This is a genomic window from Burkholderia sp. Bp9031 (assembly GCF_003857965.1).
Lineage (GTDB): Bacteria > Pseudomonadota > Gammaproteobacteria > Burkholderiales > Burkholderiaceae > Burkholderia > Burkholderia ambifaria_A.
The window spans coordinates 112,091-167,582 of sequence record NZ_QTPW01000014.1; the positions used below are offsets into that span (position 1 = coordinate 112,091).

Below are 55,492 nucleotides of genomic sequence, written 5' to 3' on the forward strand. Positions count from 1 at the left end.
GCTCGGGCGTATTGTCGAAATACGCGCCGATCATGCCGGCCGGATGGCCTTCGGTGTACAGCAGGAAAGTCGTCGACTCGTCGGACGCCGCACGCAGCGCGGCGATGGCCGCCGCCGCGTCGGAATCGACGTTCAGCAATTCGGCCTCCGGCGCTTCGCCGGGTGCATAGGGCTCACGCAGCGATGCGGCGCGGAGTTCGCGATACACGCCGCCCTGGTCGGCAACGATACGACGAACGGTCAAGGTCGAACTCATGCAGGCACAGCCCCTTTCGGACAGCAAGCTGCTAGCTTCAACCGAAAGCGGGGCATGAGTCAAATCGTTATTTTCAAATGGCTGCGTGGATCGAAAGGCAACGGGGGCGGCGCACGCGCGGGTGTGCAGGTGCAGCATTGACGCGTCGATGCGCAGCGACACATCGCACTCCCGATCACAAGGTCGGACGTGCCGCCTCGCTCGCCTTGTCCTATACGGTATTCATGCAACGAGCGTCCATCATTTCATCGCCACGAGCCTGATGGTCCGTAACATATGTACGCAAAATGGCTGCGTCTGCGTGCGTTACCGCGCCGCATATATTGCATTGCAACATTCGTTTCGGCGCGCGCGGCCATATGTACGCGCGCGTCGCGCCATACATTCATCTGACAAGAACAGCGCTCGCGCGAGCGGATCGGCACTTGCCTGCCTGTTTCAATCACCCCCGCACCGGCCCTTCCCGACCTGCGTCATGCACGGTCCGCCGTTTGGAGTTGCATGCCTAGCGGCGGTGTTTGGAAAGCGCGCGCGACAGTCGTATAACTGGCACAACCGGACCAACGATCCGGTGACGCACGCCGTGTCGCGGACCAACGACGATTCGAACGACGATAAACGTGCACGTGCGGCTCCTGCGCCCTCGAGCGCAGGAGCCGGCCCCCAAAGGAGGGAGACAATGGCAATGACCGACGAATCGGCCTCGGGCTGGTCGGATGGCAAACGTTATCTGTGGCTGCTCGGCGCGGTGACCATCACGCTGCCGATTCTTTCGGCCCAGCTCGCGCTGTCGACGGGCCTTCACGTGTTCTGGTGGTTCGGCCCGCTGTTCGCGTTCGGCGTGATTCCGATCCTCGACACGCTGATCGGCGACGATCGCGACAATCCTCCCGAAGCCGTCGTCCCGCATCTCGAACGGGCGCGCTACTACCGCTACATCGTCTATCTCGCGACGCTGGTCGAATACGTCGCGTTCTTCATGTGCGTGTGGATCGTCGGCACGCACGCGCTCGCGTGGTACGACTATGTCGGCTTCGCGCTGTCGCTCGGCGCCGCAACGGGTATCTCGATCAACACCGCGCACGAACTCGGGCACAAGACCAACCGCTTCGAGCGCTGGCTCGCGAAAGTTACGCTCGCGCCGGTTGCGTACGGGCACTTCTTCGTCGAGCACAACCGCGGCCATCACGTGCGCGTCGCGACGGCCGAGGACCCGGCGAGCGCGCGCTACGGCGAATCGTTCTGGGCCTTCCTGCCGCGCACGATGACGGGCAGCGTCCGCTCGGCGTGGCGGCTCGAAAAGGCGCGCCTCGAGCGGCTCGGGCATTCGCCGTGGACCTGGCGCAACGAGGTGCTGCACGCATGGGCGATGACCGTCGTCGTGTGGGGCATCGCGATCGCGATGGCCGGCAAGGTCGTGATCCCGTTCCTCGTGATCCAGGCCGTGTACGGTGCGTCGCTGCTTGAAGTCGTCAACTACGTCGAGCACTACGGGCTCGGCCGCCGCAAGCTGCCGAGCGGCCGCTACGAACGCTGCACGCCGCAGCATTCGTGGAACAGCAATCACGTCGTCACCAACCTGTTCCTGTATCAATTGCAGCGGCACGCCGACCATCACGCGAACCCGACGCGCTCGTACCAGGCACTGCGTCACTTCGACGACTCGCCGCAACTGCCGGCCGGCTACGCGACGATGATTCTGTTCGCCTATGTGCCGCCGCTCTGGTATCGCGTGATGAACCCGCGTGTCGTCGCGCACTACGGCGGCAACATGGCGCAGTCGAACATCAAGCCGTCGATCCGCGCGCGCGTGCTCGCGCGGTATTCGGCTGCGGCGTGATGCAGGACAGCGCGGTCGCGCGATATCGTCACGCGGCTTGCTGCGACCTGAACGTGGCGATACACCGTCGTCGATGCAGCCACGTTCACGGCCGGACGACACAAACGAAAAACCCCGTGATCCTTCCGGATCACGGGGTTTCGTATTTTGGCGGAGAGGGTGGGATTCGAACCCACGGTACGGGGAAACCGTACGCCTGATTTCGAGTCAGGTACATTCGACCACTCTGCCACCTCTCCTTCCTTGCTGCTTCATTTCCCGGTTGGTCGTGTCCGGGAAAGAAAAGATTATAGAACGATCTCTTCGACACTCACAAGCGTTTTCTGCAAAATTTTTGCGATGCCCTCGGAGATCGATCGCGCAGCAATCTCACGACGCCTGTGCAGGCGCTTCGATTCGCTCCATGCCGCCCATGTACGGACGCAGTACCTCCGGTACCGTGACCGAACCGTCGGCACTCTGGTAGTTCTCGAGCACCGCGACGAGCGTGCGGCCGACCGCGAGCCCCGAGCCGTTCAGCGTATGCACGAGTTCCGGCTTGCCTTGCGCGTTGCGGAAACGCGCTTGCATCCGGCGTGCCTGGAACGCCTCGGTGTTCGAGCAGCTCGAGATCTCGCGATAGGTGTTCTGCGCGGGCAGCCACACTTCGAGGTCGAACGTCTTCGCGGCCGAGAAACCCATGTCACCCGTGCACAGCGTGATCACGCGGTACGGCAGGCCGAGCTTCTGCAGGATCGCTTCCGCGTGGCCGACCATCTCGTCGAGCGCCGCGTACGATGCGTCCGGTGCGACGACCTGCACCATCTCGACCTTGTCGAACTGGTGCTGGCGGATCATCCCGCGCGTGTCGCGGCCGTACGAACCGGCTTCCGAACGGAAGCACGGCGAATGCGCGGTCAGCTTGATCGGCAGCGCGGAGCCTTCGACGATCGACTCGCGCACGGTGTTCGTCAGCGAAATCTCGGACGTCGAAATCAGGTACTGCGTGATCGTGTTCTCGGCGCCGCCCTTCTCGACGCGGAACATGTCGTCCGCGAACTTCGGCAGTTGACCCGTGCCGTACAGGATCTCGGGGTTCACGATGTACGGCGTGTACGTCTCGCTGTAGCCGTGCTGCAGCGTGTGCGTGTCGAGCATGAACTGCGCGAGTGCGCGGTGCAGGCGGGCGATCGCGCCGCGCAGCATCGTGAAGCGTGCGCCGGCGAGCTTCGCGCCGGTTTCGAAATCGAGGCCGAGCGGCGTGCCGACGTCGACGTGATCCTTCACCTCGAAGTCGAACTGGCGCGGCGTACCCCAGCGGCGCACCTCGACGTTGTCGGCCTCGTCCTTGCCGACCGGCACGCTTTCGTGCGCGATGTTCGGCATGCCCAGCATCAGGTCGGACAGGCGCGACTGGATCTCGCCGAGCTTGGCTTCCGACGCCTTCATCTCGTCGCCGATCCCGCCGACTTCGGCCATCACGGCCGACGTGTCCTCGCCCTTCCCCTTCATCGCGCCGATCTGCTTCGACAGGCTGTTGCGGCGCGCCTGGAGCTCTTCGGTGCGGGTCTGGATCGCGCGGCGTTCCGCTTCGAGTGCGGAGAACGCGGCGACGTCGAGGGTGTAGCCGCGATCGGCGAGGCGCTTCGCGACGCCGTCGAGGTCTTTGCGCAGCAACTGAATGTCGAGCATGGGAGGACTTGGAAAATCGTTGTGTAAGACGGGAATTCTAACGCACCGCGGGGCCGCCACGGCACTGGCCGGATGGACAATGCCGCAAACGCGCGGCGGGCGTGGCAGTATCGCATTGCCGGCCTGCGCGCCGGCACCCGGCAAAGCGCGTCGGGCGATGCCGTCGCGCCGCGCGCGACAGCCGCCTCGGCCGGGCGCAACGCGGCAGGCAACGCACCCGCCTTCGCATCACCATCACCCGAGGGAACCCGATGGCCATCGAACTGGACAAGGATGTCCGCGACCGCGCGATCGCATCGCTGCAACGCTATTTCACAGAAAACATGGACGAGCCGATCGGCAACATCCAGGCCGGCGCGCTGCTGCACTTCTTCGTCGAGGAAATCGCGCCGGCGATCTACAACCTCGCGATCGCCGATGCGCAGGAGCGCTTGCACGCACGAGTCGCCGAACTGGACATCGAATGCCACGAGGAGCCGTTCGAGTACTGGAAGAAGCAGCCGGGCCGCAAGCGCTGACGCGCTCCCCGCGGTGCCGGCCATCCAGCCGCGTGGCCGGTCAGTCCTTCTTGCCAGCCTCGCGATCGAGCTCGCGCAGCCACGCGAGCTTGTCGGCGATCTTCGATTCGAGCCCGCGCGGCACCGGCTTGTACCAGTGCGGCTCGCGCATCCCTTCCGGCAGGTAGGTCTCGCCGGCGGCATAAGCGTTCGGCTCGTCGTGCGCGTAGCGATACGCGTGACCGTAGCCGAGTTCCTTCATCAGCTTGGTCGGCGCATTGCGCAGGTGCACGGGCACCTCGCGCGACTTGTCCTGCTTCACGAACGCCATCGCCTGGTTGAACGCGTTGTAGCCCGCATTGCTCTTCGCCGCGCACGCGAGATAGATCACCGCCTGCCCGAGCGCCAGCTCGCCTTCGGGCGAGCCGAGCCGCTCGTAGGTCTCGGCCGCGTCGTTCGCCATCTGCAGCGCGCGCGGGTCGGCCAGGCCGATGTCTTCCCACGCCATCCGCACGATCCGCCGCGCGAGATATTTCGGATCCGCGCCGCCGTCGATCATCCGGCAGAACCAGTACAGTGCGCCGTCCGGGCTCGAACCGCGCACCGACTTGTGCAGCGCCGAGATCTGGTCGTAGAAATTGTCGCCGCCCTTGTCGAAGCGCCGCGCGTTCAGCGTCATCGCACTGCTGACGAAATCGGCATCGATGGTCGTGACCCGGGCGGACGATGCGGCCGTCTGCGCCTGCTCGAGCAGGTTCAGGAAGCGCCGCGCGTCGCCGTCCGCGTAACCGATGAGCGTGTCGATCGCCTTGTCGTCGAACGCGAGGCCGTCGAGCGCGATTTCCTGCGCACGCTTGAGCAACTGACGCATCTCGTCGTCGTTCAGCGACTTCAGCACGTACACCTGCGCCCGCGACAGCAGTGCCGAGTTGACTTCGAAGCTCGGATTCTCGGTCGTCGCGCCGATGAAGGTCACGAGCCCCGACTCGACGAACGGCAGCAGCGCATCCTGCTGCCCCTTGTTGAAGCGGTGGATTTCATCGACGAACAGGATCGTGTGACGGCCGGTGCGATTCAGCGTGTCCTTCGCCTGCTCCATCGACTCGCGGATGTCCTTCACGCCGCCGAGCACCGCGGACAGCGCGATGAACTCGCAGTCGAACGCGAGCGCGGTGAGCCGCGCGAGCGTCGTCTTGCCGACGCCGGGCGGCCCCCAGAGGATCATCGAATGCGGCTTGCCGGATTCGAAGGCAAGCCGCAGCGGCTTGCCTTCGCCCAGCAGATGCGTCTGGCCGATCACCTCGGCGAGCGTCTTCGGCCGCAGCGCCTCGGCGAGCGGCCGGCGCGGCTCGACTTGAAACAGGTCGGACATGAACCCTCGCTCCACATCAAACGGTAGCGGCCGAACGCGGCCGCCGGACCCGACATTATGACAGCCCGCACGACTGCACCGCCGCGCGCGGTGCCCGCGCCCGTTGCCCGCGCGCCCAAAAACAACACGGGCCTGCCGTCGCCGGCAGGCCCGTGTCGGAAAAACTGTGCGGCGCCGGTCAGCCGGTGATCACGTCCGCGCCCTTCGGCACGACGAACTTGAACGTATCGCTCTTCAGCGGCGGGTTCGTCTGGATGTTCGTGAACGTGAGCAGCGTGACGTTGCCGAACACGTCGTGCAGCTCCATCGCGGCGAGCGTGCCGTTGCGGAAGCCGATGCCGATCCGCTGGAATTGCGTGTCCTGCGCCTTCGGCAGCATCTCGAGCCACTCGATGCCGCCCTTCTGGCCGGCATCGCGCAGCGTGTAGTTCTTGTCGAGATCGTTGCTGCCGAACAGGATCGCGGCCGGGCTCGCGCCCAACGCGCCGTTCAGCTTGCGCTCGGTGACCTGGTTCAGGTCGCGGTCGTACACGTAGAGCTTGTCGCCGTCGGCCTGCAGCACCTGCTGGTACGGCTTCTGGTACGTCCAGATGAACTTGCCCGGACGCGAGAACACGAATGTGCCGCTCGAATTGTCGTTCGGCTTCGGCGCGACCTGCACGGCGCTCGCCCCCTTGGCCGGCGCCTTGACGATCTGCTGCGTGAAATCACCCTTCGCCGAATGCACCTGCGATACGAAGGCCTTCAGTTGGTCGGTGCCGCCCGCGAACGCGTGTGTCGCCGCGAGCATCAGCGATGCGCCGGCGAACGCCGCGCCGAGCCAGCGGCGCGTCGAACGAAGGGAAGGGACGAACGAAAGTTGCTGCATGATGCGGTTTTCTCCCTGGGTGGCCGGCGCCGCGGACTCATTCCGCGTCGCGCGCCGGCACAAGAATTTCGCGGTTGCCGCTCGACGACATCGCCGACACGAGCCCCGACTGTTCCATCTGTTCGAGCAGCCGTGCCGCGCGGTTATAGCCGATCCGCAAATGGCGCTGCACGAGCGAGATCGACGCGCGGCGGTTCTTGATGACGATCTCGACCGCCTGGTCGTACAGCGGATCAGACTCGCCGCCGCCTTCACCGGTTCCCGCGCCCGCCGAACCCTCGTCGCCGTCGACGGTGCCGCCCTCGAGCAGCCCTTCGACGTAGTTGGGCTCGCCCTGCTCCTTGAGCTTCTCGACGACGCGATGCACTTCATCGTCGGCGACGAACGCGCCGTGCACGCGCACGGGCAGCCCGGTGCCCGGCGGCAGGTACAGCATGTCGCCCATCCCGAGCAGCGATTCGGCGCCCATCTGGTCGAGAATCGTGCGCGAGTCGATCTTCGACGACACCTGGAACGCGATCCGCGTCGGCACGTTCGCCTTGATCAGGCCGGTGATCACGTCGACGGACGGACGCTGCGTCGCGAGGATCAGGTGGATGCCGGCCGCACGCGCCTTCTGCGCGATCCGTGCGATCAGCTCCTCGACCTTCTTGCCGACGACCATCATCAGGTCGGCCAGCTCGTCGATCACGACGACGATGTTCGGCAGGCGGCCGAGCGGTTCGGGATCGTCCGGCGTCAGGCTGAACGGATTCGGAATCTTTTCCTCGCGCTTCGCCGCCTCGTCGATCTTGTTGTTGTAGCCGGCGAGGTTGCGCACGCCGAGCTTGCTCATCAGCTTGTAGCGGCGCTCCATCTCCGCGACCGTCCAGTTCAGCGCGTGGCCGGCCTGGCGCATGTCGGTGACGACCGGACACAGCAGGTGCGGAATGCCTTCGTAGACGCTCATTTCGAGCATCTTCGGATCAATCAGGATCAGGCGCACCTGCTCGGCGGTCGCCTTGTACAGCAGCGACAGGATCATCGCGTTGATCCCGACCGACTTGCCGGAACCGGTCGTGCCGGCGACCAGCAGGTGCGGCATCTTCGCGAGATCGGCGCACACCGGCTTGCCGCCGATGTCCTTGCCGAGGCTCAGCGTCAGCGCCGACGATGCGGCCGCATAGACTTCCGAGCCGATGATCTCGGACAGGTGCACCGTCTGGCGGCGCTGGTTCGGCAGCTCGAGCGCCATGTAGTTCTTGCCGGGAATCGTCTCGACCACCCGGATCGACACGAGCGACAGCGAACGCGCGAGATCCTTCGCGAGGTTGACGATCTGGCTGCCCTTCACGCCCGTGGCCGGCTCGATCTCGTAGCGCGTGACGACCGGGCCCGGATACGCGGCGACGACGCTCGCCTCGACGCCGAAGTCCTTCAGCTTCTTCTCGATCAGGCGCGACGTGAATTCAAGCGTATCGGCGGAAATTGCTTCCTGCGTCTTCGGCGCGGGGTCGAGCAGCGATACCGGCGGCAGCGTCGAATCGCCCGGCAGGTCGGTGAAGAGCGGCACCTGGCGCTCGCGCTCGACACGTTCGGACTTCGCCGGCGTGACGACCGGCGGCACGATCGTCACCGGCTCGTGATCCTCGATGCGCACGCGCTCTTCTTCGACCTTGCCTTCGCGGCGCACGGCCGCGGCTTCGCCGAGCTTGCGATCTCGCTCGGCCTCGCGGCGCAGCTTCGCGACGTTGACGGCGGACAGGATCGCGCCGCCGACGCGCTCGGAAACCGACAGCCAGGAGAAGCGGAAATACAGCGACAGGCCGATCGCGAGCGCGATCAGGAGCAGCAGCGTGCCGCCGGTGAAGCCGAACGCGTGCGACATCGCGCCTGCCACGGCCTCGCCGATCACGCCACCCGGCGCACGCGGCAACTGCACCTTCAGCGACCACATCCGCAGCGCCTCGATGCCGTCGCACGCGAGCACGACGAGCACGAACGCGAAGATCTCGGTGAGCCAGCCGATCGGCCGCTCGGGTTCGTCAACGACCGCCTCGTGACGCGTGATGCGCCGGTAGTTGACCGCGATGCGCCGCCCGAGCGGCACGATCAGCCAGTAGGCCGACAGGCCGAACAGCAGCAGGATGATGTCGGCCGTCCACGCACCGACGCGGCCGGCCCAGTTCGAGATGTGGTCCACCTGCGCGGCGTGCGTCCAGCTCGGATCGCGCCGGCTGTAGCTCAACAGGGCCATCACCAGAAAAGCGCAGAGCGCGACCTGGAGAATCCAGCGGATCTCCGTGAGGAGCTTCGACATCCGGTGCGGCAACGCCTGTGCCTGGGCGGAATAAGGAGCTTTTGCCATGAATCCGTATAAAGAGGACGGGCCGCGCGCCCGCCTGTCGTTCGATCCCGCTTATTGTAAACGCTGCACCGGGGCGCCAAGTGTAAATGACGGTTACATAACAGGGCCGGGGCGCATGAAGCGCACACCCACACACGAGCCGTACCGTCGGCCCCCGGCCCGTGACACCCGCCTGCGGCAATGCGCCGCCACCGGCAACGACGGCCGTGTCGTGTCCGCCCTTGCCCGCCCCGCCGCCGCGAGCCGGCTGCCGGGGAACGCTATCGCCACGATTGAAACTCTCGTTCGGCAGCGCAGCAACGGGGCCTTTATAATGCGCGTCTGATACCCATCTATGACGGCATCCCGGTCAACCCAGACCGTCCGGCGAGCCTTACCCCGCCCGCCGCGGCCGCCTTTTACGGATTCGCACATGTCCACGCCCAAACACGCCAAAGTCCTGATTCTCGGTTCCGGCCCCGCCGGCTACACGGCTGCCGTCTATGCCGCACGCGCCAACCTGTCCCCGGTACTGATCACCGGCATCGCGCAGGGCGGCCAGCTGATGACGACCACCGATGTCGAAAACTGGCCGGCGGACGCGAAGGGCGTGCAAGGCCCGGAACTGATGACGCGCTTCCAGGAGCACGCCGAGCGCTTCAACACCGAAATCGTATTCGACCACATCCACACCGCGAAACTGCACGAACAGCCGATCCGGCTGATCGGCGATTCGGGCGAATACACGTGCGACTCGCTGATCATCGCGACCGGCGCATCCGCGCAGTATCTCGGCCTGCCGTCCGAGGAAGCGTTCATGGGCAAGGGCGTGTCGGCCTGCGCGACCTGCGACGGGTTCTTCTATCGCAACCAGGAAGTCGCGGTGATCGGCGGCGGCAACACGGCCGTCGAGGAAGCGCTCTACCTGACGGGTATCGCGAAGAAGGTCACGGTGATCCACCGCCGCGACAAGTTCCGCGCCGAGCCGATCCTGATCGACCGCCTGCTGGAAAAGGAAAAGGAAGGCGTCGTCGACATCAAGTGGGATCACGTGCTCGACGAAGTGACGGGCGAGGAATCGGGCGTCACGGGCCTGCGCATCAAGAACGTGAAGACCGGCGAGAAGCAGGACCTCACCGTGCAGGGCGTATTCGTCGCGATCGGCCACAAGCCGAACACCGACCTGTTCCAGGGCCAGCTCGAGATGAAGGACGGCTACATCCTGACGAAGAGTGGCCTGCAGGGCAACGCGACGTCGACCAGCATGCCGGGCGTGTTCGCTGCAGGCGACGTGCAGGACAACGTGTACCGCCAGGCGATCACGAGCGCCGGCACGGGCTGCATGGCCGCGCTCGACGCGCAGCGCTACCTCGAAAGCCTGCACGACAAGAAGTAAGCGTCAGGCCTTCGCGCGCCGGGCGCTACAATGGCGTCCGCTGCCGCGAAGCGGGCTTGGCCGGAAAGCCGCTGCCGCCGCGCAGCGGCTTTTTTTGTGCCCGCGCGCCCGAACGCGCCTGCCCGGTTACCGAATCATGGCGAAGAACCAGCCCCATCCGAGCGATCCCGCGAAGCGGCAGATCGCCGCCCGTCCCGCGAACCCGGCGCCCGCCGCGCCACCGCCCGCACCCGACGCCGCCGCACTGCGCGGCCAGGGCCTTGCCGGCCTCGGCGCGCTGCGCAAGTCGCTGCAAGGCGAAGCCGACCGCCGCGAGCGCACCCGCGTCGAAACCGTGAAGGCCACCCGCCAGGCGGAGGCCGACGCGAATCTGTTCCGCAACGAAATCGGCGCGATCCAGCCGCTGAACGCGCCGCCGCGCGCGAAGTCGGGCCGCATGCCGCCCGACCCGGTGCCGAAGCAGACGCAGCGCGACGAGGAAGACGTGCTGAATGCGACGCTGTCGGACGAATTCGATCCCGAGACGCTGCTCGACAGCGACGAATCGCTGTACTACCACCGCCCCGGCATCAGCCGCGACGTCGTGCGCAAGCTGCGCAGCGGCGCGTGGATCGTGCAGGCGCAGCTCGACCTGCACGGGATGCGGCGCGACGAGGCGCGCGACGCGCTCGCGGAGTTCATCCGCGAGGCCGGCAAGAAGGGGCTGCGCTGCCTGCGCGTGATCCACGGCAAGGGGCTCGGCTCGATCGGCAAGGAGCCCGTGCTGAAAGGCAAGGTGCGCGCGTGGCTCGTGCAGAAGGAAGAAGTGATCGCATTCTGCGAGGCGCGCAGCCACGACGGCGGCGCGGGCGCGGTGCTCGTGCTGCTGCAGCCGCTGGCCGCGCCCGCCGATCGGGGGCCGCGTGCCGCATCCTAGGCTGACGCTCGCGATCTCGATACTGGAGGCGATCGCGACGCTGGCCTTCGCGATCTCGGGTTTCATCGAGGCACGCAAGAATCGTCTCGACTCGGTCGGCACGTTCGTCGTCGCGCTCGCCACCGCGTTCGGCGGCGGCACGCTGCGCGACATCCTGCTCGAACGCCGGCCGTTCTACTGGGTCGTCCACGACGACTACGTGATCGCGATCTTCGTGCTCGCGCTGTTCGCGCCGTTCGTGCTGCGGATGCTGTCGCGACTGTCGGCCGAGCGGCTCCTGCTGGTGGCCGACGCAATCGGGCTCGGGATCTTCAGCATCTCGGGCACCGCGATCGCGCTCGATGCCGAGATGCCACGCTTCATCGCGGTGATGATGGGCGTGATCACCGGCGTGGTCGGTGGCATCGTGCGCGACGTGCTGTGCAACGACATTCCGCTGATCCTGCGCGATTCGCGACCGTACGCGACCTGCGCGTTCGCCGGCTGCTGGTTCTACCTGCTGCTCGCGTGGCTGCAGTTCGACTCGGTGTACAGCGTGCTGTTCGCGACCGGCTTCATCCTCGTCGCGCGGCTCGCGACGTTCAAGTTCGACGTGCGGCTGCCGCACTGACGCCCCCGCGCCGCGCATCGCCGGCACGCAAAAATCAAAGGGGCCGTTCGAGACGGCCCCTTCTCTTTCATTCAGCGCACGCGCCGCCTCACGCGATCCGCTCTTCCGACGCCGGATCGAACAGCACCGCCTTCGACACGTCGAACAGCAGCGACAACGTCTGGTCGGGCTGCGGGTTCGCGGCCGGATGCACGCGGCTCACGATCCGCTTGCCGTTGACCTGCGCGAACACGTGCGTATCGGGCCCGGTCGGCTCGGTCACGTCGACGCGCACGTCGAACGGCTGCAGGTGCGACGCGTCGCCGTTGTGCGCATGGCGCACGTCGGTGATGCGCTCCGGACGCAGGCCGAGGATCACCTCGCGGCCGACGTGCGACTTCAGCTTGCCCGCATCGAACGGCAGGTTCAGCGCGCCGCGCTTGACGCCCGTGTCGACTTCGAGCGCGATCCCGCCGCCCTGCTCGACCAGCTTGCCGTTGATGAAGTTCATCGGCGGCGCGCCGATGAAGCCCGCGACGAACAGGTTCGACGGCGAATCGTAGATCTCCTGCGGCGCGCCGAACTGCTGAACCACGCCGTCCTTCATCACCGCGATCCGGTCGCCGAGCGTCATCGCCTCGATCTGGTCGTGCGTCACGTAGACGATCGTCGTGCCGAGGCGCTGGTGCAGCAGCTTGATTTCCGCGCGCATCTCGATGCGCAGCTTCGCGTCCAGGTTCGACAACGGCTCGTCGAACAGAAACAGCGACGGATCGCGCGCCAGTGCGCGGCCCATCGCGACGCGCTGGCGCTGGCCGCCCGACAGCTGGCCCGGCTTGCGGTCGAGCAAATGCTGGATCTGCAGCATCGCCGATACGCGCTCGACGATCTGCTGCTGCTCGCTCTTCGGCACCTTGCGGATGTTCAGGCCGAACGAGATGTTCTCGCGCACCGTCATCGACGGATACAGCGCGTACGACTGGAACACCATCGCGATGTCGCGATCCTTCGGCGACAGGTCGTTGACGACCTTGCCGTCGATGCAGATCTCGCCGCTCGTCACGGTCTCGAGGCCGGCGATCATGTTGAGCAGCGTCGACTTCCCGCAGCCCGACCCGCCGACCAGGATCAGGAACTGTCCGTCCTCGATCTCGATGTCGACACCCTTCAGGACCGGCACCCCGTTCGGGTAGGTCTTGTACACGTCACGGATGGAAAGGCTTGCCATGCTGTGAATCCTCTGTCTCGTCTCGCGCGGCGCTAGGGCGCCGCGTCGGGTTCGTTTCGATGCGCCGCGCGCGATGCGCGGCCGGTTCGTCGTATCGGATGAAGCCGCGCTTACCCCTTCACCGCGCCCGCCGTCAGCCCGCGCACGAAGTAGCGGCCGGCGACCACGTAGACGAGCAGCGTCGGCAGCGCGGCGATGATCGCGCCGGCCATGTCGACGTTGTATTCCTTCACGCCCGTCGACGTGTTGACGAGGTTGTTCAGCGCGACCGTGATCGGCATCGAGTCGACGCCGGAGAACACGATCCCGAACAGGAAGTCGTTCCAGATCTGCGTGAATTGCCAGATCAGGCACACCATGAAGATCGGCAGCGACACCGGCAGCAGGATCTTCGTGAAGATCGTGAAGAAACCCGCACCGTCGATGCGCGCGGCCTTCACGAGCTCGGCCGGCACGCTCACGTAGAAGTTGCGGAAGAACATCGTCGTGAACGCGATCCCGTACACGACGTGCACGAACACCAGGCCCGGAATCGTATTCGCGAGGCCGAGCATCCCCTGCAGGCGCGCCATCGGCAGCAGGATCACCTGGAACGGGATGAAACAGCCGACCAGCATCATCGTGAACAGCGCATCCGCGCCGCGAAAGCGCCAGTGCGTGAGCACGTAGCCGTTGAACGCGCCGATCAGCGACGAGATCAGCACGGCCGGAATCACCATCTGCAGCGAGTTCAGGAAGAACGGCTTCATCCCGTCGCAGCGCACGCCGGTACATGCACCGCTCCATGCCTTCACCCACGGATCGAGGGTCCAGTGCGTCGGCGGCGTCAGCAGGTTGCCGGTGCGCAGTTGGTCGAGGTCCTTGAACGACGTCGACAGCATCACGTAGATCGGGAACAGGAAGTACAGCGCGAACAGGATCAACGCCGCATAGATCACTGCCCGGCTGATCGTCATCTTAGGCTGCATTGCGGGTGCTCCTCGATTCCATATACATCAGCGGCACCAGCACTGCGACCACGGTCACGAGCATCATCACCGACGACGCCGCGCCGAGCCCGAGCTGGCCGCGGTTGAACGAAAACGTGTACATGAACATGGCCGGCAGCGACGACGACGTGCCGGGGCCGCCCGCCGTCAGCGCGACCACCAGGTCGAAGGTCTTGATCGTGATGTGGCAGAGGATCAGCAGCACCGAGAAGAACACCGGGCGCATGCTCGGGATCACGATCTTGCGGTAGATGGTCGGCAGCGTCGCGCCGTCGACCTGCGCAGCCTTGAAGATCTCGCCGTCGACACCGCGCAGCCCCGCGAGGAACAGCGCCATCACGAAGCCGGTCGACTGCCACACGGCGGCGATCACGATACAGAAGATCGCCTTGTCCGGATCGTCGAGCCAGCCGAACGAGAAACTCGTCCAGCCCCAGTCGTGCATCACCTTCTCCAGGCCGAGGCCCGGGTTCAGGATCCACTGCCACGCGGTGCCCGTGACGATGAACGACAGCGCCATCGGGTACAGGAAGATCGCGCGCAGCGCGCCTTCGTTGCGGATCCGCTGGTCGAGCAGGATCGCGAGGAACAGCCCGAGCGCGACGCAGATCACGATGAACGGAATCCCGAACCAGCCGAGGTTAGCGGCGGAGGTCCACCACACGTCGTTCTGGAACAGGTCCGAGTAGCGGCCGAAGCCGTCGAATTCGTAGTTCGGCAACAGCCGCGAATTGGTGAGCGACAGATAGCCGGTAATCAGGATGAAGCCGTAGATGAATACCACGGCGATCGCAAGGCTCGGCGCGAGCACGAGCTTCGGAATCCAGCGATCGGCGAAGGCCGACATCGGCGACGTGCGCCGTGCGACGGCAGCGCCGGATCCGTTTCCGCTAAGAGGGGCAGCCACTTGATTCGACTCCTGGAACGAGGGCGGCGCAGGCCGGGCCGGCGCCGGGTACGGCACGGGCCCGCGGGGCGAGCCCGTTTGCTGCACATGCAAAAACGCCCGGCCGACGATGCGTTTCCAGCCGGGCGCCCGTCGCGCTTTACTTCACCTTCGCGGCTTTCGCGAGCGCGGCGACCGCGCTCTTCGAATCCTGCTGCGAGTTCATGAACTTCGTCACGACGTCGGTGATCGCGCCGGCCGTTGCATCGCTCTGCGCCATCCCGTGCGCGAGCGACGGCACGTAGCCGCCCGACTTGATCGCGGTCTGCTCGTCGGCGTACGACTTCTTCGCGCAGTCGTCGAACTTGTCCATCTTCACGCCGAGGCGCACCGGAATCGAACCCTTCAGCAGGCTGAACTGCTCCTGGAAATCCGGCGTCATGATCGTCTTCGCAAGGGCGAGCTGGCCCGGCGTCGCGGCCTTCTGGCCCTTCTGCTGGAAGAACACGAACGAGTCGACGTTGAACGTGTACGCGTTCGCGGTGCCCGGCACCGGCGCGCAGATGTAGTCCTTGCCCGACTTCTTGCCGGCACTCTCGAACTCGCCCTTCGCCCAGTCGCCCATGAACTGCATGCCGGCCTTGCCGTTGATCACCATCGCGGTCGCGAGGTTCCAGTCGCGGCCGTTGCGGCCGGTGTCGAAGTAACCCTGGATCTTGCGCACCGTGTCGAACACGGACAGCATCTGCGGCGACGTCAGCGTGGCCTGGTCGAGATCGACGAGCGCCTTCTTGTAGAAGGCCGGGCCCTGCGACAGCACCACGTCTTCCCACAGCGTCAGGTCCTGCCACGGCTGGCCACCCATCGCGACCGGCTGGATGCCGGCGGCCTTCAGCTTGTCGGCCACCGCGAAGAATTCGGGCCAGGTGGTCGGCACCTTCGCGCCGACCTTGTCGAGCGCGGCCTTGTTGATGTACAGCCAGTTCACGCGATGCACCGAGAACGGTGCAGCGACGGTGTGGCCCTTGTACTTGATGATCTTGTCGATTTCCGGCGGCAGGTTCTGCTTCCAGTCGCCGGCGACGGAATCGATGTTGACGAGTACGCCCTGATCAGCCCAGTCCTGGATCAGCGGACCCTTGATCTGCGCGGCCGACGGTGCGTCGCCGCTGATCACCTTGGTCTTCAGCGCGGTCATGGCCGCCGCGCCCGCGCCGCCCGCGACCGCGAAGTCCTTCCACACGTAGCCCTGCTTCTGCACGTCGTCCTTCAGCACGCCGACGGCCTTCGACTCGCCGCCCGAGGTCCACCAGTGCAGCACCGTTACGTTCTCGGCCGCCTGCGCCGCCACGGCGCCAGCCATCAGACCCGCGGCGCAGAGCGCGCCCATGATCGAGCGAACTTTCATTACTTATCTCCTCCAGACTGAATCAACTCGTGAGGTTCCCGGACGGGGAACCGGCTTCTTGATAAACGACGGGGAAATCGAGCCGCGGGACGCGTGCAGCGTACGGGGCCGATGACCGGCCGGGCTCTTATAGAAAGCGTGAATCGAGATTCAACGGCGTGTCTCCTCTTTGTGTTTCTGGCCCGCCGCGATGCCGCGGCGCGAGCCCGGGGCGACGGCGCGCGGACGATGCGCACCGTCAATGTCCGATAACATTCGGCACAAGGCGTTCCCGAAGGCGAAGCTCGTGCAGTTCATCGACCGCACTTCTTTTTTTCTTCACCCAGGTGCTACCCCTTGCGGCGGATTGTAGTTAAACTACAATTCAGTGTCAAAAATATTTTTATCACACTACGGATCGCTTCCCAGCCCCCAACCGGCGGAGACACATGCATACCGATTCCAGCTTTACCTTCGTACTTTTCGGCGGCACCGGCGACCTGTCGATGCGCAAGATCCTGCCCGCGCTGTTCGAAGCGCACCGCGGCAACATGCTTGCGGAAAGCGGCCGGATCGTTGCCGTCGCGCGGCACGAATCGGATCGGGCCGGCTATCTCGAATGGGTCGACACGCACGTGAAGCCGCATGCGGCGAAGGCGGCCGGCAAGGCATTCGACGACGGCGCGTGGCAATCCTTCCTCGAGCGCATCGAATACGTGAAGCTCGACCTCGGCCGTGCGGAGGACTACGTCGTGCTGCGCGACGCGGTCGCGCAACTGCCCGGCATCCGCGTGTTCTATCTCGCGACGGGCCCGTCGCTGTTCGTGCCGATCTGCAAGGCGCTCGCGTCGGTCGGCCTGAACGAAGGCGCACGCATCGTGCTCGAGAAGCCGCTCGGCTACGACCTGCGCTCGTCGAACGCGATCAACGACGCGGTTGGCGAGATCTTCGCGGAAGACCAGATCTACCGGATCGACCACTACCTCGGGAAAGAGCCGGTGCAGAACCTGCTCGCGCTGCGCTTCGGCAATGCGCTGTTCGAGCCGCTGTGGCGCCGCGAATGGGTCGAGAGCATCCAGATCACGATCGCCGAGGAGCTCGGTGTCGAGGCGCGCGGCGATTTCTACGACAATACGGGCGCGCTGCGCGACATGGTGCAGAACCACCTGCTGCAGCTGCTGTCGATCGTCGCGATGGAGCCGCCGCACTCGATGGATTCCGACTCGGTGCGCGACGAAAAGCTGCGCGTGCTGCGTGCGCTGAAGCCGGTCGATCCGCGTGACATCGGCAAGGTCGCGGTGCGCGGCCAGTATCATGCGGGCGTGATCAAGGGGGCGCAGGTGCCGGCCTACGCGACCGAGCCGGGCGTGAAGTCCGACAGCCAGACCGAAACCTTCGTCGCGCTGAAGGTCGAGATCGAGAACTGGCGCTGGGCCGGCGTGCCGTTCTTCCTGCGCACCGGCAAGCGTCTCGCCGATCGCGTCGCGGAGATCGTCGTCAACTTCCGGCCGGTGCCGCACTCGGCACTCGGGCCGACCGCGCTGCGCGCCGGCTCGAACCGCCTCGTGATCCGGCTGCAGCCGAACGAGACGATTCGCCTGTACTGCCTCGCGAAGCAGCCCGGCGAAGGGATGAACCTCGCGAGCGTGCACCTCGACCTCGCGTTCGACCAGTTCTTCAAGGAAGGGCAGATGGAGGCGTACCAGCGCCTGCTGCTCGACGTGATCAACGGCCGTCTTGCATTGTTCGTGCGCCGCGACGAACAGGAAGCGGCATGGCGCTGGGTCGAGCCGATCCTCAATGAATGGGCACGCACGCTGAAGCCGCCGAAGCCGTACGCGGCGGGCACATGGGGGCCGGCCGCGGCGAGCGCGATGCTCGCGCAGCACGGCACCTGCTGGCTCGAAGAAGAAAACTGATGCAACCCGTTGCCGTGCGCACTCGCGCGCGGCAACCTGCTCCACGATACGCACGAATTGAACAGACAAAGCAGTCCGGAGGAGATGTGATCGAGATCCACGCTTTCGACACCCAGGAAGCGCAAAGCGAAGCGCTCGCGCGCGCCGTCGTCGATGCGCTGCGCGCCGCGCTCGCCGGCCCCGCGCGCCCCACGCTCGCGGTGTCCGGCGGCACGAGCCCGCGCCCGTTCCTGCAAACGCTATCGCACACGGCGCTCGACTGGGCCGGCGTCGACGTCACGCTGGTCGACGACCGCTGGGTGCCGGAGGACGACGCAGCCAGCAACGCGCACCTCGTGCGCGACACGCTGCTGCAGCACGCGGCGGCCCCTGCCCGCTTCCTGCCGCTCGTCGACACGCGCGCGACGCTCGATGCGCACGTCGCCGCGCTCAACGCGAACGCCGACTACCGCGTGCCGAACGTCGCCGTGCTCGGCATGGGCGAGGACGGCCACACCGCGTCGATCTTCGCGGACGCGCCCGAATGGGACCACGCGATCACGACGCCCGAGCGCTTCGTCGCCGTGCATCCCGGCGCGGCACCGCATGCGCGCGTGAGCTTTTCGCTCGATGCGCTAAAGCGCGTCGACCGGCTCTTCCTGTTGATCGCGGGTGCCGCCAAGCGCGACGTGCTCGACGCCGCGGCCGCCACGCTGCAGAAGAACGCGATTTCCCAACTGGCCAACGACAAGGGGACCAAGCTCGATGTCTACTGGTGCGCAAAGTAAGGCTGTCGTCGCGGGCCAGCATGCCGACGGCCCGCGCCTGCTCGCGGACGTCGGCGGCACCAACGCGCGTTTCGCGCTGGAAACCGGCCCGGGCGAGATCACGCAGATCCGCGTCTATCCCGGCGCCGACTATCCGACGCTCACCGACGCGATCCGCAAGTACCTGAAGGACGTGAAGATCAGCCGCGTGAACCACGCGGCGATCGCGATCGCGAACCCGGTCGACGGCGACCAGGTCACGATGACCAATCACGACTGGAGCTTCTCGATCGAGGCGACGCGCCGCGCGCTCGGCTTCGACACGCTGCTCGTCGTCAACGACTTCACCGCGCTCGCGATGGCGCTGCCCGGCCTCACCGATGCACAGCGCGTGCAGATCGGCGGCGGCGCGCGCCGCCAGAACAGCGTGATCGGGCTGCTCGGGCCCGGCACCGGGCTCGGCGTATCCGGCCTGATTCCGGCAGACGACCGCTGGATCGCGCTCGGCAGCGAAGGCGGTCACGCGTCGTTCGCGCCGCAGGACGAGCGCGAGGATCTCGTGCTGCAGTACGCGCGCAAGAAGTTTCCGCACGTGTCGTTCGAGCGTGTGTGCGCCGGCCCCGGCATCGAGATCATCTATCGTGCGCTGGCCGCGCGCGACAAGAAGCGCGTCGCCGCGAGCGTCGACACGGCCGAGATCGTCGAGCGCGCGCATGCGGGCGACGCGCTCGCGCTCGAGACGGTCGAATGCTTCTGCGGGATTCTCGGCGCGTTCGCCGGCAGCGTCGCGCTGACGCTCGGCGCGCTCGGCGGCGTCTACATCGGCGGCGGCGTCGCGCTGAAGCTCGGCGAACTGTTCACGCGCTCGTCGTTCCGCGCACGCTTCGAGGCGAAGGGCCGTTTCACGCAGTATCTCCAGAACATCCCGACCTACCTGATCACCGCCGAATATCCGGCATTTCTCGGCGTGTCGGCGATCCTCGCGGAACAGCTGTCGAACCGGTCGGGCGGCGCGTCGTCGGCCGTGTTCGAGCGGATCCGCCAGATGCGCGACGCGCTCACGCCGGCCGAGCGCCGCGTCGCCGATCTCGCGCTGAACCATCCGCGCTCGATCATCAACGACCCGATCGTCGACATCGCGCGCAAGGCGGACGTGAGCCAGCCGACGGTGATCCGCTTCTGCCGCTCGCTCGGCTGCCAGGGCTTGTCGGACTTCAAGCTGAAGCTCGCGACCGGCCTCACCGGCACGATTCCGATGAGCCACAGCCAGGTGCATCTCGGCGACACCGCCACCGACTTCGGCGCGAAGGTGCTCGACAACACGGTGTCCGCGATCCTGCAATTGCGCGAACACCTGAACTTCGAGCACGTCGAGAACGCGATCGAGATCCTGAACGGCGCGCGCCGCATCGAGTTCTACGGGCTCGGCAACTCGAACATCGTCGCGCAGGACGCGCACTACAAGTTCTTCCGCTTCGGGATCCCGACGATCGCGTACGGCGACCTGTACATGCAGGCCGCGTCGGCCGCGCTGCTCGGCAAGGGCGACGTGATCGTCGCGGTGTCGAAGTCGGGGCGCGCGCCCGAACTGCTGCGCGTGCTCGAAGTCGCGATGCAGGCCGGCGCGAAGGTGATCGCGATCACGTCGAGCAACACGCCGCTCGCCAAGCGCGCGACCGTCGCGCTCGAAACCGACCACATCGAGATGCGCGAATCGCAGCTGTCGATGATCTCGCGGATCCTGCATCTGCTGATGATCGACATCCTCGCGGTCGGCGTCGCGATCCGCCGCGCGTCGACCAACGGCGAATTGCCGGAAGCCGTCGCGCAGGCGCGCGCACGGGCGAGCGACGACGAAACGGCTGACGTGCTCGACTGGCTGAGCCACGGCGCGTCGCCGGCGGCGAAGGACGTCGCGCGGGACTGACGCTTCGGTGGAACGCCGTCGCTACACGACACCCCGAACGCCGGATTCAGGCCTGGCGTTCGGGGTGTTTCGCATGAGCGGCACTGCCCCGGGCCACAGCGGCTCGGCAATCATCGACGAGCGTTCCGCCGATGGTTGCGCGTGACGTCATACGTTCGCACACGCTCTCATTTTCGAACAAGTCCAATTGTCAGCCGTTGCCCGGGCTCGGTAACTTCCCTCACGCCATGTGATGCCGCCATGTCGGTCCAATGCGAAAAACAGCGCATTTCTCAAAGAACACTGATCGGCATCGACAGCATCACGTTCATCCAGTTTGCGGAGAGGGAAATGCCTAGACCACGTTTTTCTGCTGCATGGGCAGCAGCAATGCGAATTTACGCGCCGATAAATTCCGCGGAGAAAGTTGCGCGAACGATTGGGGCAACGTGGCCACCAATATCCAGCGCTGGGGCAAAGCAGAAGTGATCAAATTCCCGCCTTCGCTGGGAGGCAGCACCCTGGACGATAGGCAGGGGATCGTTCTCTCCGAGGTTTCAGCCTCGTCGATAGCCTGAGAGAGGAATACTATAATGAACAATACCTATGACTTTGGTACACATCGAGATCTCACGCCGATGGAGCTGTTTTTCCTTGTCTTTATCGACGAGACATGCAAGGAGCTTGGCGTTGACGATGTAGCAGCAGTGGTTGCCATTGTGGCCGGTCAAAATTGGATGCCAACACGAGCAAAGCCTTTGGTACCACGCCGAGTACTTCTGTTGCGTCGATATTAAGTCGCAAGTATCTGGACTACGATTTGAAGAAGAAGATCCTCCCGACGCTGACCAACGCCAGCGTTAAGCGCTTGAGGTTCATTCTGGTAAGAAACATTGGGGTTTTCGTTGGGCGCGCGGTTCCTGTCGTTGGCTGGGTCATTGCTGCCAACGATGTCACGATGATCAGCATTCGTTCCGTGTCGCGCTATAACGCGCTTGTTAAGCCTGAGGACAAGGTGTTCTGATGAGCCAGTTTACATGGAACGAGTTTGAGGATTTTGTGAGAAGGGAGGCCGGTGTTAGTCCCAAAGAAATTCTCACAAAAGGTCATGCCGTCGAGGGTGATTTGGATATCACTGGCGACGATGCGGTCGAGTTTATGGAGAGCTTCTTCGATAAATTTCCGGTGCAAGTTGGAGATTTTGAGTTCAAGCGCTACTTCTCAGGAGAGGGATTTAGCTTGATTGAAGTGGCGCGGATGGCTTTCTCCAGAAAACGCCGAGAAAAATATGACAAAGTGCCACTGACTCTAGGCATGCTCTATCAGGCTATTTTGGATGGAGAGTGGAACAATCAGCGCTTGGAAAGTCTGCCGCGCTGATTGCGCCTCGCCAAATAGACCGGTTTATTTTTTAGGCGATGTGTTGGATCTGTGGACACCTCTGGAGTCTGCCATGAGACAAAATCCGCTGCTCCAGTGTGTGATGTTTGGGGTACTGACCGTTAGCGGCACCATCGGGCCATGCAACGGATGCAACGTCGTCGCCGCAAGCCGGCGCCCGAACCTACGCGCAGAACTACAAGGACATGGTGCTCGCCGAATGCATCGCGACCGCTTATCGGAATGAACCGTCCGCTGCGATGGACGCGGGAAGCAGCGCCAGTGCACTAATGGATTGGACCGACTTCGATCTGGAACGAAACCCCGATGCGAGCAAATCGCTGGTCAATCGTTTTCTTGCACGCGATTACAGCAATCCGATCGTCGAATCCGAAATCAAAGGCGTGAGGTTCGATTTTTTGAAATGCCTGGATCTGTACCATAGCAAGGAACTCGATGCCCAGGTCAAGCGGTTCGTGATCAACCCGAAGCGCAGCGATCGACTCAACAATCGCTCGTCAGACCGTTCCAAGTGATGCAGAGGCGGGAAATTTGAACCCGCAGCTCACGCCCCGGCCGGCACAGCACGCCCGTGCCAGCGCAGCACCAGATAGCGCCCGACGAAGCACAGCACGCCCGTGACGCCGATCGTCACGCCCATCGCGAACGGCGTGCCGTCCGCGAGTGCACCGATCGCGACGCTCGCGATCGCGCCGAGCGCGAGCTGCATCGCGCCGAACACGGCAGCCGACGCGCCCGCGTTGTGCGGATAGCGATGCATCAGGTCGGTCGTGCAGTTCGCGGACAGGATCCCGACCACGCCGACCACGAAGAACAGGCACACGACGATCGACCACAGTCCGCCCCACCCCGTCAGCGCGACGAGCGCGACCGCGAGCGATGCGATGCAGCTCACGAGCGACGCGGCCGCGATGATGCGCAGCGAGCCGATGCGGCCGACGAGCCGCGTATTGGTGAAGTTGCCAATCATGATCCCGACCACGTTCAGCCCGAACAGCAGCCCGTAGTGCTGCGGCGACACGTGGAAATACTCGATGTACACGAACGGCGTCGCGGTGATGTACGAGAACATCGACGCGAACGCCATCCCGCCGCACAGCATGTGCCCCCATGCGACCGGATCGGACAGGATGCGCCCGTACGATGCGAACGACGCGAGCACGGCCGCGCTCTTGCGGCGCTCCTTCGGCCAGGTTTCGGGCACGCGCAGGTACGCGGTCGCCGCACACACCGCGCCGAACACGGCCAGCACGACGAACACGCCGCGCCAGCCCGAGAAACGCAGGATCTGCCCGCCGATCAGTGGCGCGAGCAGCGGCCCGACCGCGGTGACGATCGCGACCATCGACAGCACCTTCGCCGCGTCGGTCGGTTCATGCGCATCGCGCGCGATCGCACGCGACAGCACCGACGCCGCGCCGGCGCCGAGCGCCTGCAGAAAGCGCACGAGGATCAGCATGTCGATCGAGGTCGACACGAAGCAGCCGATGCTCGCCAGCGTGAACAGCGCGATGCCGCCGAGCAGCACCGGGCGGCGGCCCCACGTATCGGACAGCGGACCGTACAGCAGCATGCCGACCGAGAAGCCGGCCATGAAGCTCGTCAGCGTGCGCTGCGCGGCGCCGGGGCTCACCGAGAAGCCGTCGGCGATCGACGGCAGGCTCGGCAGGTACATGTCGGTGGCAATCGGCCCGCAGGCGGCAAGCGCGCCGAGCAACAGGATCAGCCGGGCATCGGGCCGGCGCCGGACGACGTGGGACATGGGTATCCGGAATGGAGGCCCGCGCGCATCGGGGCGCGCGTGGCGGTGAAGACGGGAGGCTGCGCCGCGCACGGCGCTCAGGCCCATGATTGTACGCGCAACTTTTTCGCGTGCCGCCGGCCGCGTGCCGCGCACGGCCGGAAAGTGCCCGTGCGGCCAGTGTCGCACGGGGCCGCGGACGGAGTCGCGCGGGCGGATTCGATTAAGCTTGCGGCTCCCGCTTCTTTTGTCTGACCCATTCGACGTACGACCGAACCGATGACCGCCTTCCTGCTGATCTGGAGCCCCAAGAAATGGCCGTGGCCCGAGCTGCCCGACGTGGCCGCGCGCGTGAAGGCCGGCGAGGCCGTGCATGACGTGTGGGGCTGCGGCTTCGCGCGCGGCATCCTGCCGGGCGACCGCGTGTTCCTGCACCGCCTCGCGAAGGAGCCGAAGGGCGTGTTCGGTTCCGGCTACGTGACGCGCGCGCCGTACGAGGTGCCCGATCCGTCGACGAAGCGCGGCTACCGGCTGTGCATCGACTTCGTCTATGACTGGCTGGTCGACGCACACCAGGACGTCGTGATCCCGCGCGACGCGCTGCGCGTGCATCCGTACTCGGTGCAGACCTGGGATGCGCAAAGTTCCGGCACGGTGATCAAGCCGATGGTCGAAGGCCCGCTGGAGAAGCGTTGGGCCGAGCTGACCGGCAAGCGCAAGCCGCCGCCCGTGCCGGATCGATAACGGGGCCGAATCACCCCACTTCCTTTCCGGCCCGTGCAATCCCCATGCAATCCTTCACGCGCGGAAAGGACGCAGTCCGCCCGGCAGGCCCGCCGAGCGCGTCTCCGGTACAATCAGACGATCGTTCCGCCCAGGCGCCGCGGCCCGTGCACAGGCCCCCGCGCCCTTCTCTCGCAGGTTTCGCTCATGTCCAACAATCAGATCCTCTTCGAACGCGCCCAGAAGACCATTCCCGGCGGCGTCAACTCGCCGGTGCGCGCCTTCCGTTCGGTCGGCGGCACGCCGCGCTTCGTGTCGCGCGCACAGGGCCCGTACTTCTGGGATGCCGACGGCAAGCAGTACATCGATTACATCGGCTCGTGGGGCCCGATGATCGTCGGCCACGTCCATCCGGAAGTGCTGTCGGCCGTGCAGAACGTACTCGCCGACGGCTTCTCGTTCGGCGCGCCGACCGAGGCGGAAATCGAGATCGCCGAGGAAATCTGCAAGCTCGTGCCGTCGATCGAACAGGTGCGGATGGTGTCGAGCGGCACCGAGGCCACGATGAGCGCGCTGCGTCTCGCGCGCGGCTTCACGGGCCGCAGCCGCATCGTCAAGTTCGAGGGCTGCTACCACGGCCACGCGGACAGCCTGCTGGTCAAGGCCGGCTCGGGCCTGCTGACGTTCGGCAATCCGACGTCGGCCGGCGTGCCCGCCGACATCGCGAAGCACACGACCGTCCTCGAATACAACAACGTCGCCGCGCTGGAAGAAGCATTCGGCGCGTTCGGCGACGAGATCGCCGCGGTGATCGTCGAGCCCGTCGCGGGCAACATGAACCTCGTGCGCGGCACGCCCGAATTCCTGAACGCGCTGCGCGCGCTGTGCACGAAGCACGGCGCCGTGCTGATCTTCGACGAGGTGATGTGCGGTTTCCGCGTCGCGCTCGGCGGCGCGCAGCAACACTATGGGATCACGGCGGACCTCACCTGCCTCGGCAAGGTGATCGGCGGCGGGATGCCGGCTGCCGCGTTCGGCGGCCGCCGCGACATCATGGCCCACCTCGCGCCGCTCGGCGGCGTGTACCAGGCCGGCACGCTGTCGGGCAACCCGATCGCGGTCGCCGCGGGCCTGAAGACGCTGCAGCTGATCCAGGCGCCGGGCTTCTACGACGCGCTCACCGCACAGACGAAGCGCCTCGCCGACGGCCTCGCGGCCGAAGCGCGCGCAGCCGGCGTGCCGTTCGCGGCCGACTCGATCGGTGCGATGTTCGGCCTGTACTTCGCCGAGCGCGTGCCGACCAGCTTCGCGGAAGTCACGAAGAGCGACATCGAGCGCTTCAACCGCTTCTTCCACCTGATGCTCGACGAAGGCGTGTACTTCGCGCCGTCCGCGTATGAGGCCGGCTTCGTGTCGAGCACGCACGACGACGCGGTGATCGACGCGACGCTCGCGGCCGCCCGCCGCGCATTCGCGGCCCTCGCCGCCTGACCCGGGTCCCCGCGCATGTTCTCGGATACCGATTTCGCCCACATGCAGCGTGCGCTGACGCTCGCGGCGCGCGGGATGTACACGACCGCGCCGAACCCGCGCGTCGGTTGCGTGATCGTCAAGGACGGCGACGTGATCGGCGAAGGCTTCACGCAACCGGCCGGCCAGGATCACGCGGAAGTGCAGGCGCTGAAGGACGCGCGCTCGCGCGGCCACGACGTCGCCGGCTCCACCGTGTACGTGACGCTCGAGCCGTGCAGCCACTTCGGCCGCACGCCGCCGTGCGCGAACGCGCTGATCGACGCGCGCGTCGCGAAGGTCGTCGCGGCGATGGAAGACCCGAACCCGCAGGTGTCGGGGCGCGGCCTCGGGATGCTCCGCGACGCGGGCATCGACGTGCGCTGCGGGCTGCTCGCGAACGAGGCGGGTGAACTGAACATCGGCTTCGTGTCGCGGATGACGCGCGGCCGCCCGTGGGTGCGGATGAAGACGGCCGCGTCGCTCGATGCACGCACCGCGCTGCCGTCCGGCGAAAGCCAGTGGATCACCGGCGAGGCCGCGCGCCTCGACGGCCATGCATGGCGTGCGCGCGCGTGCGCGATCCTCACCGGCATCGGCACCGTGCGCGAGGACAACCCGCTGTTGACCGTGCGCGGCATCGACACGCCGCGCCAGCCGCAACGCGTGCTGGTCGACAGCCGCCTCGACCTGCCGCTCGATGCGCGCCTGCTCGAAGGCGCGCCGCTGCTGATCTTCTGCGGCCGGCTCGATGCCGCCGGCGAAGTGCGTGCGAACGTGCTGAAGTCGCGCGGCGCGGAAATCGTGCCGCTCGCGAATGCGCACGGCAAGGTCGACCTGCCCGCGATGCTGGCGGCGCTCGGCGCACGCGGCGTCAACGAGCTGCACGTCGAGGCCGGCCACAAGCTGAACGGTTCGCTGCTGCGCGAGCAATGCGTTGACGAGCTGCTCGTCTATCTTGCGCCGAGCCTGCTCGGCAGCGACGCAGCCGGCATGTTCGACCTCGCCGCGCCGGCGAGCCTCGACGCCCGCACGCGGCTCGCATTCCACAGCGTCGATCGGATCGGCGACGATCTGCGGATCCTGGCGCGTGTCGCGCCGCCCCCCGCCTCCCACTGAACGGAGCCGTCACGATGTTTACCGGAATTGTCGCGGCCGTCGGCCGCATCGAATCGATCAACCCGCTCGGCGCGTCGCCCGACGCGGGCGTGCGGCTGACCGTGCAGGCCGGCGGGCTCGACCTGGCCGATGTCGCGCTCGGCGACAGCATCGCGATCCAGGGCGCGTGCATGACGGTCATCGAAAAGACCGAAACCGGATTCGACGTCGACGTGTCGCGCGAAAGCCTGAACCGCACGGTCGGCCTCGCGCAACCCGGCGAAGTGAACCTCGAGAAGGCGCTGCGCGCACACGACCGCCTCGGCGGGCACATCGTGTCGGGCCACGTCGACGGCCTCGGCACCGTGACCCGGTTCGCGCCGGTCGGCGAATCGCACGAGTTGCGGATCGTCGCGCCGCGCGAGCTCGGCCGCTATCTGGCATACAAGGGCTCGATCACGGTCAATGGCGTGAGCCTGACCGTCAACACGGTCGACGATCGCGCGGACGGCTGCGAATTCTCGATCAACCTGATCCCGCATACGGTCGAGGTCACGACGCTGCGTCACGTGAAGGCCGGCGACAAGGTCAACCTCGAAGTCGACATGATCGCGCGGTACACCGAAAGGATTCTGTCGTCGGCACCGCCCACAGCGCGCAGCTAACCGCTGCGGCTGCCCTCGCTGCCCAACAGCTTTGCGCCGCGTTGCAAGTCGTCCATCGGACGACTTCGGAGCCTCCGGCGTCGTTGGACCCGGCGCAACGGATTTCAGACCATCACGCCGAGCCCGAGCTTGCGGACGAGGCTCCGAAATTTTTCCTCGTGTTCAAGCCTGACCACCAGTTGTCGCTCGCCGGCGCGTAGACAAAGACCCCTTGCTTCCTTCGCCTCCGCCACCATCGAAGCGATCTTCTCGTTCTCGCAATCAATCAGTAGCGCGGTTCCCAGAACCTTCAGCGCTTTCCCCTGCTGCTCGGCCGCCTTTAAGAACGACTCCACTGTTTCAGGCAACGGCTGATCTTCTCGTGCCTCCAGGAACAGCCGAAGCTCTCCAATATCGAGCCCTTTCTCAATGGCGCCAACGGCCCTTTGAAGATCCAAGCGCCACCGATTTTCCGTCAGTTCCTCTGCCCACGTAGCCAGCGCCAGCGTTTCGTCGATTGAGAGCCGTCCGTCGACGACATTCACTTGCAAGCTCGGCAACACGGCAAGCTTGACGCTCGGCACAACCGGAGGAGGCACATACTCGTCGTTCAATCCGAGGCAATATGCCCCGAGCGAGCTAATGCGGAAATACATCAGGCCATCATAACGGCTCAGGTATTCCAGGTCGTCGGTCCCCCACATCCCGCGATAGTCGTCACGTACGCCGGCGGGCTCGATATAGGCGACATCGACCACCCCGAGGGCCGCTGCATACTCGAACAGCACGCAAAGAAGATATCGAAACTGCAGAATTGACCAATCGTGGTAACCGTCGTGGCCCAGATTACCGTATTGCGGTTCGCAGATATAAAGACTCCAAGGATCATTCGCCACTTCGAATGTCCGCCCGGTCGCCTCCATGAACCGGGAAAGGTCGTCGACGCCGACCCAGGCTCCGATCGGGCAGTCCCTCAGCGCGTCGATAATCGCGGTGCGACGCGGCGCTACCGCGGTCATCGCTCGTCCTTTGGATTTTTGCCCCTTGATGACATCGATACGGCTAAATTCATCGAACAGATTGGTCTTCAGCCATTTGCTCCAGATCGCTCTCAACACAATGGCTGGCGCGGACGCCAATGCTGTGCGACCGGCAACGCTCAGAGCCAGTTTGCTGCCGTTTCGCTGCACGAGCCCCGCGGCCTGAAGCAGCAGCGGCCAAGAAAACGCCTTGAACGGACCGGTACCCGGCTCCGGGTTACCGCCTGCCGGCCCATAGAAATCCCCATTGGCAAGGTACTCCGTCAGCAACCGCAATGTAACGCTTCCGGGCAGCAACGTTTTCTCGCTCGTCTGAATCTTCCCCTGGTCCGCCAGTCGCAGCAAAACCGGCAGATCGACCAATGCATCGAGTTCGGTACGCCTCACGGTCAGCTGTTTTTCGCCGACCTTTTCGGGCAGCGCGGCGACCGGGCTCAGCCTAACGGGTGCAGGCTCATGGACGAAACCGCGCAGCCGTTCACGGAGTTCGAATGGCAGGCTGTAGCGACCGGCCTCGTAGTACAGGAAAAGACCCAGCGCCGTCGGCTGCCCGCGGGAGGAATAGCGCCGGCCGCCCTCGTCGACTGTGAAATCCGGCAATCTCCCGTATTTCGCTCGAAACCGCTTCCCATCGAAGACTCCTCGCTCGGCGTACGCAGCTTCGGCAACAGCCATACGTTGCGTGTCGTCCAGGCGATCCCAAAGCGCGTGCAGCGCATCGCCATCGAGGCTCTTCAGGATCTGTTCGATCAGTTGGTCCTTCTTTCCGGTCGGCGCCGTATCAGGCAACCAGCGCATAAGCGATTTCAACTGGTCCATGGTGAGGCGCGAGAGCACTTCGTTCAACATATCGATGGCGGATTGGGTTTGGCAGGAGATGACCGGCATTATCGCCGGCCATCAGCTAGTCGGTGGTCGCCTACCGGGCTGCCCTCCGGTCAGATCGAACAGGAATACGCGCGCGACAGCGCGCAATCAAGCGATCGCGCCGCTATCGCCCGTCAGCTCTTTCAAAGCCCTGTCCGGGAAGACCGCCCCCTTGTAAAGCGGGCTACATGGCGTGCGCGCCAGTTTTAGCGACAGCTCGATGAGTTCGTTCGGTTTGTCGTGGGCGCGGTAGGCTTCGGCGAGATGTGCGAACTCCGTCATGATGCCGACAACGCTGCGATTTTGCGTCTTCGCGTATTTGACGACCTGCATTTCTCTCACTTCCGAGTCGATAAACGAACGCGGCACTCCGTGGGCGTCCAATATATCTATCAGAGCCCCCGGGAACCTGACCGCCAGGTTGGCGGCCGGAGCCAATGGCATCAGCACCGGCAATAGCGTCTGCTCATTCACGAGCATCGCAACCTGCGGCCGCCATGGCAAAACAGTTGCGTACCAGTTGCCAAGCTTCGCGGTGCTGCTTCCGGCCTCGACCACTTCGGGTTTCAGACGTTTGAGCAGCTTGTGAGTGCAGTAAAGATAGAGCATAGAAAGGGGAGCAACCTTGTACCAAGAGAAGATGTACGCCGGGCTGACATGGCGTACCTCCAACCGACTCCGGCGCGAGGAGCGGTAGGCCCAAGCGTGCTTCGGCCGGGCTCGCCAAAGCCTACCGTTGAAATTATACGCAGGTAGCGTATAATTTTGCCATGCAAGCGACCTTCATTGAACTACCGCCGTTTTCCCGTGAACGCGAGAACTATCTGGCGGATGACGAGTACGCCGTCCTGCAGAAAGCGCTGCTGGCTAATCCCGAGGCTGGCGACTTGATCAAGGGAGCCGGCGGTCTGCGGAAGTTGAGGTTCGCCGACAAACGGCGCCAGAAAGGCAAACGCGGTGGCCTACGAGTGATCTATTACTACTGGGTCAGCGGTTATCAATTCTGGTTGTTCACACTGTACGACAAGGATGAAATGGCGGACCTATCCAGTGATGAGCGCAAAGCTTTCGCGAAGCTGCTGGAAAGAGAGGTCACGATACGGAGCAAGCAATGAAGAAGCGAAATCTGTTTGCTGAATTGACTGAGGGTCTCGACGCCCTTGTTGCCGAGCGCGAAGGAAAAATCACGCTGCGCAAGATCAAGGCCGATGTACCCGATGCGCTTGAAGTCTCGCCGGCCGAAATCAAGGCCGTGCGCGAAGCCTCTCACGCGTCGCAAGCTGTCATGGCTCGAAGCCTGCGCATCAACGTGCGCACGTATCAGAATTGGGAACAAGGCAAAGCCAAGCCCAACGCACAGGCCGCCACGCTGATCCGACTGGTCGCCAAGCACCCGGAAACGCTTCAGATGCTGGAAACGCTCTGAACAATTGCGGGCACCGTCCAGCATCGCCTATCGTCGTCTCGCTACAAGCACCGTGACGCGACGGTATTTCTGACGGTATACGAGCCGCTTTTCTCGACCCCGCCTATGTGGGGCTTGGTATTCGCGCCAGACTCAACATAATCGCGCGGTATGTGGAGCGGATGCTGTCGGCATCGCAGGGCGTGCATCAGGACTGACCGGGCGGCGGCGCCCCTGGATATGGAATGTCTGGAACGGCGGCCGGCGGTTCGGCCCGACACCTGGCCGGATGGCCAACGACGCGCACGGGTCATCCCGTCGCGCTAAGATGCACGGCAGCGGTTTCGGCGCGGCGACGCACGGTGCGCCGCGTACCGGCTGCCCCTTTTCCTCCAGGAGTCGTCCCATGTCCATCTCGATGTACCAGGCTTCGCTGCCCGTCCTGATCCGCGGCCTCACCAACCTGCAGCACATCCTCGGCAAGGCCCAGGCGCATGCGGCCGAGAAGCAGATCGACCCGTCGGTGTTCATCGGCGCGCGCCTCTATCCGGACATGCTGCCGCTCGTCCGCCAGGTGTACATCGCGACCGACACGGCCAAGGGCTGCGCCGCGCGGCTCGCCGGCGTCGACATCCCGAGCTACCCCGACGTCGAGCAAACGTTCGACGAACTACATGCGCGCATCCAGAAGACGATCGACTATCTGAAGGGCTTCGACGCCGCGCAGATCGACGGCACCGAGGCACGCCAGATCGTGCTCAAGATGCGCGTCGGCCCGATCGAGTTCACCGGGCAATCGTATCTGCTGAACTTCGTGCTGCCCAACTTCTTCTTCCACGTGACGACCGCGTACGACATCCTGCGCCACAGCGGCGTCGAACTCGGCAAGCTCGACTACCTCGGCGGGCGCAACGAGCACGCGTGACGCAGGGCCGGGCCCCGGCCGGCCTGCGGTCGCCCCCCTTCGGGCAGGCCGCGGCGGCCCGGGCAGGCCCGCCCCGCCGGCCGGCCGCGCCGCGTTGCGGCGCGCTCGCCGGCCACGCGCTCCCCGTGCCAGCCGAAACGTAGCCCGGCTGGCGTAAAATACGCACTTTCCTCTTTCTCGCCCCCTTATGACGCTCGCCTCCACGCTCGACATCATCGCGGAATTGAAAGCCGGCCGGATGGTGATCCTGGTCGACGAAGAAGACCGCGAAAACGAAGGCGACCTCGTGATCGCCGCCGAATTCGTTACGCCGGAAGCGATCAACTTCATGGCCAAGTACGGCCGCGGCCTGATTTGTCTGACGTTGACGCAGGAACGCTGCAAGCAGCTGCACCTGCCGCTGATGACCTACCGCAACGGCACCCAGTACGGCACCGCGTTTACGGTCAGCATCGAAGCGGCCGAAGGCGTGACGACCGGCATCTCGGCCGCCGACCGCGCGCACACGATCGCCACGGCGGTCGCGCACGACGTCCGCCCCGAGCACATCGTGCAGCCTGGCCACGTGTTCCCGATCATGGCGCAGCCGGGCGGCGTGCTCGTGCGCGCCGGTCACACCGAGGCCGGCTGCGACTTCACCGCGCTCGCCGGGCTCACGCCGGCCGCGGTGATCTGCGAGGTCATCAAGGACGACGGCACGATGGCGCGCCTGCCCGACCTGCTCGAGTTCGCGAAGGAACACGACCTGAAGATCGGCACGATCGCCGACCTGATCCAGTACCGCAGCCGTACCGAATCGATCATCGAGCGGATCGCCGAGCGCACGATGCAGACCGCGCACGGCACGTTCCGCGCGGTGCTGTACCGCGACCAGCCGAGCGGCTCGCCGCACATCGCGCTGGTGCGCGGCACGCCGTCGCCCGACGTCGATACGCCCGTGCGCGTGCACGAGCCGCTGTCCGTCCTCGACCTGCTCGAGACGAGCATCTCGACGCACTCGTGGACGCTCGACGCGGCGATGCGCGACATCGCGGAACGCGACCTCGGCGTGATCGTGCTGCTCAACTGCGGCGACACAAAGGAACATCTGATCGACGTCTTCAAGGCGTTCGACGAGGAAGAAAAGGCCGCTGCACTGAAGCGCCGGCCGGTCGATTTCAAGACGTTCGGCATCGGCGCGCAGATCCTGCGCGATGTCGGCGTCGGCAAGATGCAGGTGCTGTCGAATCCGCGCAAGCTGGGCAGCATGTCCGGCTACGGCCTCGAAGTCACGGGCTTCATTCCGATGCCCGGCGGCGAAGCCAAGTCCTGCCCGGCGCCCAACGCGTAACCCGCCACGGCGCTTTCGCCCTATAACCGTTCATCCACACCACGGACCAGATCATGGAAATCGGACAATACCAACCGAATCTCGAAGGCGACGGCCTGCGTATCGGCATCGTGCAATCCCGCTTCAACGAACCCGTCTGCAACGGCCTCGCCGATGCGTGCGTCGAAGAACTCGAGCGCCTCGGCGTCTCCGGTGAAGACGTGCTGCTCGTGTCGGTGCCCGGCGCGCTGGAAATCCCGCTCGCGCTGCAGAAGCTCGCGGAAAGCGGCCAGTTCGACGCACTGATCGCGCTCGGCGCGGTAATCCGCGGCGAGACGTACCACTTCGAACTCGTGTCGAACGAAAGCGGCGCGGGCATCACCCGCATCGGCCTCGACTTCAACCTGCCGATCGCGAACGCGGTCCTGACGACTGAAAACGACGAGCAGGCTGTCGCGCGCATGACCGAAAAGGGTCGTGACGCCGCACGCGTCGCGGTCGAGATGGCGAACCTGACGATGGCGCTCGACCAACTCGGCGACGACGAGGACGAAGAAGAAGACGAAGACGACGAAGAGGAGCGCGCATGAAGAAGAGCGCCCGCCGACAATCGCGCGAGCTGGCGACGCAGGGCCTGTATCAGTGGCTGCTGTCGAACGCGTCCTCCGGCGAGATCGACGCGCAACTGCGCGGCGCGCTCGGTTACGACAAGGCCGACAAGGAGCTGCTCGACGCGATCCTGCACGGCGTGATTCGCGAGCATGCGACGCTCGTCGAAGCGCTCACGCCGTCGCTGGACCGTCCGGTCGACCAGTTGTCGCCAGTCGAACGCGCCGTGCTGCTGATCGCGACGTTCGAGCTCACGCATCATGTCGAAACGCCGTACCGCGTGATCATCAACGAAGCAGTCGAACTCGCGAAGACATTCGGCGGCTCCGACGGCTACAAGTACGTCAACGGCGTGCTCGACAAGCTCGCCGCGAAGCTGCGCCCCGCCGAAACGCAGGCGCGCCGCAACGGCTGATTCCGTTTGTTCACGGGCGCGCAAGCGCCCGTTTTTGGTTCTCCCTCCCCTTCCCCGCCCCGCCCGACCGATGAATACCACCGCCGATTCGCTCGTCACGCTCGCCGCACGCGTCGACGCGATCCAGCCCTTCCACGTGATGGAACTGATGAAGGAGGCACAGCGGCTCGAGTCCTCCGGGCGCGATGTTATCCACATGGGCATCGGCGAACCGGATTTCACCGCGCCGGAGCCCGTCGTCGAGGCGGCCGCGGCCGCGTTGCGTCGCGGCGTCACGCAGTACACCAGCGCGCTCGGCATCGCGCCGCTGCGCGAAGCGATCGCCGCACACTATGCGCGCGCCTACGGCCTCACGATCAGCCCCGAGCGGATCGTCGTGACGGCCGGCGCGTCGGCCGCGCTGCTGCTCGCATGCCTCGCGCTCGTCGGCCGCGACGACGAGGTGCTGATGCCCGATCCGTCGTATCCGTGCAACCGGCACTTCGTCGCGGCGGCCGAAGGCCGCCCGGTGCTCGTGCCGAGCGGCCCGGAAGCCCGCTTCCAGCTCACCGCGGACGACATCCGCACGCGCTGGGACAGCCGCACTCGCGGCGTGCTGCTCGCGTCGCCGTCGAACCCGACCGGCACGTCGCTCGAGCCGGACGAGCTGAAGCGGATCGTCGAAGCCGTGCGCGCACGCGGCGGCTTCACGATCGTCGACGAGATCTACCAGGGGCTCAGCTACGACGCGGCGCCCGTGTCGGCGCTGTCGTTCGGCGACGATGTCGTCACCGTGAACAGCTTCTCGAAGTACTTCAGCATGACCGGCTGGCGGCTCGGCTGGCTGGTCGTGCCGCCCGCGCTCGTCGGCACCTTCGAAAAGCTGTCGCAGAACCTGTTCATCTGCCCGTCCGCGCTCGCGCAGCACGCGGCGCTCGCGTGCTTCGAACCGGCGGCGCTCGACATCTACGAAGCGCGCCGCCTCGAATTCAAGCGTCGCCGCGACTTCATCGCGCCCGCGCTCGAACGGCTCGGCTTCACGGTACCTGTAATGCCGGACGGTGCGTTCTACGTGTATGCGCATTGCGGCGGGGTCGCCCATCCGGCGGCCGGCGACAGCGCGGCGCTCACACAGGCGATGCTGCACGACGCAGGCGTCGTGCTGGTGCCAGGCATGGACTTCGGCGTCCATGCGCCGCGCGACTATATCCGGCTGTCTTATGCGACCGCCTACTCGCGCCTCGAAGAGGCCGTCGAGCGGCTCGCGACGCTGTTCGGTCAGCACTGACGCCCCGCCGGCCTTCACGGCCGGCGGGCAAGGCCCTTTCCGTCCGCGCAAAAAGAAAAAGCACCCGAATCGGGTGCTTTTTGCTTGGGTCGGGCTGGAACCGCGTGGCGTTACGTGACTTACGCGCCGAGTTCCGAGTGGTCGCCGTGCGACTTCGCGGTGTCGACACTCGCGTCGTCCTGCGGAGCACTCTTCGGCGCGGCAGTGGCCTTCGCGGTGATCGGCTGCGCGGCATCGAGCGTCGCGTGCACGCGCTTCGCGCTGCCCGCCGCTGCCGCGGTGACGATCGGCTTCGACGGCTGGGCCGGCGCCTGCGGCGCATTGACCGGCACGCTGCGGCCATGCGCGACGTCACGCAGGCGGCCGCGCTCGGCCATGACCTTCGAGCCGTATACGGTGTCGTCCGGATTGGTCGAGCCGTTGTACAGGCGCAGGCCGGTCGCCAGCGAGCCGCCGCGGGCGATGCAGTCCTTCAGCACCAGTGCGCCGACCTGCAGGTTCGCGAGCGGCTGCAGCGCGGTGTCGGTACCGCCGAAATATTCGAACTTGTCGGAATGAACCTTCGACATGACCTGCATCAGGCCTTGCGCGCCGACGCCACTTTCCGCGTACGGGTTGAAGCCCGATTCGATCGCCATCACGGACAGCAGCAGCAGCGGATCGAGGCCGACGTCGTGGCCGGTCTGGAACGCGGCCTTCACGAGCTGGCCGAGCGGCTCCTGGGCAACCCGGTAACGGCGCGACAGGTAAGTGGCGACGAGCGCCTGCTGGCGGTTCGACGCGAGCGTACGATCGTCGCGCGCATCGGCAGGGACCCGCTGGGACGGAATCAGTTTCGCGAGCGCGACGGGCGACGGGCCGTTACGGGCCGGATCGGACGCATCGTTCTGCGCAGCCGTTTCCGGTGCGACGTCGAGACCGACGGCGAGCGCATCCGTTTCGGGGGCGTCTTCCTGCTGCGGCTGCACGCCGGCAGGCGCGAAGTTCGGCAGCGGATGACCGGTCAGCAGACGGGCCGGACCGGCCTGCACGGCCGCGGATACGACCGGCATCAGCTTCGCGGCAAGGTTCCCGCGCACGGTCGGCAGCAGCCAGAGGGCAAGTGCGACCGCAACAGCAAGACAGCCGACAACGCTGAATAGATGGTGACTGACACGCGTCCCGCGACGCAGCATGTTGCGCACGATTTGTGCATGCTGCTCACTGGGACGCCACGATAACCAAGCGTTCATTCAGATCATCTCCCATGAACATGACTCGTGCGGCTCGCTCAGCTCGATGGCGAGACAGAAAACGCGCCGCGGAATCACGACGCCGCACGCCTTGGTTGGGACGCGCAAGCATCGGGGGAAACGGTATAAGTACCGTTCGAGGCCACGGTGTAAGAGGGCCGGCACCTTCGCACACTGGGCGAGGCGGGCATACGCGGTGGCACCCACGCAAAAAACCAGCGTCTGGTGGCGCTGGCTGGGACTACAACTAAAGGCCGTCGAAGACGCCGTGCAGGATTCGGCGGACGGTGACGCGCTGCGTCAAAGATCGGTGATTGGCGGCTCGAAGCCTTTTACCCTGCAACCAATGTCAGCGGATTCTAGCAGGGTTTTATAGATCGTCAACACTATAAAACCTTGAAATTATAACAAAAAGTAATTTTGAGCCACCCTTCAGATCGTGAGCCCCCTGCCGTAGGGGCTCCGCGCGCGGTCGACTTTTTTCTGCGCCGGGCGTGCGCGCGGCGGGCCGGGTAAAATCGTCGGTCGATTCGGGGCCGCAGCCGGCCGCTGCGCCCGCCCATCGCTGCCCGCTCTGCGGGCGGCCCGGACCTTCTTCATGAAATACAAAGACTTACGCGATTTCATCCAGCGCCTCGAGGCGCTCGGCGAACTGCGGCGCGTCACGCAACCCGTGTCGCCCGTGCTCGAAATGACCGAGCTGTGCGACCGCGTGCTGCGCGCCGGCGGCCCGGCGCTGCTGTTCAGCGCACCGCCAGGCAATGCGTTCCCGGTACTCGGCAACCTGTTCGGCACGCCGCGCCGCGTCGCGCTCGGGATGGGTGTCGATGCGGGCGACGACGCCGCGCTCGGCTCCCTGCGCGACCTCGGCCGGCTGCTGTCCGCGCTGAAGGAGCCGGATCCACCGAAGAGCCTGAAGGACGCCGGCAAGCTGCTGTCGCTTGCCAAGGCCGTGTGGGACATGGCGCCGAAATCGGTGTCGTCGCCGCCATGCCAGGAGATCGTCTGGGAAGGCACCGACGTCGACCTGAACAAGCTGCCGATCCAGACCTGCTGGCCCGGCGACGCGGGGCCGCTCGTCACGTGGGGCCTCACGGTCACGCGCGGGCCGAACAAGCCGCGCCAGAATCTCGGCATCTACCGTCAGCAACTGATCGGACGCAACAAGCTGATCATGCGCTGGCTCGCGCACCGCGGCGGCGCGCTGGACTTCCGTGAATTCGCGCTGAAGAACCCCGGCAAGCCGTATCCGGTCGCAGTCGTGCTCGGCGCGGATCCGGCCACGACGCTCGGCGCGGTGACGCCCGTGCCCGATTCGCTGTCCGAATACCAGTTCGCCGGCCTGCTGCGCGGCAGCCGCACCGAGCTCGCGAAGTGCCTGACGCCCGGCGTCGACACGCTGCAGGTCCCCGCCCGTGCGGAGATCGTGCTCGAAGGCTTCATTTACCCGCAGGAAGGCGCGCCCGCCCCTGCCCCGGCCGGCGCACCGCCTCGCCCGGCCGGCAATGCGGCCGCCGTGTACGAGCACGCGCTCGAAGGCCCATACGGCGACCACACCGGCTACTACAACGAGCAGGAGTGGTTTCCGGTGTTCACCGTCGAGCGCATCACGATGCGCCGCGACGCGATCTATCACTCGACCTATACCGGCAAGCCGCCCGACGAGCCGGCCGTGCTCGGCGTCGCGCTCAACGAGGTGTTCGTGCCGCTGCTGCAGAAGCAGTTCACCGAGATCACCGACTTCTACCTGCCGCCGGAAGGCTGCAGCTACCGGATGGCCATCGTCCAGATGAAGAAGAGCTACGCGGGCCATGCGAAGCGCGTGATGTTCGGCGTGTGGAGCTTCCTGCGGCAGTTCATGTATACGAAGTTCATCGTGGTCGTCGACGAGGACGTGAACATTCGCGACTGGAACGAGGTGATCTGGGCGATCACGACGCGCGTCGACCCCGTGCGCGACACCGTGATGGTCGACAGCACGCCGATCGACTATCTCGACTTCGCGTCGCCCGTCGCGGGCCTCGGCTCGAAGATGGGGCTCGACGCGACCAACAAGTGGCCCGGCGAGACGAACCGCGAATGGGGCCGCCCGATCGAAATGGACGCGGCCGTGAAGGCGCGTGTCGACCGGCTCTGGCAGGAGATCGGACTGTAAGTCCGCGCCTTGAACGGATCCGACAAGAACGACGATGAGCTTTCCCCCCGCCTCGATGCTGTCCGACGGATTCTTCCTGTCGCTGTCGCTGTGTCTCGACATCGGCCTCGTCAACGTCGCGATGCTGTCGCTGACGCTGTCGCATGGCTTCCGGCCGGGCTTCTGGCTCGGCGTCGGCTCGTGCGTCGGCGATCTGGTCTACGCGGCGCTCGCGCTCGCGGGGATGGCCGTGCTGCTGCAGTTCGAGGCCGTGCGCTGGATCGTCTGGATCGGCGGCGGTGCGGTACTGCTGTTCCTCACGTGGAAGATGGCGCGTGAAGCGCTCGCGCCGGCCGGCGGCACCGATGCCGGTGATACGGACGACACGCCGCAGCCGCGAGCCGGCGCGCGGCGCAGCTTCATGCGCGGGATGCTGCTCGCGATGTCGTCGCCGAGCGCGATCCTGTGGTTCGCGGCGGTCGGCGGCGCGCTGATCGCGAAAGCCGGCGCGACGACGCCGGCGACGGCGTCGGTGTTCCTGTCCGGCTTCTTCCTGGGCGGCCTCGCGTGGACGCTCTTCATGTGCACGCTCGCGAGCCAGGGCCGCAAGCACGCGGGCGCGGGGCTGATGCGCGCGTGCCATGTCGCATCGGCGCTGCTGTTCGCGTATTTCTCGTACAGCGTGATCGTCGGCGGTTATCGCGACCTGATTGCCCACGCGGTGTGACCGCCGCGCACCGAGCCGCAGCCCGAATGAAAAACGGCGCAACGCCCCGCGAGGGACGTTGCGCCGTTTTGCCGTGCGCAGTCAGGCCGCCACGCGGAATGCGTCAGCGACGCCAGCCGTGGTGACCCCAGCCGCCGTAGTAACCGTGACGCCAGTGCGGACGGCCGTAGTAGCCGCCGACGACTACGGCCGGCGGTGCATAGTAGGCCGGCGCCGGCGCGTAGTACACGGGCGGCGGCGGTGCGTAATACACGGGCGGCGGCGGCGCATACACGGGATACGCAGGTGCGACCGGGATACCGACGCCGACCCCGATCGACACGTGGGCCTGCGCGGCGCTCGCGGCACCCAGGCCCAGCGCAGCGGCGGCGATGAACGGAATGAGCTTTTTCACTTCGATTCTCCTGCTGGAGCGGTAATTTGTGCGCCCCTGTCGGCAACGGCGGGCATGCACGTCGCATGGAAGCAATGTAGCGAAAACCCGCCCGGCGCGTATCGCGCATTTGTTGCAAATTGCAATTCCACGCGGCTGCAGCCACCGCGCGGCATGGCTTTGCATATCGTCGACATCCCTTGCCGGTCGCGTGATTCCGTCCGACCAGTAAAATCGCGACATATTGGCCGGTCAGTCTTACCGGATCCGGCAAGCGCGGCAGGCACGCTTCCGTAATGAACGATTACAAATTTGAGACAAGACGCCGACAATCCGGGAGGGACACGGCCCGCGCGTGATTCGGGGCCGGATTAGGCGATCGTCATCGGGCGGCGAGACTGCCCCGCGAATTGACCGGGTCCCCGCATCGAACGCCGCCGCCCAGGTCGTCCCCGCCCGGCACCGCTCATACGACCGCCCTGTCATTCCTGCGATACTGGCGGCTGCTCCGCTTTCGCTCCGTGACCCGCCATGCCCTTCCCCGATACTCCCCGCCTCGGCTTCATCGGTGCCGGGCGCCTTGCGCGCTGCGTCGCCCAGCGTTTCGCCGCGGCCGGCTTTCCGGTCGTCGCGATCGCGAGCCGCACGGCGGAGTCGGCCGCGGCGCTCGCCGCGCGCATCGACGGCTGCCGGGCGGTCGACACGCCGCAGCGGGTCGTCGACGCCGCCGACCTGATCTTCCTGACCGTGCCCGACGACCATCTGGCGTCGACCGCCGCAGCGCTGCGGTTCGACCCGGCGCGCGCGGCAGGCCAGGCGCTCGTCCACTGCAGCGGCGCGTCGGCGATCGAACTGCTCGATCCGGCAAGACGGCAAGGCGCGGCCACCGGCGGCTTCCATCCGCTCTACCTGTTCGGCGGCACGGACGCCGATCTCACTCGCATCGACGGCTGCTCGGTCACGCTCGAAGCCGACGGCGCGCTGCACGCGACGCTGCTGCGGCTTGCTGCCGCACTCGGCTGCCATCCGCTGTCGATTCCGGCCGGTGGCCGGATGCTCTATCACGCGGCCGCGCATTACGCGGCGAGCTTCGCGCTGTGCGGACTATCGGAAGCGGTCGAGCTATGGCGCGGCCTCGGCTTCGACGAGGAAGCCGCGCTGCGCGCGCTGCTGCCGATGCTGGCCGGCACGATCGAGACCGCACGCGACAAGGGCCTCGCGAACGCACTGTCGGGCCCGGTGTCGCGCGGCGACACCGGCATCGTCGAGCGCCAGCTCGCGCTGCTCGAGGCGCGCGGCGGCGATCACGCGACGCTGTATGCGCTGATGACCCGCCGCGCGGTCGCGCTCGCGGCGAAGCGCGCAGCGCCGCCAGCCGCGCTGCCGGCGCTCGCGCAGGCCGTCGAGGCGTCGCTCGCGCGCACGACCGGGCACCCCTCCCCGCCGCGAGACGAGGCGTGATAAGGTGTCGGCCGATGCGCCGCCATCCGGCGTTGGCGGCCGCACGCTACTCGACTGTATAAAAAGGATGCCAACGATGTTCGGCGAGATCGCCCGTTTTCTGCTCAATACCGTCTTCACGCTGTTCGGCGCCGCACTGATCCTGCGCGTCTGGATGCAGGCCGTCCGCGTGCCGCCGTACAATCCCGTCACGCAGGCCGTGCTGCAGGCGACCAACTGGCTCGTGCTGCCGCTGCGCCGCGTGATCCCGGGTGTGCGCGGCATCGATTGGGCGAGCGTCGTCGCAGCCCTCCTCACCGCGCTCGTCTACGTGGTGCTGATGGTCGTGATGGCCGGCTTCGATCCGGCCTCGGTGATCGCGACGCTCGTCGTGGTCGCGCTGCTCACCGTCGTGAAGTGGGCACTGAATCTCGTGATCTGGATGACGATCCTGATGGCGCTGCTGTCGTGGCTCAATCCGCGCTCGCCGGCGATGCCGATCCTCTATCAGCTCACCGCGCCATTCCTGAACCCGCTGCGCCGCGTGATCCCGAACCTCGGCGGTATCGACCTGTCGCCGATCCTGCTGTTCGTGATCGTGCAGGTGCTGCTGATGATCGTCACGCGCGCCGCCGTGTCGCTGACGATGTTCGGCATCTGACTCGTTGCGCTACGCCGTCGGCCCTCGCGCTGGCGGCGCCCCGAGCGTGTCGATCACGCCGAAGCGCGCCGGAATCATCGCGTAGCACACGCGCACTTTCTCGCGCGACAGCCGCTCGAGCAGCTGCTGCGCCTCGTCCTCGGTGACGATGAACTCGACCTCGACCGCAAGCGAACCCTGCAGTTCGAAAAAGCGGTCCTCGTGCAGCACCCGATGCCGGCCGAAGCCGGCCATCGCACGGAACGCGGAACCGCCCGCGACGCCCATCCGGTTTCCTTCCTCCAGCAACCACTCCCATAGCGGCTTCCAGTGCAGCCGGTGCTGCTCGTGCACGTAGAAACGCAAGAAGACCCTGTCCATCGCACCCTCCCGGTGCCGGCGCGCTCAGGCCGCCGCGAACCACACGCGCGCGGTCCACATACCGAGCGCCGTCAGCGTGAACGATCCAGTCAAGTGTAGGGCAGCCACCGCGAACGCCCATCCGAATTCGCCCTGCACCGCGTGCGTCATCACTTCGACCGAGTAGGTCGAGAACGTCGTGAGGCCGCCGAGGAAGCCCGTGATCACGAATAGCCGCCACTCGGGCGGCAGCCCGACGCGGGTGGTGAATGCGACGGCGGCCACGCCGATCACGTAGCCGCCGATCAGGTTCGCGGCGAGCGTGCCGAGCGGCACGGCGGGAAAGAATTCGTTGAGCGCAAGACTCAGGAACCAGCGCAGCAACGCACCGAGCCCGGCGCCGACGAAGATCGCAACGATCGAATAGAACAAGGGAACTCCTCGCTGACGAGGCCGCATGGCGGATGCGGCCTACGCCGAACTGTATGCGGAATCGCGCCATGGCGGCAATGCCGGCGGCCCGCACGGCAGGCGCGGGGGCGGTCCGGACCGGAACCGCACATTTCATGACTCCCGCGCGGCTGCCGCAATCGATATTTTCTGACGAATTACGCAGGACATTACAAATCAATCAAATGCAGATCGATTATTTATCAGATTTTTAAAAAAGAAAGAGGCTGGCCAACCCCGCCACACGCCAATCCTCAAAACCCATGCTCTACATGGAGATCCGCGTACTTTCCCTTATCAGATATTCCCGCATCCAGCCGATATTCAATGCAATCGGCTTCACCGATTTCGTAAAATCGTTTCGCCCCTTCATTCCATCGACATGGAAACTCGTCAAATGAAAAATATCCGCCTGTCATCCATGTTGATTCCGACGCTGTGCGCGTCGCTGCTCGCCTCGACGGTTGCGCTCGCCGAGGGCAATGCCCCGTCGTACGTCGAAGGCAACCGCGCGCCGAAAGGGTTCGCCCGCCCACCATTCCATACGAAGCCGCGCGCAAGCACGGCCACGGTAGCCGGCCTCACGCCCGCGCTCGCACGGCATGCATACGGGTTCGACACGATCGCCAACCAGGGCGACGGTATGGTGGTCGCGATCGTCGACGCCTACGACGACCCGAAGATCGAGGCCGATCTCGGCGTGTTCAGCAACGCGTTTTCGCTGCCCGCCTGCACCACGGCGAACGGCTGCTTCACCAAGGTCTATGCGCGAGGCTCGCGGCCCCGGACCGATTCGGGCTGGTCGCTCGAGATGTCGCTCGACGTCGAGTGGGTGCACGCGATCGCGCCGAAGGCGAAGATCGTGCTCGTCGAAGCCGCGTCGGCCAGCTTCAACGACCTGATGGCCGCGGTCGACGTTGCGGTCAAGCGCGGCGCATCGGTGGTGTCGATGAGCTTCGGCGGCAGCGAGTTCAGCAGTGAAGCCGGCTTCGACAGCCATTTCAACGTATCGGGCGTCACGTTCGTCGCATCGTCCGGCGACAGCGGTGCAGGCACCGAGTACCCGGCGGCGTCACCGTCCGTGTTGGCGGTGGGTGGCACGACGCTGTCCACCGACACGTCCGGCACCTACGTCGGCGAGGCTGCATGGAGCGGCAGCGGCGGCGGCGTGAGCACCGTCGAAGCCGAGCCGGCCGGACAGACCGGCTGGCCGATCCCGGTGGCCGGCAAGCGCGGCGTGCCCGACGTCAGCTACGACGCGAACCCGTCCAGCGGTTTCGCGGTGTATGACTCGGTCACCTATCAGGGGCAGGCCGGCTGGTTCCAGGTCGGCGGCACGAGCGCGGGCGCGCCGCAATGGTCGGCGCTCGTCGCGATCGCGAATTCGCTGCGCACGGCTGCCGGCAAGCACCCGCTGAGCGGCACCTACGACGCGCTCTATACGGTCGGCAAGAGCGCCTACGGCAGCGACTATCACGACGTAACCACCGGGTCCAACGGCCGTTGCGGCAGCATCTGCAACGCAGCGGGCGGCTACGACTATGTGACGGGGCTCGGCTCGCCGATCGCGCCGGCGCTCGTCCAGGCGCTCGTCGCGCAGCCGTAACCGCGCGGGCGCGGCCGGCGGATTCATACCGTGATGCTCAACCGCCGTGCCACGCGCGGTCGAGCGCGACGAGCGTCGCGAGCGCGCCGCCCTTCAGCCCGATCACGTCCGCACGGCGCGCATGGGCTTCGCGTGCGTTGATGCGGATCACGTCGGCGCCGAGCCGTTCGCTCAGCAGCCGCACGGTCGGAATCGCGGTGCCCGCGCCGATCTCCACGACGATCACCCGCCCTGCCTGCGCGATCCAGTCCTGCAGCGCTCGCTCCTGCGCATCGTAGCGTTCGCCGAGCCAGCCGTTGTCGCCGAACATCAGGATGTTCGGCCGCGCCAGGCCGCCGCACCGCGGGCAGCGCGGCAGTTCGCCGACCAGCCGGCACGCGGCTGCGTCGACGTCGGGCGTGAACGGCGCGGCGTCCCACGTGTCGTCCGAGCAGGGGCGCAGGCACTGCATCGAATGAATCGAGCCATGGATCTCGGCGACACGCGCCGGATCGAAACCGGCCGTCTGGAACTGGCCGTCGACATTGCTCGTCAGCACGAAGCCGCCATTCGGCATCGCGTCCATCCAGCGCCGCAGGATCGCGAAGCCCGCGTGCGGCAACGTCTGCCGGTAGAGCTCGAGACGGTGTCCGTAGAAGCCCCACGCGAGCTGCGGATGCGCGCGGAACGCCTGCGGCGACGCGATCTCGTGGAATTCGAAACGCTCGTGGCGCAGCGCCGGATACGCGCGCCAGAAGCCGTCCGTGCCGCGGAAATCGGGCAGCCCCGAATCGACGCCGATGCCGGCGCCGGCCGTCACCAGGAGCGCATCGGCGCGCGCGAGCGCCTCGACGGCGGAGGCGACCAGTTGGGCCGGCAGTGGCGCGCCGGCAACGCCGGAATCGATGGAGTCGGAGGAAGCGGACGAATCGGAAAGCGGCATGATGGAGCGGCAGTAGCGTCGAACGGTGCGCGAAGGGCGTCGCGCGATCATACGCCCGTTCGAGCACCGTGACGCGACATCACGCAGTTGCGGCGCGCACGCCTGCGGGTTCCCTCAGCGCGACGTACTGCAGCAGCACGATCGTCTTCGCGTCGACGATCTCGCCGCGCTCGACCGCATCCAGCGCCACGGTGATGGAAGGCATCGCGCGCATCCACGCGGACCTGTATTTCATGGGCGTGATCGGCGTTCATCCGGTCGCGGGGCTGAGCACCGGCGATTTCGAGGAAGCGGCGATCAAGCGTGCACTGGCCGCGCCCGCCGGCGAGACGGTCGTTCTTGCTTCGCAATCCAAATTGCGTGCGGTGTCGCAGCTCGTGATCGGCGAGCTCGCGCAATCCATCGTGGTCGAACAGGAAACCAACGCGGCGCTGACCGAGCCGATCGGGGCAGCAGGCGTGACGGTCGTGCGGGCATAGCCGCGCGGCGACTTCGATGGCGGCACCAGCGGCGTTGCACCGACATCGTCGCCGGCGCGATGTCAGCGTGGCGACAGGCACCGCTTGCTACCATGGGCGACGCCCACCTGCCGCGTCCAGTCCATCCGATGTCTTCGCCTTCCGCTCCGATCGCCCCCACACCGCCTGACGGCGATGCCCCGCCACCTGGCGTCCTCGCGTTGTTCGTCGCCTTCGCGCAGATCGGCCTGACCAGCTTCGGCGGCGGGCTGAGCGGGCGCATGATGCGCGACTTCGTGCACGAGCGTCGCTGGCTCGACGAAGAAGCCTTCCTCAACGGTCTTGCGCTGTCGCAGGCGCTGCCGGGCGTCAACGTGAAGAACCTCGCGATCTGGATCGGCTATCGGCTCGCCGGATGGCGCGGCGCGGTGGCCGGCTTCACCGGCATCATCGCGCCGCCGGCCGTGCTGATCGTGCTGTTCGGCGTCGCGTTCTCGACGCTCACGCGCTTTACGCTCACGCACGTCGCCCTCGCGGGCGCGGCCGCCGCCGCGATCGGGCTGTCGATCTCGATGGCGATCACCGCAGTGCGCCGGCTGCCGCGCCGCGTGCTGCCGTTCGCGGTGATGACGCTCACGTTCGTGTCGGTTGCGGTGCTGCACTGGCCGCTCGTGTGGACCGTGCTGATCGGCGGCACGCTGAGCGTCGCGCTCGAATACCGCCGTGCGGCCGCCGCCGTCGGGAGCGACGAGCGATGACTGTGTCATCACGCTACACCGCGCTGTTCGGCGTGTTCGCGCCGCTGTCGATCGCGACGATCGGCGGCGGTCAGGCGATCATCGCCGACATCCAGCGGCAGGTCGTCGACGTGCATCACTGGATGACGGCCACGCAGTTCGTGAACGACTTCGCGATCGCGCGGATGGCGCCGGGCCCCGGCTCGCTGCTCGCGACGCTGATCGGCTGGCAGGTGGCGGGCTTCTGGGGCGCGGTGATCGCGACGCTCGCGCTGTTCGGGCCGACCGCGTTCCTGATCTACGGCATCGCGCATCTGTGGCGGCGGCACCAGGGCGCACGCTGGCAAATCGCGCTCGAGGCCGGCCTGCGCCCGGTCGCGGCCGGCATGCTCCTCGCATCAGTCTGGGTGCTGCTGCAGGCGCTCGACGGCGGCTGGCCCGCGCGGGCGATCGCGGTCGCATCGACCGTGTGCGTGATGGTCACGCGCATTCATGCGCTGCTGCTGATCGCCGTCGGCGCGCTGCTGCTCGTCGGCGTGCACGCGATCGGCTGACGGTAGACGCCGGGCACACCGTTCGCGAGCGACGTGCGCCGAGGCCGGCCGTGGCGCTCAGCCACCCGCTACCTTGCGAAACACGCGGTACGCGTCGGCATGAAGCTCGAAGCCGATGCCCGGCGCCTGCGGCACGGCCGCGCAGCCGGCGTCGAACGTTTCGCCGTCCACCAGCCCGCTGAACGGACGGAACGCGAACGGACTGACCTCCGCACCGCCGAGCCCGAGCGCAGCGACGACGTACAGCGCGAACAGATGACCGCCGTGCGACTGGCGGATCGCTGCATCATAGGCGCTTGCGCGAGAGCTCGCAGGCGCGTGGCCGTCGCGACGCAGTGAAGTCGTGCGACTTGTCCGGCATCGTCCGAATCGCACCGAACAACATCGGAATGCAGATTAATTTTCCGTCGTGCACGATGCGCATCATGCAAGTCTCAGCTGGTCCACTCGCACCACCGGCACGGCCGAGAATAAGATGGACATCCAATACGATGCGCGTATGATGAATTCGTCCGAGCATGGGTCATTTCGACGACCGCTCGCCCCGCCGTCTGCCCCCACACTGCGTTGCGCATTCATCCGCACGCATTGCCGCCCCTTTCACCCAACCCGTCGCGCCGCGCAGCGGTGATACCGGTCGGATGCGTTCGTCCAGGCGATTTTTCGCGTCCGAACCCAGGAGTTGATCATGAGCATGCATCTCTATCGCGGCTTCGAAATCTATCCACTGATTTATCCGCACGTTGCGTCGCAGAACGGCAACCCGCACAACTACGACGGCGGCTTCGACGCGGCCGTGAAGATCTGTCTGCGCGGCACCGCCGAAACGCTGACCCGCAGTGAAACATTCCGCGTGCTCGAGCACGCGCCGTTCGAATCGGCAGGCGAAGCGCGCCGGGCTTCCCTGCGCTACGCGGAGGAAATCATCGACGGCAATCGCGGCAAGCAGCCGCTCTTTGCCGACATACACTGACGCATTCTGCCTGTTGCGAAAACCAGCCGGCTGCGCTTCATGCAAGCACGAAGCGCCGAGCCGACCCAACCGATCGGCGCCCCTTCGATCGTCACCGCACGCCCGAGGATCGCGAAAGCCGCGATCCACTTGCGGGACATTCACGCGAAACGACGAATCCTCAGGATGAGTGCCTTGCACGCCATCTCGCGTGCGCTTGAATTGCATCGGCCATCGAAGGTTCGGCTGGTCGATGCAAGCCGCCACTCACGTGTCGCTCCACGTCATCCACGCCCGATATCGGCAACGCTTGCCGATATCCGATAGCGCCCCGCAATTTGCCTTTGTACCGTCGCATCGCCTCGCCGATCGGTATCGCACGCGAAAAATGTCGCTGCCGGTCAACAGCGCGTCGCATTTGTTATGGGTTGCGGTCGGATATTTTCTAGATCGCGTGGTTTTGTGCCGAGAAGATACATGTCGCCAGGTGAGCCGAAGCGTGCCGAAGCGCCGCGGTGCCTCCCTGCAACGCGCAATTCATTGAACAACAAACCAGACACTGGAAACAGGGATTGGAGGACGACATGAATGGTAGTCATACGGGCCTGGCGACAGGCCTGAAGCAACGCCACGTCACGATGCTGTCGATCGCGGGCGTGATTGGCGCGGGCCTATTCGTCGGCTCCGGGCACGCAATCGCGGCAGCGGGACCGGCGGCACTGATCGCCTATGCACTGACGGGTGCGCTCGTCGTCCTCGTGATGCGCATGCTCGGCGAAATGGCCGTCGCGCACCCGGACAGCGGCTCGTTCTCGACCTACGCCGATCGCGCGATCGGCCATTGGGCCGGCTTCACGATCGGCTGGCTGTACTGGTGGTTCTGGGTGCTGGTGATTCCGATCGAGGCAACGGCGGCGGCCACCATCCTGAACGCGTGGTTCCCGAGTATCGCGACCTGGATCTTCGCGCTCGGCGTGACGCTGCTGCTGACGGTGACCAACCTCTTCTCCGTCAAGAACTACGGCGAATTCGAGTTCTGGTTCGCGCTGATCAAGGTCGTCGCGATCGCCGTGTTCATCGCGATCGGCGGTGCGGCCGTGTTCGGGCTGCTGCCGGGCGGCCACGCATCGGGCTTCTCGAACCTGGTCACGCACGGCGGGTTCATGCCGAACGGAATCGGTGCGGTATTCGCCGGCATGCTGATGACGATGTTCTCGTTCGTCGGCACCGAGATCGTGACGATCGCCGCGGCCGAATCGGAGAATCCGGAGCGGCAGATCGTGCGCGCGACGAATTCGGTGATCTGGCGCATCTCGCTGTTCTATCTCGGCTCGATCCTGTTCGTCACCGCGATCGTGCCGTGGAACGATCCGCTGCTGCCGGTGCACGGCTCCTACCAGCGCGTGATGGAACTGCTCGGCGTCCCGCACGCGAAGGCGATCATCGACGTGATCGTGCTCGTATCGGTCGCGAGTTGCCTGAACTCGGCGCTGTATACGGCGTCGCGCATGCTGTTCTCGCTCGCGAAGCGCAAGGACGCACCGGCGTTCCTGCAACGCACCGATTCGACCGGCACGCCGCGTGCGGCCGTGCTCGCATCGACCGCGTTCGGCTTCCTGACCGTGATCGCGAACTACGTGGTGCCGGAGCAAGTGTTCAACGTGCTGATCGCGACGTCCGGCGCGATCGCGCTGCTCGTGTATCTGGTGATTGCAGTGTCGCAACTGCGGATGCGCCGCATGCTCGACGTGAGCGGTTCGGCGCTGACGCTGCGGATGTGGATGTTCCCGTGGCTCACGTGGGCAGTCATCGTGTTCATCTGCGGAACGCTCGTCACGATGCTGTTCCTCGACGGCCACCGGATGGAAATCGCCGCAACCGGCGTGCTCGCCGCGCTCGTGCTGATCGCCGCGCGGATCAACCAGCGCAGCCGCGACGCGCAGTCGAGCCTTGGCCGCCGCGGCGTGTCGTCGGCCTGAGGGCGAATCGACGCGCGCAGGCAGGCGCGCGGTTGCCGCTGCCGGCGCATCGGTCGCATCGGTCGCATTGGTCGCATCAGGCTTCGCGCATGTCGAACGTTTCGCGCCCTTCGCCGACGACCGCCGTGCAACGGCGATGTTTCCGACGCGGCCCGGACGATGAGGTCCGGGCCGCGTCGTTCGCGGCGGACATTCGCATCCCAGCCGAGTCTGCGGCCCTACGTCGGCCGGCCGGTGCGATTCGACAAGAATCGCGCCGGCCTTCCTTGTTTCGCATCTGCGCGAGCAGCTGCACTATCCGCGCATCATCATGAGTCATGCAGCGCCTGTCGCCCCCCCGCCGGAATCCGACACGCCGACACGTATCCGGTTCGGCTTCATCCTGTTGCCGAATTTCACGCTGACGGCGTTCTCGGGGATGATCGACGTACTGCGCCTCGCGGCCGACGAAGGCGACAACAGCCGGCCGGTCAGGCTGTCGTGGACGATCCTCGGCGACATGACCGCCCCGGTTCGCGCGAGTTGCGGAATCCAGATCCCGGCGTGGGAGTCGCTGGATGCGCGCCGGGAATACGACTATGTGGTCGTCGTGGGCGGGCTCCTGCACGCCCGATCGGAACTCGACGCGACGACACTCGCATTCATTCGCGCGGCCGCATCGGCGGGCACGATGCTGGTCGGCATCTGCACGGGCGCGTTCGCACTGGCGCGTGCGGGCGTGATGGCCGGACACCGGATCTGCATCAGCTGGTTTCACTACTGGGACTTCATCGAGCGGTTTCCGTCCGTCGATGCGAAGCTCGTGGTGTCCGATCGTCTCTACGTCATGGACGGCCGGCGCGTGACCTGCTCCGGCGGACGCGCGTCGATCGACGTCGCGGCCGCGATCCTGGTGCGGCACATCGAGCCGTCGATCGTCTACAAGGCGCTGCGGATCCTGCTGGTCGACGGGCGCGAAACGGTCAGCGCGCCGCAGCCGCATCCGCCCGGCGTCGCGCCCAACGCGCATCCGAAGGTGAAGCGCGCGATCCTGCTGATGGAACAACACATCAGCCACTCGATCACGATCGACGAGCTCGCGCGACGACTGGACCTGTCGGCCAGACAGCTGGAACGGCTGTTCAGGGAAGCCACCGGCAGCGGGCCGGCCGCCTGCTATCGGGCGATCCGGATTCGCACGGCCGCATGGATGCTCATGCATCTGGACAAGAACATTTCCGAAATCGCGGCGGCTTGCGGATTTGCCGATGCGTCGCATCTCGGGCGCGAGTTCCGGCGCGCGTACGGAATGTCGCCGGGCGCCTATCGTGAGCGTCAGGCACCCTGCGCGATCGGCGCGATAGCGGAACCGGCCGAGCGTGCGACCACGCTCGGCGAGCTGTTTCCGAACCGGAACGAGTTCTATTGAACCGGAATCCCTCGCGGGTCATCCCGGCCGCAATCCCTGTTCGTCGGTATCGGCTGAAGGGTGCGGCGCAATGCGTCGGAACGACCGGCGCCCTTGCGCAGGCCGAACCGATCAACTCGCTCAGGCGAACACGAAGTACTTGCGCACCGTCTCCACCACTTCCCAGGTCCCCTTCATCCCGGGTTCGATGACGAACACGTCGCCGGCTTTCAGGTGCACCGCTTCCTCGCCTTCCGGCGTGATGATGCAGTAGCCGTCGAGGAAATGGCAGTACTCCCATTTCTCGTAGTTCACCTCGAACTTGCCCGGCGTGCAGATCCAGGTACCCATGATCTTGCTGCCGTCCTTGGAGAGGTAAGCGTTGAGGTTCACGGTGTGCGGATCGCCGCCGATGCGCTTCCACTTGGTCGCATCAAGGACCGGCGTCGGGCAGGTTTCGCGCAAAACGGTGATGAAATCGGACATGTCGGCTCCAGACTAACGATCGTATAAGAGGTCTGTCACGTTAGTTCGAAAGCGTTGGCGGGGCTTGTATGCTTCCGACACCGACTCGTCTATTTTCGACACCGGCGCGCGGGGCGGTGTGTCGTGAGCGCGTTCCGTTGCGCCTTGCGTCGGGACTCGCGTTGCAATTCTGACGCGAGAGTGTTACATCGTCTTGCAGTCGGCCTGTTCGCGTCACTGGCGTTGGGATGGGCTACCACTAAGAATTCAGCGATGACCGTTGCACTTACGCAAAACAACTTGTTCTATGCCTGATCTTTCAAACTATACGGGCACTCCGCCGAGTGCGTTCGCACTGAGCGTTATCCATGCGCTGGAAGCTGCCGGCTTTACTGTCGCTCCCACGACGCAGGGCCCAAATAACCAGAGAAAGACGCTGCGTATCACTTGGCGCGGTGTGCATGTCGGGAATATGCACGAGAACCTCTGGGGGCATAATCCCCCGTATGCTTGCTTGTACCGATTCGAGAAGAATCGCGCCAAGGCTCCTCCGAACTTCGACAAGATCGAATTCGCCCTGCGACATGGGTGTGACCCGAATCTATTGCAGATCAATAGTGACTACAGCGGTTCGTATCTTTGGGTCCAGGACGAAGCGACGTGTCTACTTCTGATGCAAGACTGGGCGAGAAGGATCGACGAAGAAAATCGGCTTGAGTTGGACTGGTCGGAGCCAGAATTGAGAGCGTCGGTCGTCGCGTATCTCGACATGGCACGTCGGCTCCGGGATGGACAACCGGTTGTAAAAAAGCAGGTCTATCGAGACCTCTCCGCGAAAATTGGTCGATCCGAGAAGTCGTGCGAATACCGGATGCAGAACATCTCCCACGTCTTAGCCCTCATGGGGCGGGACTGGATACCCGGCCTCCCACCGGCAAAGAACGTTGGGGTGCGGGTTACCGAGCAGATAGAAGCTCTCATCTGCGAATTGGAAGGTCGACATGAATCACACACGGCTGCCGAAGCGGCTACGGTCGCCAAGCTTCGCAAGACGCTGAAGCAACGCCCTGCAGGAAGCAAAACGCCTAAAAAGACCACATCGACCACGACCAGCGTCGTACGGGATCCGCAGGTCAAAGCTTGGGTGCTGGAGCGAACAAATGGGACATGCGAGGCTTGCGACCAACCGGCTCCGTTCATCGGGGCAGACGGCTTCCCATTTTTGGAGGTCCATCATCTCCGCAGACTTGCGGACGACGGATCGGATACGCCGACGAACGCGGTCGCCGTTTGCCCTAACTGCCATCGACGACTCCACTTTTCGGAAAATGCTCGTGCTTACCGAGAAACGCTCTATGAAAAGGTAGCTGAGCTGGTGCGCGAATAGAAAACTCAGGATTCGAGCGGACAACCGCTGTACGTCGCCCATGCCGATTCGATAAGCGAAGCCAGCACGCCGCCCATTCTGAACCCCGGAATGTCTTCGAGAAGCATCAGCAGTTTCTCGGTGAAATCTGCTCGCGAAAGCTTGCCGCCGAAATCTTTGTGAACTGCCGTAGGCAGATCGCGAATCTGGTCAATGGTCAGCGGCGGGAAATCGTCGTGGTGTTGGGTATCGTCCATACGACGACTATCCGGCCATTCCATCAATCGTACAACGGCGAGTAACTTTCAACTACGGGTAGTTCGCAAAAAGCCAGAACAGGCGGCCGCAGGATTTCCAATCTCTTATCATGAGCGTGCAGTCCCATTCCAGCATGTCGCCAGCGAACGTGATGAAGACCAGCCCCTCACTCAACCCACTATTGCAGATCCTGCATAGAAAGCTCAAAGAGCCAAAATCGATCGCCGAGGTACGTCAATACTTCGCCGGGATGACGCCTGCGGATGTGCTATACCAGGCACACGTAAAAGTTCTTGCCCGTGCTCACAATATGTCTGGGGCATCCTTTATCCAGCACACCACCGGACTATCGAGATCGCAGTTGCGGCTAGGGGTGCGGCGTCAGTCCACCCTCGACCGTGCGATGCAACGTCGCATCGCAAACATGCGATCGCAACTCCGCCGCAAGCAATGGAAACCCGAGGAAATTGCGGAGTTCGAGGCCGGGTTCCCCGGCCTTCGCTCGGACTTTCCGACCGGCTACGCCGATTTTACTTATGCTGCCTTTTACGGATTTGGCGGCGGCGAAGAAGCCATCTCTCATGCCATCGAGATCGACAGACTGATCTGGGATCTGGAACACGCGTATCGCGACGGTATGCCGCCTGTCCAAATTGGGCAGATATTGCGTGATTGCTCCATCTTCGATGCGGAGCACTTTGACCGTCCGGAAGGCCAACTCGCGGCAGATTATTCCGAGCGACAAGCGCTTGCGGAACTCGCCCAGACCTCATCGTGGGAGGAGGCAACACCCCTCATCGCTGTGATCGGCGTCCATTGCCTAATCTCCCTGCTAGCGATCTTTGATATCTGCATACAGAGATACCTCGGCCCTGTCTGGTCAGATTCCATCGACGGCTCGGTGGTGACTCGATTGTTTCCGCGCCTGTCCCCTCGTGCCGCCGTTGAGACTGACCGGCCAAGCCGGCGCGGTTTGGTCGAATTGCCAGTAGCGCTGCTGCTGGACTTCAGTGTTCGCCTGATTTACCGCTCGCGCAATGGCCAGTGGCCGCGCAAACGACCGTCCTGGAAGGAGGTCGCGTGCTGGACCACTTCCGTGTCCACTGGACTTTTGGCACAGTGGAGATCCGGACAGAAGTCAATGACCGCCGCAGACTTCGCGCGATTTTGGTTGGAGGCATCCTCCACGCCAAGACGCCAGCGGCATCCCCCTCCGATACCCATGCCGCTCTATTTCGCGGCCATCATGCTTGAGACGTGCTGCGTCACTTGGAAGAGGCAAGGAAAGCACCGCAGCGTCCTGCTCCTAAACCGAGACGACTACCTGGCCCGCCGCCAACGCTTGATGGAAGCCTCGGCCACGGGTGCATCGGGTCGGAGCGCCTAACTTTTTTACTTATCAGCCAAGCGTTCTTCCCAGTCGTCCGGCCGCTCGTCCTCCCCACGAGACTGCCAATAGGCGTCGTTGTTCGGGTTCAGTTGATCGGAGTGGTTGTCGAGATCGTGCTTTTCCATGCTGGATTTCTCCTCGTTTCACCTGCCACATGGCAGTGAGCCAATGGTGCCGCTCAACACTGACGAAATAATCCCGAATCTTGACGATTTGAAGCGAGGGCCTGCTACTTCTTAAACCGATCAAATGACACGATGGCGCCCGCCTCCTGCATGACCGTCCGCGTAGATCGGGCATTCGAAGTTGCCGAACGA

General features: G+C 65.3%; 55 protein-coding genes, 1 tRNA gene and 4 pseudogenes (2 of these 60 cut by a window edge). 37 read left to right on the top strand and 23 right to left on the bottom strand.

Annotated features, from left to right (window positions below; all coding sequences use genetic code 11):
- A protein-coding gene (locus tag DIE15_RS19690; RefSeq protein ID WP_242431893.1) for a GNAT family N-acetyltransferase crosses the window boundary here: on the bottom strand, positions 1–394 show its 5' portion. Its footprint begins 260 nt before the window's first position; 394 of the gene's 654 nt are visible here — the first part of the coding sequence; its start codon is at positions 392–394; the stop codon falls past the left edge of the window.
- A gap of 541 nt (positions 395–935) precedes the next feature.
- Here DIE15_RS19690 and DIE15_RS19695 point away from each other — a divergent pair.
- Positions 936–2,096, top strand: coding sequence for an alkane 1-monooxygenase (locus tag DIE15_RS19695; RefSeq protein WP_124834128.1), 1,161 nt, complete (start codon positions 936–938; stop codon positions 2,094–2,096).
- 148 nt (positions 2,097–2,244) lie between these two features.
- On the opposite strand, the gene DIE15_RS19700 is transcribed toward DIE15_RS19695, so the two are convergent.
- Together DIE15_RS19700 and serS are read right to left on the bottom strand one after the other, a co-directional pair.
- Positions 2,245–2,335, bottom strand: a tRNA-Ser gene (locus DIE15_RS19700).
- Between the two features lie 130 nt (positions 2,336–2,465).
- Positions 2,466–3,767 carry a serine--tRNA ligase gene (gene serS / locus DIE15_RS19705; protein ID WP_057928508.1) on the bottom strand — a complete coding sequence of 434 codons (1,302 nt, stop codon included), beginning with the start codon at positions 3,765–3,767 and terminating at the stop codon, positions 2,466–2,468.
- A 251-nt stretch (positions 3,768–4,018) separates the two neighbouring features.
- Here serS and DIE15_RS19710 point away from each other — a divergent pair, with 251 nt between their 5' ends.
- Positions 4,019–4,285, top strand: a complete 267-nt coding sequence (locus tag DIE15_RS19710; RefSeq protein WP_057928507.1) for a DUF2164 domain-containing protein — start codon at positions 4,019–4,021, stop codon at positions 4,283–4,285.
- Between the two features lie 40 nt (positions 4,286–4,325).
- Here DIE15_RS19710 and DIE15_RS19715 read toward each other — a convergent pair whose 3' ends face one another.
- From DIE15_RS19715 to DIE15_RS19725, 3 genes are all read right to left on the bottom strand, one after another.
- The gene (locus tag DIE15_RS19715) at positions 4,326–5,636 is read right to left on the bottom strand and encodes a replication-associated recombination protein A (RefSeq protein WP_057928506.1); all 1,311 of its coding nucleotides are present in this window, start codon (positions 5,634–5,636) and stop codon (positions 4,326–4,328) included.
- A gap of 178 nt (positions 5,637–5,814) precedes the next feature.
- The gene (gene lolA, locus DIE15_RS19720) at positions 5,815–6,504 is read right to left on the bottom strand and encodes an outer membrane lipoprotein chaperone LolA (RefSeq protein WP_057928545.1); all 690 of its coding nucleotides are present in this window, start codon (positions 6,502–6,504) and stop codon (positions 5,815–5,817) included.
- A 37-nt stretch (positions 6,505–6,541) separates the two neighbouring features.
- Complete coding sequence (locus DIE15_RS19725; RefSeq protein WP_057928505.1) at positions 6,542–8,851, bottom strand: DNA translocase FtsK; 2,310 nt, start codon at positions 8,849–8,851, stop codon at positions 6,542–6,544.
- A 412-nt stretch (positions 8,852–9,263) separates the two neighbouring features.
- Between DIE15_RS19725 and trxB the strand changes: the two genes are divergently transcribed.
- The 3 genes from trxB (at position 9,264) to DIE15_RS19740 (ending at position 11,752) form a co-directional block, all read left to right on the top strand.
- Positions 9,264–10,226 (top strand): thioredoxin-disulfide reductase, encoded by a 963-nt coding sequence (gene trxB / locus DIE15_RS19730; RefSeq protein WP_057928504.1) that lies wholly within the window; start codon positions 9,264–9,266, stop codon positions 10,224–10,226.
- 136 nt (positions 10,227–10,362) lie between these two features.
- Positions 10,363–11,142 carry a Smr/MutS family protein gene (locus tag DIE15_RS19735; protein WP_124834129.1) on the top strand — a complete coding sequence of 260 codons (780 nt, stop codon included), beginning with the start codon at positions 10,363–10,365 and terminating at the stop codon, positions 11,140–11,142.
- The gene (locus DIE15_RS19740) at positions 11,129–11,752 is read left to right on the top strand and encodes a trimeric intracellular cation channel family protein (protein ID WP_057928502.1); all 624 of its coding nucleotides are present in this window, start codon (positions 11,129–11,131) and stop codon (positions 11,750–11,752) included. Before DIE15_RS19735 ends, DIE15_RS19740 begins: the two co-directional genes overlap by 14 nt.
- An 88-nt stretch (positions 11,753–11,840) precedes the next feature.
- Here the strand turns inward: DIE15_RS19740 and DIE15_RS19745 are convergent, their stop codons facing one another.
- The 4 genes from DIE15_RS19745 to DIE15_RS19760 form a co-directional block, all read right to left on the bottom strand.
- Positions 11,841–12,959: an ABC transporter ATP-binding protein gene (locus DIE15_RS19745; protein WP_057928501.1), complete on the bottom strand. Its 1,119-nt coding sequence runs from the start codon at positions 12,957–12,959 to the stop codon at positions 11,841–11,843.
- 110 nt (positions 12,960–13,069) lie between these two features.
- On the bottom strand, positions 13,070–13,927 hold the full coding sequence (locus DIE15_RS19750; protein ID WP_057928500.1) for a carbohydrate ABC transporter permease: 858 nt from the start codon (positions 13,925–13,927) through the stop codon (positions 13,070–13,072).
- Entirely contained in the window at positions 13,917–14,855 is a 939-nt protein-coding gene (locus DIE15_RS19755) for a carbohydrate ABC transporter permease (RefSeq protein ID WP_057928499.1), read from the bottom strand. The genes DIE15_RS19750 and DIE15_RS19755 overlap by 11 nt, the downstream gene beginning before the upstream one ends.
- A gap of 139 nt (positions 14,856–14,994) precedes the next feature.
- Positions 14,995–16,242, bottom strand: a complete 1,248-nt coding sequence (locus DIE15_RS19760; protein ID WP_124834130.1) for an ABC transporter substrate-binding protein — start codon at positions 16,240–16,242, stop codon at positions 14,995–14,997.
- A gap of 428 nt (positions 16,243–16,670) precedes the next feature.
- On the opposite strand from DIE15_RS19760, the gene zwf reads away from it, so the two are divergent.
- The 7 genes and pseudogenes from zwf (at position 16,671) to DIE15_RS19795 (ending at position 22,708) form a co-directional block, all read left to right on the top strand.
- The gene (zwf, locus tag DIE15_RS19765) at positions 16,671–18,140 is read left to right on the top strand and encodes a glucose-6-phosphate dehydrogenase (RefSeq protein ID WP_057928497.1); all 1,470 of its coding nucleotides are present in this window, start codon (positions 16,671–16,673) and stop codon (positions 18,138–18,140) included.
- 86 nt (positions 18,141–18,226) lie between these two features.
- Positions 18,227–18,907 (top strand): 6-phosphogluconolactonase, encoded by a 681-nt coding sequence (pgl, locus tag DIE15_RS19770; RefSeq protein ID WP_124834131.1) that lies wholly within the window; start codon positions 18,227–18,229, stop codon positions 18,905–18,907.
- Entirely contained in the window at positions 18,885–20,813 is a 1,929-nt protein-coding gene (locus DIE15_RS19775; protein ID WP_124834132.1) for a bifunctional transcriptional regulator/glucokinase, read from the top strand. Before pgl ends, DIE15_RS19775 begins: the two co-directional genes overlap by 23 nt.
- A gap of 356 nt (positions 20,814–21,169) precedes the next feature.
- Positions 21,170–21,370 (top strand): hypothetical protein, encoded by a 201-nt coding sequence (locus DIE15_RS19780; protein ID WP_124834133.1) that lies wholly within the window; start codon positions 21,170–21,172, stop codon positions 21,368–21,370.
- A gap of 15 nt (positions 21,371–21,385) precedes the next feature.
- A pseudogene (locus tag DIE15_RS38160) lies at positions 21,386–21,816 on the top strand (STM2901 family protein).
- Positions 21,816–22,172, top strand: a complete 357-nt coding sequence (locus DIE15_RS19790) for a DUF1493 family protein (protein WP_124834134.1) — start codon at positions 21,816–21,818, stop codon at positions 22,170–22,172. Before DIE15_RS38160 ends, DIE15_RS19790 begins: the two are co-directional and overlap by 1 nt.
- A 103-nt stretch (positions 22,173–22,275) precedes the next feature.
- Positions 22,276–22,708: pseudogene (locus tag DIE15_RS19795) on the top strand (type VI secretion system amidase immunity protein Tai4).
- Between the two features lie 29 nt (positions 22,709–22,737).
- Here the strand turns inward: DIE15_RS19795 and DIE15_RS19800 are convergent.
- Complete coding sequence (locus tag DIE15_RS19800; protein ID WP_124834136.1) at positions 22,738–23,955, bottom strand: Bcr/CflA family multidrug efflux MFS transporter; 1,218 nt, start codon at positions 23,953–23,955, stop codon at positions 22,738–22,740.
- Positions 23,956–24,213: 258 nt separating this feature from the next.
- Here DIE15_RS19800 and DIE15_RS19810 point away from each other — a divergent pair, with 258 nt between their 5' ends.
- From DIE15_RS19810 to DIE15_RS19825, 4 genes are all read left to right on the top strand, one after another.
- Entirely contained in the window at positions 24,214–24,678 is a 465-nt protein-coding gene (locus tag DIE15_RS19810; RefSeq protein ID WP_124834137.1) for a hypothetical protein, read from the top strand.
- 186 nt (positions 24,679–24,864) lie between these two features.
- Positions 24,865–26,148: a glutamate-1-semialdehyde 2,1-aminomutase gene (gene hemL, locus DIE15_RS19815; protein ID WP_124834138.1), complete on the top strand. Its 1,284-nt coding sequence runs from the start codon at positions 24,865–24,867 to the stop codon at positions 26,146–26,148.
- A 15-nt stretch (positions 26,149–26,163) separates the two neighbouring features.
- On the top strand, positions 26,164–27,285 hold the full coding sequence (gene ribD / locus DIE15_RS19820) for a bifunctional diaminohydroxyphosphoribosylaminopyrimidine deaminase/5-amino-6-(5-phosphoribosylamino)uracil reductase RibD (protein ID WP_124834139.1): 1,122 nt from the start codon (positions 26,164–26,166) through the stop codon (positions 27,283–27,285).
- Between the two features lie 14 nt (positions 27,286–27,299).
- Positions 27,300–27,929: a riboflavin synthase gene (locus DIE15_RS19825; protein WP_124834140.1), complete on the top strand. Its 630-nt coding sequence runs from the start codon at positions 27,300–27,302 to the stop codon at positions 27,927–27,929.
- Between the two features lie 104 nt (positions 27,930–28,033).
- On the opposite strand, the gene DIE15_RS19830 is transcribed toward DIE15_RS19825, so the two are convergent.
- Together DIE15_RS19830 and DIE15_RS19835 are read right to left on the bottom strand one after the other, a co-directional pair.
- Complete coding sequence (locus tag DIE15_RS19830; protein ID WP_244104861.1) at positions 28,034–29,836, bottom strand: hypothetical protein; 1,803 nt, start codon at positions 29,834–29,836, stop codon at positions 28,034–28,036.
- Positions 29,837–29,923: 87 nt separating this feature from the next.
- Positions 29,924–30,424, bottom strand: a complete 501-nt coding sequence (locus tag DIE15_RS19835) for a DUF6933 domain-containing protein (protein WP_124834160.1) — start codon at positions 30,422–30,424, stop codon at positions 29,924–29,926.
- A 161-nt stretch (positions 30,425–30,585) separates the two neighbouring features.
- On the opposite strand from DIE15_RS19835, the gene DIE15_RS37055 reads away from it, so the two are divergent.
- The 7 genes from DIE15_RS37055 (at position 30,586) to DIE15_RS19865 (ending at position 35,745) form a co-directional block, all read left to right on the top strand.
- A complete protein-coding gene (locus DIE15_RS37055; protein WP_175825418.1) occupies positions 30,586–30,930 on the top strand; it encodes a type II toxin-antitoxin system RelE/ParE family toxin in 345 nt (114 codons plus the stop codon).
- A complete protein-coding gene (locus DIE15_RS37060; RefSeq protein WP_175825417.1) occupies positions 30,927–31,241 on the top strand; it encodes a DNA-binding transcriptional regulator in 315 nt (104 codons plus the stop codon). The genes DIE15_RS37055 and DIE15_RS37060 overlap by 4 nt, the downstream gene beginning before the upstream one ends.
- 385 nt (positions 31,242–31,626) lie before the next feature.
- Positions 31,627–32,145 (top strand): DUF1993 family protein, encoded by a 519-nt coding sequence (locus DIE15_RS19845; protein WP_057928486.1) that lies wholly within the window; start codon positions 31,627–31,629, stop codon positions 32,143–32,145.
- A gap of 187 nt (positions 32,146–32,332) precedes the next feature.
- A complete protein-coding gene (ribBA, locus tag DIE15_RS19850; RefSeq protein ID WP_057928485.1) occupies positions 32,333–33,475 on the top strand; it encodes a bifunctional 3,4-dihydroxy-2-butanone-4-phosphate synthase/GTP cyclohydrolase II in 1,143 nt (380 codons plus the stop codon).
- Between the two features lie 53 nt (positions 33,476–33,528).
- Positions 33,529–34,044 (top strand): 6,7-dimethyl-8-ribityllumazine synthase, encoded by a 516-nt coding sequence (gene ribH, locus DIE15_RS19855; RefSeq protein ID WP_040143614.1) that lies wholly within the window; start codon positions 33,529–33,531, stop codon positions 34,042–34,044.
- Complete coding sequence (gene nusB, locus DIE15_RS19860; protein ID WP_014897817.1) at positions 34,041–34,478, top strand: transcription antitermination factor NusB; 438 nt, start codon at positions 34,041–34,043, stop codon at positions 34,476–34,478. Before ribH ends, nusB begins: the two co-directional genes overlap by 4 nt.
- Before the next feature lie 70 nt (positions 34,479–34,548).
- The gene (locus tag DIE15_RS19865) at positions 34,549–35,745 is read left to right on the top strand and encodes a pyridoxal phosphate-dependent aminotransferase (RefSeq protein ID WP_124834141.1); all 1,197 of its coding nucleotides are present in this window, start codon (positions 34,549–34,551) and stop codon (positions 35,743–35,745) included.
- Positions 35,746–35,864: 119 nt separating this feature from the next.
- Here DIE15_RS19865 and DIE15_RS19870 read toward each other — a convergent pair whose 3' ends face one another.
- Positions 35,865–36,977 (bottom strand): lytic transglycosylase domain-containing protein, encoded by a 1,113-nt coding sequence (locus DIE15_RS19870; protein WP_057928483.1) that lies wholly within the window; start codon positions 36,975–36,977, stop codon positions 35,865–35,867.
- A gap of 598 nt (positions 36,978–37,575) precedes the next feature.
- On the opposite strand from DIE15_RS19870, the gene DIE15_RS19875 reads away from it, so the two are divergent.
- Together DIE15_RS19875 and DIE15_RS19880 are read left to right on the top strand one after the other, a co-directional pair.
- Positions 37,576–39,132 (top strand): UbiD family decarboxylase, encoded by a 1,557-nt coding sequence (locus tag DIE15_RS19875; RefSeq protein WP_057928482.1) that lies wholly within the window; start codon positions 37,576–37,578, stop codon positions 39,130–39,132.
- A 34-nt stretch (positions 39,133–39,166) separates the two neighbouring features.
- The gene (locus tag DIE15_RS19880; protein WP_057928481.1) at positions 39,167–39,838 is read left to right on the top strand and encodes a LysE family translocator; all 672 of its coding nucleotides are present in this window, start codon (positions 39,167–39,169) and stop codon (positions 39,836–39,838) included.
- A 103-nt stretch (positions 39,839–39,941) separates the two neighbouring features.
- Here DIE15_RS19880 and DIE15_RS19885 read toward each other — a convergent pair whose 3' ends face one another.
- Positions 39,942–40,232 carry a hypothetical protein gene (locus tag DIE15_RS19885; RefSeq protein ID WP_124834142.1) on the bottom strand — a complete coding sequence of 97 codons (291 nt, stop codon included), beginning with the start codon at positions 40,230–40,232 and terminating at the stop codon, positions 39,942–39,944.
- A 510-nt stretch (positions 40,233–40,742) separates the two neighbouring features.
- Here DIE15_RS19885 and DIE15_RS19895 point away from each other — a divergent pair.
- Complete coding sequence (locus tag DIE15_RS19895; protein ID WP_124834143.1) at positions 40,743–41,672, top strand: Rossmann-like and DUF2520 domain-containing protein; 930 nt, start codon at positions 40,743–40,745, stop codon at positions 41,670–41,672.
- 76 nt (positions 41,673–41,748) lie between these two features.
- A complete protein-coding gene (locus DIE15_RS19900) occupies positions 41,749–42,312 on the top strand; it encodes a YggT family protein (RefSeq protein ID WP_057928544.1) in 564 nt (187 codons plus the stop codon).
- Between the two features lie 9 nt (positions 42,313–42,321).
- Here the strand turns inward: DIE15_RS19900 and DIE15_RS19905 are convergent, their stop codons facing one another.
- Complete coding sequence (locus DIE15_RS19905; RefSeq protein ID WP_124834144.1) at positions 42,322–42,672, bottom strand: DUF190 domain-containing protein; 351 nt, start codon at positions 42,670–42,672, stop codon at positions 42,322–42,324.
- 24 nt (positions 42,673–42,696) lie between these two features.
- A complete protein-coding gene (crcB, locus tag DIE15_RS19910; protein WP_057928477.1) occupies positions 42,697–43,083 on the bottom strand; it encodes a fluoride efflux transporter CrcB in 387 nt (128 codons plus the stop codon).
- A gap of 68 nt (positions 43,084–43,151) precedes the next feature.
- Here crcB and DIE15_RS37065 point away from each other — a divergent pair, with 68 nt between their 5' ends.
- Together DIE15_RS37065 and DIE15_RS19915 are read left to right on the top strand one after the other, a co-directional pair.
- Positions 43,152–43,316 (top strand): hypothetical protein, encoded by a 165-nt coding sequence (locus DIE15_RS37065; protein ID WP_160327477.1) that lies wholly within the window; start codon positions 43,152–43,154, stop codon positions 43,314–43,316.
- A 206-nt stretch (positions 43,317–43,522) separates the two neighbouring features.
- Entirely contained in the window at positions 43,523–44,707 is a 1,185-nt protein-coding gene (locus DIE15_RS19915; RefSeq protein WP_409364310.1) for a peptidase S8/S53 subtilisin kexin sedolisin, read from the top strand.
- 37 nt (positions 44,708–44,744) lie between these two features.
- On the opposite strand, the gene DIE15_RS19920 is transcribed toward DIE15_RS19915, so the two are convergent.
- Positions 44,745–45,629 carry a Sir2 family NAD-dependent protein deacetylase gene (locus DIE15_RS19920; protein ID WP_124834145.1) on the bottom strand — a complete coding sequence of 295 codons (885 nt, stop codon included), beginning with the start codon at positions 45,627–45,629 and terminating at the stop codon, positions 44,745–44,747.
- Between the two features lie 62 nt (positions 45,630–45,691).
- Here DIE15_RS19920 and DIE15_RS19930 point away from each other — a divergent pair.
- The 3 genes and pseudogenes from DIE15_RS19930 to DIE15_RS19940 form a co-directional block, all read left to right on the top strand.
- A pseudogene (locus tag DIE15_RS19930) lies at positions 45,692–46,108 on the top strand (DeoR family transcriptional regulator); the annotation flags it as partial.
- Positions 46,109–46,236: 128 nt separating this feature from the next.
- Positions 46,237–46,845, top strand: coding sequence for a chromate transporter (locus DIE15_RS19935; protein WP_124834146.1), 609 nt, complete (start codon positions 46,237–46,239; stop codon positions 46,843–46,845).
- Positions 46,842–47,378, top strand: a complete 537-nt coding sequence (locus tag DIE15_RS19940) for a chromate transporter (RefSeq protein WP_057928473.1) — start codon at positions 46,842–46,844, stop codon at positions 47,376–47,378. Before DIE15_RS19935 ends, DIE15_RS19940 begins: the two co-directional genes overlap by 4 nt.
- A 57-nt stretch (positions 47,379–47,435) precedes the next feature.
- On the opposite strand, the pseudogene DIE15_RS19945 reads toward DIE15_RS19940, so the two are convergent.
- A pseudogene (locus DIE15_RS19945) lies at positions 47,436–47,645 on the bottom strand (mandelate racemase); the annotation flags it as partial.
- Positions 47,646–48,066: 421 nt separating this feature from the next.
- On the opposite strand from DIE15_RS19945, the gene DIE15_RS19950 reads away from it, so the two are divergent.
- The 3 genes from DIE15_RS19950 to DIE15_RS19960 all read left to right on the top strand — a co-directional run bounded on the left by DIE15_RS19950 (position 48,067) and on the right by DIE15_RS19960 (position 51,717).
- A complete protein-coding gene (locus DIE15_RS19950) occupies positions 48,067–48,351 on the top strand; it encodes a hypothetical protein (protein WP_057928471.1) in 285 nt (94 codons plus the stop codon).
- A 563-nt stretch (positions 48,352–48,914) separates the two neighbouring features.
- The gene (gene gabP, locus DIE15_RS19955) at positions 48,915–50,309 is read left to right on the top strand and encodes a GABA permease (protein WP_124834147.1); all 1,395 of its coding nucleotides are present in this window, start codon (positions 48,915–48,917) and stop codon (positions 50,307–50,309) included.
- Positions 50,310–50,619: 310 nt separating this feature from the next.
- A complete protein-coding gene (locus tag DIE15_RS19960; protein ID WP_124834148.1) occupies positions 50,620–51,717 on the top strand; it encodes a GlxA family transcriptional regulator in 1,098 nt (365 codons plus the stop codon).
- Positions 51,718–51,837: 120 nt separating this feature from the next.
- On the opposite strand, the gene DIE15_RS19965 is transcribed toward DIE15_RS19960, so the two are convergent.
- The gene (locus DIE15_RS19965; protein WP_006752094.1) at positions 51,838–52,182 is read right to left on the bottom strand and encodes a cupin domain-containing protein; all 345 of its coding nucleotides are present in this window, start codon (positions 52,180–52,182) and stop codon (positions 51,838–51,840) included.
- Positions 52,183–52,468: 286 nt separating this feature from the next.
- Here DIE15_RS19965 and DIE15_RS37755 point away from each other — a divergent pair, with 286 nt between their 5' ends.
- Positions 52,469–53,548 carry an HNH endonuclease signature motif containing protein gene (locus DIE15_RS37755; protein WP_260428292.1) on the top strand — a complete coding sequence of 360 codons (1,080 nt, stop codon included), beginning with the start codon at positions 52,469–52,471 and terminating at the stop codon, positions 53,546–53,548.
- Positions 53,549–53,553: 5 nt separating this feature from the next.
- Here DIE15_RS37755 and DIE15_RS19975 read toward each other — a convergent pair whose 3' ends face one another.
- The gene (locus DIE15_RS19975; RefSeq protein ID WP_124834149.1) at positions 53,554–53,784 is read right to left on the bottom strand and encodes a hypothetical protein; all 231 of its coding nucleotides are present in this window, start codon (positions 53,782–53,784) and stop codon (positions 53,554–53,556) included.
- Between the two features lie 110 nt (positions 53,785–53,894).
- Here DIE15_RS19975 and DIE15_RS19980 point away from each other — a divergent pair, with 110 nt between their 5' ends.
- On the top strand, positions 53,895–55,172 hold the full coding sequence (locus tag DIE15_RS19980) for a hypothetical protein (RefSeq protein WP_124834150.1): 1,278 nt from the start codon (positions 53,895–53,897) through the stop codon (positions 55,170–55,172).
- Positions 55,173–55,177: 5 nt separating this feature from the next.
- Here the strand turns inward: DIE15_RS19980 and DIE15_RS37760 are convergent, their stop codons facing one another.
- Positions 55,178–55,300, bottom strand: coding sequence for a hypothetical protein (locus tag DIE15_RS37760; protein ID WP_260428293.1), 123 nt, complete (start codon positions 55,298–55,300; stop codon positions 55,178–55,180).
- 104 nt (positions 55,301–55,404) lie between these two features.
- On the bottom strand, positions 55,405–55,492 hold the 3' end of the coding sequence (locus DIE15_RS19985; RefSeq protein ID WP_124834151.1) for an XRE family transcriptional regulator. The gene runs 1,124 nt beyond the window's last position; 88 of the gene's 1,212 nt are visible here — the last part of the coding sequence; its start codon lies beyond the right edge, outside the window — the gene reads right to left on this strand; it ends in the stop codon at positions 55,405–55,407.

Bases quoted from the DNA above. Each gene is read 5' to 3' on its own strand.
- DIE15_RS19695 (WP_124834128.1), top strand. From the start codon at position 936: ATGGCAATGACCGACGAATCGGCCTCGGGCTGGTCGGATGGCAAACGT.
- serS (WP_057928508.1), bottom strand. From the start codon at position 3,767: ATGCTCGACATTCAGTTGCTGCGCAAAGACCTCGACGGCGTCGCGAAG.
- DIE15_RS19710 (WP_057928507.1), top strand. From the start codon at position 4,019: ATGGCCATCGAACTGGACAAGGATGTCCGCGACCGCGCGATCGCATCG.
- DIE15_RS19715 (WP_057928506.1), bottom strand. From the start codon at position 5,636: ATGTCCGACCTGTTTCAAGTCGAGCCGCGCCGGCCGCTCGCCGAGGCG.
- lolA (WP_057928545.1), bottom strand. From the start codon at position 6,504: ATGCAGCAACTTTCGTTCGTCCCTTCCCTTCGTTCGACGCGCCGCTGG.
- DIE15_RS19725 (WP_057928505.1), bottom strand. From the start codon at position 8,851: ATGGCAAAAGCTCCTTATTCCGCCCAGGCACAGGCGTTGCCGCACCGG.
- trxB (WP_057928504.1), top strand. From the start codon at position 9,264: ATGTCCACGCCCAAACACGCCAAAGTCCTGATTCTCGGTTCCGGCCCC.
- DIE15_RS19735 (WP_124834129.1), top strand. From the start codon at position 10,363: ATGGCGAAGAACCAGCCCCATCCGAGCGATCCCGCGAAGCGGCAGATC.
- DIE15_RS19745 (WP_057928501.1), bottom strand. From the start codon at position 12,959: ATGGCAAGCCTTTCCATCCGTGACGTGTACAAGACCTACCCGAACGGG.
- DIE15_RS19750 (WP_057928500.1), bottom strand. From the start codon at position 13,927: ATGCAGCCTAAGATGACGATCAGCCGGGCAGTGATCTATGCGGCGTTG.
- DIE15_RS19760 (WP_124834130.1), bottom strand. From the start codon at position 16,242: ATGAAAGTTCGCTCGATCATGGGCGCGCTCTGCGCCGCGGGTCTGATG.
- zwf (WP_057928497.1), top strand. From the start codon at position 16,671: ATGCATACCGATTCCAGCTTTACCTTCGTACTTTTCGGCGGCACCGGC.
- DIE15_RS19775 (WP_124834132.1), top strand. From the start codon at position 18,885: ATGTCTACTGGTGCGCAAAGTAAGGCTGTCGTCGCGGGCCAGCATGCC.
- DIE15_RS19780 (WP_124834133.1), top strand. From the start codon at position 21,170: ATGGGCAGCAGCAATGCGAATTTACGCGCCGATAAATTCCGCGGAGAA.
- DIE15_RS19790 (WP_124834134.1), top strand. From the start codon at position 21,816: ATGAGCCAGTTTACATGGAACGAGTTTGAGGATTTTGTGAGAAGGGAG.
- DIE15_RS19800 (WP_124834136.1), bottom strand. From the start codon at position 23,955: ATGTCCCACGTCGTCCGGCGCCGGCCCGATGCCCGGCTGATCCTGTTG.
- DIE15_RS19810 (WP_124834137.1), top strand. From the start codon at position 24,214: ATGACCGCCTTCCTGCTGATCTGGAGCCCCAAGAAATGGCCGTGGCCC.
- hemL (WP_124834138.1), top strand. From the start codon at position 24,865: ATGTCCAACAATCAGATCCTCTTCGAACGCGCCCAGAAGACCATTCCC.
- ribD (WP_124834139.1), top strand. From the start codon at position 26,164: ATGTTCTCGGATACCGATTTCGCCCACATGCAGCGTGCGCTGACGCTC.
- DIE15_RS19825 (WP_124834140.1), top strand. From the start codon at position 27,300: ATGTTTACCGGAATTGTCGCGGCCGTCGGCCGCATCGAATCGATCAAC.
- DIE15_RS19830 (WP_244104861.1), bottom strand. From the start codon at position 29,836: ATGCCGGTCATCTCCTGCCAAACCCAATCCGCCATCGATATGTTGAAC.
- DIE15_RS19835 (WP_124834160.1), bottom strand. From the start codon at position 30,424: ATGCTCTATCTTTACTGCACTCACAAGCTGCTCAAACGTCTGAAACCC.
- DIE15_RS37055 (WP_175825418.1), top strand. From the start codon at position 30,586: ATGCAAGCGACCTTCATTGAACTACCGCCGTTTTCCCGTGAACGCGAG.
- DIE15_RS37060 (WP_175825417.1), top strand. From the start codon at position 30,927: ATGAAGAAGCGAAATCTGTTTGCTGAATTGACTGAGGGTCTCGACGCC.
- DIE15_RS19845 (WP_057928486.1), top strand. From the start codon at position 31,627: ATGTCCATCTCGATGTACCAGGCTTCGCTGCCCGTCCTGATCCGCGGC.
- ribBA (WP_057928485.1), top strand. From the start codon at position 32,333: ATGACGCTCGCCTCCACGCTCGACATCATCGCGGAATTGAAAGCCGGC.
- ribH (WP_040143614.1), top strand. From the start codon at position 33,529: ATGGAAATCGGACAATACCAACCGAATCTCGAAGGCGACGGCCTGCGT.
- nusB (WP_014897817.1), top strand. From the start codon at position 34,041: ATGAAGAAGAGCGCCCGCCGACAATCGCGCGAGCTGGCGACGCAGGGC.
- DIE15_RS19865 (WP_124834141.1), top strand. From the start codon at position 34,549: ATGAATACCACCGCCGATTCGCTCGTCACGCTCGCCGCACGCGTCGAC.
- DIE15_RS19870 (WP_057928483.1), bottom strand. From the start codon at position 36,977: ATGAACGCTTGGTTATCGTGGCGTCCCAGTGAGCAGCATGCACAAATC.
- DIE15_RS19875 (WP_057928482.1), top strand. From the start codon at position 37,576: ATGAAATACAAAGACTTACGCGATTTCATCCAGCGCCTCGAGGCGCTC.
- DIE15_RS19880 (WP_057928481.1), top strand. From the start codon at position 39,167: ATGAGCTTTCCCCCCGCCTCGATGCTGTCCGACGGATTCTTCCTGTCG.
- DIE15_RS19895 (WP_124834143.1), top strand. From the start codon at position 40,743: ATGCCCTTCCCCGATACTCCCCGCCTCGGCTTCATCGGTGCCGGGCGC.
- DIE15_RS19900 (WP_057928544.1), top strand. From the start codon at position 41,749: ATGTTCGGCGAGATCGCCCGTTTTCTGCTCAATACCGTCTTCACGCTG.
- DIE15_RS19905 (WP_124834144.1), bottom strand. From the start codon at position 42,672: ATGGACAGGGTCTTCTTGCGTTTCTACGTGCACGAGCAGCACCGGCTG.
- DIE15_RS37065 (WP_160327477.1), top strand. From the start codon at position 43,152: ATGGCGGCAATGCCGGCGGCCCGCACGGCAGGCGCGGGGGCGGTCCGG.
- DIE15_RS19915 (WP_409364310.1), top strand. From the start codon at position 43,523: ATGTTGATTCCGACGCTGTGCGCGTCGCTGCTCGCCTCGACGGTTGCG.
- DIE15_RS19920 (WP_124834145.1), bottom strand. From the start codon at position 45,629: ATGCCGCTTTCCGATTCGTCCGCTTCCTCCGACTCCATCGATTCCGGC.
- DIE15_RS19935 (WP_124834146.1), top strand. From the start codon at position 46,237: ATGTCTTCGCCTTCCGCTCCGATCGCCCCCACACCGCCTGACGGCGAT.
- DIE15_RS19940 (WP_057928473.1), top strand. From the start codon at position 46,842: ATGACTGTGTCATCACGCTACACCGCGCTGTTCGGCGTGTTCGCGCCG.
- DIE15_RS19950 (WP_057928471.1), top strand. From the start codon at position 48,067: ATGAGCATGCATCTCTATCGCGGCTTCGAAATCTATCCACTGATTTAT.
- gabP (WP_124834147.1), top strand. From the start codon at position 48,915: ATGAATGGTAGTCATACGGGCCTGGCGACAGGCCTGAAGCAACGCCAC.
- DIE15_RS19960 (WP_124834148.1), top strand. From the start codon at position 50,620: ATGAGTCATGCAGCGCCTGTCGCCCCCCCGCCGGAATCCGACACGCCG.
- DIE15_RS19965 (WP_006752094.1), bottom strand. From the start codon at position 52,182: ATGTCCGATTTCATCACCGTTTTGCGCGAAACCTGCCCGACGCCGGTC.
- DIE15_RS37755 (WP_260428292.1), top strand. From the start codon at position 52,469: ATGCCTGATCTTTCAAACTATACGGGCACTCCGCCGAGTGCGTTCGCA.
- DIE15_RS19975 (WP_124834149.1), bottom strand. From the start codon at position 53,784: ATGGACGATACCCAACACCACGACGATTTCCCGCCGCTGACCATTGAC.
- DIE15_RS19980 (WP_124834150.1), top strand. From the start codon at position 53,895: ATGAGCGTGCAGTCCCATTCCAGCATGTCGCCAGCGAACGTGATGAAG.
- DIE15_RS37760 (WP_260428293.1), bottom strand. From the start codon at position 55,300: ATGGAAAAGCACGATCTCGACAACCACTCCGATCAACTGAACCCGAAC.